Source organism: Methylophaga thiooxydans DMS010 (assembly GCF_000156355.1).
GTDB classification, from domain to species: Bacteria; Pseudomonadota; Gammaproteobacteria; order Nitrosococcales; family Methylophagaceae; genus Methylophaga; species Methylophaga thiooxydans.
This window is the reverse complement of record NZ_GG657904.1, coordinates 57,672-115,342: the sequence shown is the minus strand read 5'-3', so window position 1 is coordinate 115,342 and position 57,671 is coordinate 57,672. Positions and strand designations below refer to the sequence as shown.

The following is a 57,671-nucleotide window of genomic DNA, read 5'->3' as shown; positions in this document are numbered from 1 at the left end:
CCATGCAGTCATGCTGGTGGATGATGTGACGGTTGCATCGGTGTTGGAACTTGGCCCACTGATCGAGTCACATGAGCGTTTTCCTGAAAGGGTCAATGCGGGTTTTATGCAAATAGTCGATTCAGACTCGATTCGTCTGCGCGTATTTGAGCGTGGTGCCGGTGAAACTTCTGCTTGCGGAACGGGAGCGTGTGCTGCCGTTGTAAGCGGTATTAAACGTGGCTTGCTGAATACGATGGTGACTGTGTCACTGCCGGGTGGTGATTTACAAATAAGCTGGCCAGATCAAGACGCCTCGGTGTGGATGACTGGACCGGCGCAACATGTCTTTGATGGAGAAATTGCGTGGGCGACGATAAAGCAACATTAACTAACGCCGATATTGAGCAGTATTTGCAGGATCACCCAGATTTATTTCTGCAACAACCTCAATTGCTGGAGTTGCTGGAGTTAAACGCGTCACCGGAAGGCACAATATCTCTGGCCCAGAGGCAACTGCAACGGCTGCAAGAAAAAAATCAGCAGCTGAATGAGCAATTGCATGCCCTGATTGACAACGCGCACAGCAATAATGAGCTGCAGCAGCGTGTTCATGCTTTATGTTTACGTTTACTTGATGCGCCTGATCTGAAAAGTGTTATCGACGCATTGGTAAAAGAACTCAAACACGAGTTCTCGGCTGATGATGTGGCGCTGCGCTTGTTTTACAGTGCCGATAAACCACAGGAACTGCCAAAGCTTAGTGCCAATGTCGCACAATTGCATGCGGATGATAAAAAGCTACGCAGCTTTGATAATCTGCTGAGTAAGCAACAGCCCGTTTGTGGTCGGTTAACGAAAGCGCAGAAACAAATATTATTCAGTGGACAAGCCGATCAGATTCAATCGGTTGCTTGTTTGCCTCTAGGACACGAGCCTTGTGCGGGATTATTGGCGATCGGAAGCCACGATGCTAATCGCTTCCATGCCGATATGGCAACGGATTACCTGAGTTTCCTCGGTGAAGTGTTTATGCGTATTTTGCGCCAGTATTGTCACAGCCATCATGAGCAATGAGCTAGAGCAGCACGCTAACATTTTTCTCGACTATTTGGCGCAACAACGGCGTCTTTCACACCACACGGTAAACAATTACCGTCGTGATCTCACTCAACTGATCGATTTCTGCCAAGGACAGGAGCTGTCACACTGGCACTCAGTTAAACCTGCAGACTTGCGACAATTTATCGCCTTTCTTCATCGCAAAGGACTTGCCAGTCGCACTATCCAGCGCATGCTGTCTGCGACTCGCTCGCTCTATCAATATCTTATTCGCCAAGGCTTGGCAGAGACTAACCCTGCTCAAGCGGTACAAGCACCCAAAGCTGAAAAACGACTGCCATCGACGCTGGATGTGGATCAAATGAACGCACTGCTTGATCAGACGCAAGCGGATACCTTTGTTGCCTGTCGTGACAGAGCGATCATGGAATTATTTTACTCGTCCGGTTTACGTCTAGCTGAGTTGGCGACGCTGGATCTGCGTGATATTGATTTTGGTGATCAGCTGGTGCATGTCACAGGTAAAGGCAATAAAGATCGAGTCTGTCCTGTCGGCGCGGTCGCGATAAAGGCTTTACAAGACTGGCTGGAAAAGCGTGATCAGACAGGCTTTTTTGATCAACCAGCCGTGTTTATTACCCAGCAAGGCCGACGATTGGGAATGCGCTCGATTCAAAAACGCTTGAGCTTCTGGGGTAAAAAACAGGGCATATCTGATCGTGTTCATCCTCATCGTCTAAGGCATGCCTTTGCCTCTCATATGCTTGAATCAAGTGGTGACTTACGGGCGGTGCAGGAATTATTAGGTCATTCTGATATTTCAACGACCCAGATATACACGCATGTGGATTTCCAGCATTTAGCCAAAGTGTATGACTCGGCTCATCCCCGAGCGAAAAAACGATCAGACTGAATCACAAAACACCACGCCAATAAACAATAGCTGTACAGGGAGAAACAGAGATGGATGGCGAGATAACGTTTTTAGTTTTAACTGTGTTGTTTATTATCGCCGGCGCTGTACTCGGCTGGGTTGCCTTCTTCCGTGAGAAAGCCTTACGTAAGCAAGTCAAACAGCTAGCAGAACAACTTAGTGTGATTGAACAGGGGCAAGCTACGGCAGAGCCTGAATCGTTTTCCGACAACATAGCTTCTGAGCGGCATAGGACAGCCCCCAAGCCTGCAAGCAAAACGTCAAGCTTTGACAAACCTCCGCAGCATGAAGCGCCGAGCTATGAATCCCCTCTTAAACCAAAAGCGCGTCCGCGTTGGCAACAACATTTAATTGAAAACTGGATGACCTGGCTGGGCGGCATTAGTGTCGGTCTGGCAGGTATTTTTATGGTCAAGTACAGCATCAATATGGGCTTGCTGGGGCCAAAAGCACAGATCGCCATGGCAATGCTTACCGGTATTGGATTGCATATCGCAGCTGACTGGCTGCGCCGTCGACAGGGGAGTAGTGATCCCGTGTTTGCTTCACTGGCTGGTGGTGCAAGCATTACCCTCTATGCGGCCTTATTGGCAGCGTTACATGTTTATCAGTTAATGAATCCTACTTGGGTGTTTGTCGCCTTGGCTGTCGTGTCGCTGGTGACCATGATATTAGCTTTGTTGCATGGTCCCATGTTGGCAATGATTGGTCTGGTCGGCGCTTATGTTGTGCCGCTTTTAGTCAGTACTGGCAGCGGTAATATTTTTGCCGCGATGATTTACAGTTTAATCATCAGCGGTGCCGGACTGCTATTGATTCGATATGTCAGCAAGAGCTGGTTGTGGTGGGGAGTGGTCGCAGGTGCTTTGGGCTGGTGGTTACTATCGCTGACATCAACTCAGCCTGAGGCGTTTCGTGGTATCTACTTAGCGATTTTTGCCTGGATGTTACTGGCGATTCCAAGCTTTGATTGGCTGCTGCAAGCTAATAGCAGACATCTCTTTAAGTTGGCAGACAATAAAACTATCAACACCGCGGCAGGGTTTATCTCCATGAATCAACTGGTCATGGTGCTGATTGTGCTGGCATGGGCAGCGTCTATTTATGTTCAGGGGCTCAGTGCGATTAATTTTGGTTTATGGGCGTTGCTGGTGGTGATCTGTTTTGCCGCCACTCAGCGCCATAGTCTATGGGCCTTACCGTGGTTGAGCTTAGGAGTACAGTGGCTGGTTTGGCTATTGTTAGCGTTTAATGTGCAGTTAGATACAAGTCATTATCCCCAAGTTACGCTGACCACAGAGCAACAGTACAGCTTCCTGATTTATAGCGGATTGATGACGGTGTTGTATTCAAGTTTGGCAGGCTGGCAGTGGTTAAAGCTGGGCTTTAGCCACTCCCGATCCTCATTGGCATTATTATCGCCGCTGGTGTGGCTGACATTGGCTTATCTCTGCGTTAACGGTATTTCTCAATCTTTGTCATGGAGCATCGCAACGTTGCTGGCTGGATTAGGGTATGGCTTATTTGCTGCGCTCAGATTAGAGCGGGATAAAAGCGACCAAATGGTGCTTTGGCTAACCTTATCCACCCATGTCGCTTATACCTTGGCGGTCGCCATTTATTTCCGCGAAGCCTCATTGTCTCTCGCCTTATCTGCACAGTTATTGTCATTAAGCTGGCTGATGAAACGCTACCAGCTACCGTGGCTGGAATGGATGATCAAAGCCGCACTAGCGATGGTGATTTTGCGCCTGACCTTCAACCCGTGGTTGCTCGACTACGCTAGCGATATGCATTGGACTATCTGGACCTATGGTGGTGCAACCGTATTTGCGTTGTTAGCCAGCCGACAATGTCAGGCAGGTAGTCATTTGCGGGCGTGGCTGGAAGCCGCGACATTGCACCTGTTTGTATTAACCTTGGGTACGGAGCTACGTTATTGGTTATATGACGGTAATGTGTTCGCTCATGACTACAGTTTGGTGGAAGCTTCCATTAATGCCTCGTTATGGGCGGCGCTCGCATTAACCTATCAGTACCGAGCTAAAGTCAGCCACAGTCTGGCCACGCTCTATCAAGTCTGCTCCAAAATCCTGTTACTCATGGCATTAGCGAGTTACGGCATAGCGGCTTTGATTCATAACCCATGGTGGAGCGGCGAACTTCTCTCTCCGACGCCAGTGTTTAATATTCTCTTATTGGCGTATGGCGCACCGATTATCTGGGCGTTGCTAGTGGCTTATTATCATCAGCCACGGTATCGGCAATTGGCATTACGCTTTGCTGGTCTGGCATTGATGCTGTTTGTGGCACTGGAAATAAGACAGCTGTGGCAGGGTGAAAACGTATCGCTCAATAAGCTTACCGGTGATGGCGAGTTATATACCTACTCAGTGGTGTGGATGCTGATGGCGATTGCCGGTGTATTGTTAGGGACGCGCTGGGGAATTAAAGACGTATACAAAGCCGGTATGGGCTTGTTGGCGGTAGTGATTGCTAAGATCTTTTTGGTGGATATGTCGGGCTTGGATGGATTATGGCGGGTGGCGGCGTTTATGGGGCTTGGTTTATCTTTGTTGGGATTGGCTTGGTTGTATAAGCGGATGCAAGGGGAGGTTCAATCTGTCGAATGAACGCTTATGAAGAAGCATCGTTCTGAGCTTATTATTCAGACGCTGCCGCGGGGCGTTCATTTTCTTTGTTTGCCCAAAGAAAACGAACCAAAAGAAAAGGCAGCCCATGCTTGCCCTGCGGGTTCCCTGCGCTTCTCAATCAGTTTGGAACACGACGAAAACTCGCTACGCTCAAACACTCGCCGTGTTTAACCCAAACTGCTTTGCGATGCTCGGCTTCGCATAAGGGCAAAAGAAAAGGGAACTATCGCAGCAGCTAAGACAGTATCCATAGATCCCCTTTCGTGCTGACGAGTAGCACAGCTTTATCTGGATAACGGCTGGTCAGTGTCTGAGCGTAGCGAGTTTTGACCAGACGCCAGATAAAGCGAGCAACGCAGTGGCGCCGCAGGCCAGCACATTGGGGTGCCCTAGGGTTGTTAGGGAAATGGGCACGCATTTCCCTGACTCGCCATTAAGGCGAAACTGCTTAGTAAACGCTCAACAATAGAATTTAGTATATTGCACGACTTAAGGATATTTTGAAAAACACTTGTTCAAAATAGGGAGATGTTGATGAACGATGTTATTAATGCGATTGGAGCCAGATTTAGGTCTCCATACTTTGGGTATGCAGTTCTTACTTTTTTTGCATTAAATTGGAGAGGGATATTTTTACTCCTTACTTTAGAGTCAGAACCTGAGCTGAGGTTATCTGCTTTTGACGCTCAAACAAATTTCTGGACTTTGGTGGTTCTCCCATTGATATTTGGTGTTCTTGTTGCGGCTTCATCACAGTGGATACGTTATGGGTTTCAATTGGTTTCTAGAAAGCCACTTGAGTTACTTGAAATCTTGACATTAGAGGCCGAGAACACAAAACTCATAAAGCAGAACGAATTAGAACAAAAGCGAGCTCAATATTTCTCTGATAGAGAAGAAGAGTTGATTGGTAGGGCAAAAAGAGATGAAGAAGTTTCTCAGATTACTGATTCGCAGACCAAGGATAAATTATCAACTCAGCTAGAACAGTTAAGAAAAGAACGTGATGCTTTATCTAAACAAGTTCAGGTGAGTAACATGGAGCCGAGCTTATCAGAGGCAGCTGAAATGATTTTAAAAGCTGCGATAGATACAAATGATGGAAATATCATAAAGTTAAGTACATTTGATGGCGATTTCTTAGAAATCGGACGTGAATATTACGGTATAGAAGGTACTCGTGAGTTTGCAAAATTTGAAGCTGCACTAGAAGAGTTAATTCAGTATGGCTTAGTAAAAAACATAGGTAACAATGATACGAATTTCAAGTTGACACACCAAGGTTGGCTTGAGGGCAAGGGATTGAGGAATTAGCCTTTATCAGTGTGCCTGCTCCCAATTATCCCCAACCCCAATTCCTACCTCTAAAGGCACTTTCAGCTCCGCTGCCCCCATCATAAATTTTTCAATGGTGTCTTTCGCCATATCCAACTGTTCTAAAGGCACTTCGAAGACTAATTCATCATGCACCTGCATGATCATACGAATACCGGTATCAGCCTCGGATAACCAGCTATGAATAGCAATCATGGCGCGTTTGATGATGTCAGCCGCGCTACCTTGCATGGGGGCGTTAATGGCGGTGCGTTCGGCATACTGGCGGCGCATACCATTACTGGAGTTGATTTCAGGCAGATAGAGACGGCGTCCGAAAATCGTTTCTACATAACCTTGCTCTTTGGCCTGCTCACGGGTGTTGTCCATGTACTGACGTACGCCAGGGTAGCGGTCGAAATAGGTCTGCATATAGTCGGCAGCCTGATGACGCTCAATACCAAGTTGCTTGGATAGACCATGAGCGGACATGCCATAAATCAGGCCAAAGTTAATGGCTTTGGCGCTGCGACGTTGATCACTGCTGACATCTTCTAATGCAATATCGAAGATTTCTGAGGCGGTATGACGGTGAATATCTTCCCCTGCGGCAAAGGCTTTGAGCAGGCTCTCATCACCGGATAAGTGCGCCATGATGCGTAACTCAATTTGGGAGTAGTCAGCGGCAAGCAGGGTATAGCCATTGCTAGCAACAAAGGCTTCGCGAATGCGTCGACCATTTTCACTACGAATAGGAATATTTTGCAGGTTGGGATCGGATGACGACAAGCGGCCTGTTGCTGTGACGGCCTGATGGTACGAAGTGTGTACTCGCCCACTGCTTTTATTAACCTGCAAGGGAAGCTTATCGGTGTAGGTCGATTTAAGTTTGCTTAAGCCCCGATACTGCATGATTATTTGGGGTAATTCATAGCCGTCATCTGCCAAGCCTTGTAATACTTCTTCTGCTGTGGATGGCTGGCCTTTAGGAGTTTTCTTTTTAACTGGCAGTTCCTGCTTTTCATACAAGATTTCTTGTAATTGCTTAGGCGAGCCAAGGTTAAATGTTTGTCCCGCCGATTCATGTGCCTGCTTTTCTAACTCGGCAATTTGGTGCGCCATATTATCGCTTTGGCTTTGCAGCATCCAGATATCGATATTGACGCCGTTGCGTTCCAGTGTGTTGAGCACAGGTAATAAGGGCATTTCTAATTCGGAGTAAACCTTTACTAACGATGGAATAGCCTGAATTCGTGGCCATAAGGTTTCGTGTAGTTGCAGCGTGATATCAGCGTCTTCTGCGGCATACGGGGCTGCTTCTTCTAAGCCAATCTGATTGAAGGTCAGCTGCTTTTTGCCTTTACCGGCAATATCTTCAAAGTGAATGGTGTCGCGATCCAGATATTTTTTCGCCAGAGAGTCCATATCGTGACGGGTTGCCGTGCTGTCTAGCACATAGGACTCCAGCATGGTGTCATGAGCGATGCCTTGCAGGTTGATATCGTGGTTTAGTAAGACATGGCGATCATATTTGAGGTTTTGTCCGACTTTGAGCTTTGTCGGATCTTCCAGCAGCGGTTTTAGGTCCGCCATCACGGCATCAAAATCAAGCTGATCCGGTGCGCCAGGATAATCATGATTGAGTGGTAAGTAGGCGGCTTCTCCGGCTTTTACCGCAAACGAGACCCCAACGATGCGCGCCTCGAGATAATCGAGACTGGTGGTTTCAGTGTCAAAGGCAAACAGTTTCGCCTCATTGAGTTTTTTCAGCCAGTCTTGCCACTGCTGTTCGTTGAGAATGGTGTGGTAGTCCTGCTCACGAGTAGTGTGATCATTTACTGGTGTTGAAGCTGCTGTGACCACCGTTGTGCTGTTTACTGACTCCAGTTCGTTGATCCAGCTTCGAAATTCCATTTGTTTAAATAATGTAAGCAGCGACTGGGTGTCTTGTTCTTGGTTTTTAATCGCTTCAATATCGATGTCTAATTCAACATCGCATTTAATCGTGGCAAGCAGGTAACTCAGCTCGGCCATATCTTTATTTTCGGCGAGTTTTTCCGGCATTTTCTTCGCGCCACGAAAATCAAGGCTGCGCACCGCTTCTAGGTCTTGATAAATGTCTTTAATGCTGCCGAGACTTTGAATTAACGCTAAAGCCGTTTTTTCGCCGACACCGGGTACGCCGGGAATGTTATCGACCTTGTCACCCATCAAAGCGAGAAAATCAATAATCAACTCAGGGGGCAGACCAAACTTTTCTTTGACGCCGTCAGGATCTAAGGTGGTTTCGGTCATGGTGTTTACCAGCGTGACATGCTGATTCACCAGTTGCGCCATATCCTTGTCGCCAGTGCTGATAACAACATCAAGCCCTTTTTCCGTTGCTTGCCGGGCAAAAGTGCCAATAACATCGTCGGCTTCGACGCCGTCGATTACCAGCAACGGTAAGCCCATCGCTTTGATAATGTCATGAATGGGTTGCACTTGGGAGCGCAAGTCATCCGGCATCGGTGGACGCTGCGCTTTGTAATCTTCAAATAATTCGTCGCGGAATGTTTTGCCTTTGGCATCGAAGATAACGGCAATGGGACTGTCGGGATAATCAGCCAGTAAACGCCGTAACATGGCAGTGACACCTCGTACTGCACCTGTGGGCTCACCGGCCGAATTACGTAGGTCAGCTTTGAACATCGCGTGAAAAGCGCGATAGAGATAAGAGGAACCGTCGACTAAAACAACAGGGGCTGATTGACTCATAAGCGTTATCGATTACCGTTTAATTGCGAACAGATTGCTTTTCTCCAAGCAGTGGAAATGCTATCTTTACTGCGAAATGACACGGAGCATTCACATGTTTAATAAAATCGCTATTGTATGCGCAGTTGCACTTGTAATGACAGCCAATGTTTGGGCTGATGAAGAATCGGTCATGGAAAAGCCACCTGTTATTCCTGAGCCATTACAAAGCGGTGACAGCATAGAGCCCGAAGTCAATATTATTCAAAGAGAAGACCGTACCATTGAGGAATACCGTGTAGGCGGTCAACTTTATATGATTAAAGTGATTCCTTCGGTCGGTAAACCTTACTACCTCACAGATACAGACGGTGACGGATCGTTAGAATCAAAAAGCTTTGAGCTGGATTCCGGCGCCGTACCCAACTGGATTCTGCTGGAATGGTAGGCAATATCCTTTAATCTGAGCAGTTTTCATGTCGGTTTACACTGAAGTCGAACGCGACGAATTAGTCGCGTTTTTGGGTGAGTATGCGGTTGGTGATTTGGTGTCTTATGAAGGCATCAGTGACGGTATCGAAAACACCAATTATTTCGTTACCACCACGCAAGGTAAGTTTGTGCTTACTTTATTCGAGCATCATGACTTTGCTGAGTTAGGCTATTTTCTCGATGTAATGACGTTTTTTTACCAGCATGGCATTCCTTCGGCGCATCCTGCTGCCGATAAGCAAGGCCAATACTTAAAAACCTTATCCGGTAAACCTGCGGCGTTAGTCGTGCGACTGGCTGGCCGAGGCGTTAATACTGAGGCAACCTTGGGGCAATGCGCGGAAATTGGCGCTATCCTAGGTGAAATGCATTTGGCAGGTAAAGACTTTACCGCCCGTCGTGCAACCGAACGCGGTGCAGACTGGCGTCAAAGTACGGCGGAAACCCTACTGACGCATCTCGATGACGATGTGACTGACATGCTGCGTGATGAACTGCGCGTGCAATCGGCTTATGCAACATTGGATTTGCCCTGGGGCGTGACCCATTCCGATTTATTCCGTGATAACGCTTTATTTGATGGCGATGAACTGACCGGCATTATCGACTTTTATTACGCCAGTGATGAATACCTGCTTTATGATCTAGCTGTGGCGGTTAATGACTGGTGTGTCGATGAAACAGGCTTGCCGGATCAACAGCGTTATCAAACCATGATGCAACACTACCTTGAAAAGCGCAGCTTGACGCAGGCGGAGCAGGCTAACTGGAATTTGGTGTTACGCGCGGCTGCTTTGCGGTTTTGGCTCTCACGTTTACAAGACCAGATCTTCCCTCGCGAAGGTGAGCTGACACAAATTAAAAATCCAGATGCTTTTCTTAAAATCCTCAGGTTCCATCGTGAACATCCTCTAACGCTTGAGTTCAACTGACACCTTCAATGCGCGTTTTAATCATTAAACTGACATCGATGGGTGATCTGATGCATGCTTTGCCTGCGTTAACAGATGCCGCATCGGTGTTTCCCGATATAGAGTTTGACTGGGTGGTAGACAAGGCTTTTTCGGCTGTGCCGAAATGGCATCCACGGATTCGAAAAGTCATTACCACTTCTCACCGTAATTGGCGTCAGGGCTGGTGGAAAAATATCAAAAATGGCGAAATAGCGACCTTTTATAAAGGACTCAATGCTGACGATTACGATGTCGTCGTGGATATGCAGAACAACCTGAAAAGTGCCTTTGTCAGTCTGCTCCGAAAAGGCCCTGTTTATGGCCTTGATAAATACAGTTGTCGGGAAAAACCTGCGCATCTGGCTTATCGCCACCCGATTAATGTAAACCCCAATCAACATGCCGTTGAGCGTATGCGTCAGATATTAGCTTCTGCGCTCGGCTACAGCGTACCTAATGACCATGCAGATTACGGTGTCAAACTGGATCATTGTCAGTTACCAGCGTTAGATTTTGCCTTACCTCAGCGTTATTTAATGTTGGTGCATAATGCGAGTTGGCTGACCAAATTATGGCCAGTCAAGCATTGGCAGGCCTTGGTGTTGAAAGCCGCAGAAAAGGGCTACGGTCTATTATTGCCTAGCGGTAATGAAGAGGAATATCAGCGTGCTCAGCAGATCGCTTCAGTCAGTGAGCATGCACATGCTTTACCGCGATTACCGCTGGATAATATTGTGGCCTTGATGCAAGGTGCTGATGCGGCCTTGTGTAGTGATACCGGGCTTGCGCATATGGCTGCCATGTTAGGAAAACCAGCGATCACCATTTATGGTTCAACCGATACCCATCTGATTGGCACGTTTGGCGACAATCAGCAGCATTTAATCACGGGCATGTCTTGCTCACCTTGTTATAAACGTCGTTGTCCTCTGCCGGAAGCCGTCGATGGCCACCCTGTGTGTATGGCTGATATGGAAGTCAATCAGGTCTGGCATAGACTGGAAAGCGTTTTACAAGCACAATAACGTCATTGTTTTGTCCAGAGCAGGCTCATTACGCCCACTATGAAACACGAATTTCCTGAATTTCACCAAGCCAGAGTGGCTGTTATCGGCGATTTAATGCTAGATCGTTTCTACTTTGGTAAAGCCAGTCGTATTTCCCCGGAAGCCCCCGTTCCTGTTGTGAATGTTGATCGTCTGGAAGATGTACCCGGCGGGGCCGGCAATGTGGCAATGAATATTGCTTCACTCGGCGCGACGTGCAACCTGACCGGTGTCAGTGGATTGGATGAGGCGGCAACTGTACTCAAGCAACGTCTGCATTCTGTCGGGGTTAACTGTCTGTTTCATCAAAGCCGTGATGCTGGCACCATTATCAAATCTCGCATCGTCAGTAATCATCAACAGCTGTTGCGAATGGATTTTGAAGAACGCTTCAAACCTGAACTGGCTACAGAAATGCAAAGCCTTGCTGAGCAAGTGACCAACAATGCGAAAGTGATGGTTCTGTCGGATTACAACAAAGGCACCTTGTCTGAGCCACAATTCTGGATTGATACTGCTAAACAGAAAGATATTCAGGTGCTGGTGGATCCCAAGGGAAGTGATTTTACACGGTACCGAGGTGCTGATCTAATTACACCAAATATGACGGAGTTCGAAGCGGTTGCCGGCAAGATCGAGTCAGAAGGCGACTTAATTTCAAAAGCCCAAACGCTGATTAAGCAGCTCGATATCAAAGCAATTCTGATCACGCGTAGTGAACACGGTATGACCTTGATTCGTGCTGATCAGCCTGAGTTTCACTTGCCCGCTATTGCCAAAGAAGTCGCCGATGTAACCGGTGCTGGCGATACTGTTATATCAACGTTGGCATCAGCCTTGGCAGCAGGGCAAGATCTGGAATATGCGGTGACATTGGCAAATGTTGCAGCGAGCATTGTGGTCAGCAAATTAGGCACATCGACCGTCAGTGGGCCTGAACTTAAAACCGAATATGAACGTCATCAGGGTTTGAATAATACCGATCACAGTTTTTGTGGCGCGGTCACCATTGAACAGTTGAAAATTGCTGTTGAGCAAGCGAAACAGCGTGGCGAGAAAGTGGTGTTTACCAATGGCTGCTTCGATATTTTGCATGCAGGGCATGTCAGCTATTTGCAGCAAGCAAGGGCTCAGGGCGATCGTTTAATTGTCGCGATAAATACTGATGAATCGGTGACCAAGCTTAAAGGCGAAGGGCGACCTATCAATACCGCTGAACGGCGCTTAACGGTATTGGCAGGCTTGGCCGATGTCGATTGGGTAACGTGCTTCCAAGGTGATACGCCAGAAGATTTATTGCGTTATATTCAGCCTGATATTTTAGTCAAAGGCGGCGATTACGATAAAAAAGGCGTAGTCGGTTGGGAAATCGTTGAAGGCTATGGCGGTGAAGTCAAAGTCATGGGCTTGGTTGAAAACTGTTCTACCACCGCAATAGTCAATAAAATCCATCAGGGACGTTAGACTTTACTCAGTGCCTGCGCTGCTTTGGTGACGTTGTCTTTTAGGTGCTCGGGATTAATGGTGCCGATAATAATGCTGCTGACAGCAGGTTCGGCAAAGATAAAATCGAAATTTGCCTGAACGATATCCGAATCTAAGGCATTTTTTGCCAGATGACCACTGCCTAGCGCTTTTTTAATAAAAATCCCTTTGTTATCTATCGCTGCCTGCTTTAATACCGCGCGTTCTGCTTGATACTCAAGGTTATGCATCACCATTGCCATATCGGCTTGCTGTAAGGCTTTGATGCCGCCTTCAACGGTCTTGGTCGACATGCCGGTCGCCCTGACAAGACCTCGTTGCTTTAAATCTGCCAGTGTTTGCAATGCACCGTATTGATCAATAACGTCAGTGTCGTTGCCATCAGAGTGAATCAGAACAATATCTAAAACCTCACGCTGCAATAGTTTTAAACTATTTTCGACGCTATTGATGATTGATTCCGGTCTGAAGTCATAACGTGATTCGCCCGATTGGCTATCAAAATATTCACCAGCTTTGGTGGCGATAAGCCACTCATGCGATTGATGTTTGAGTAACTGCCCCAGACGTTGTTCGCTGTGGCCATAAGCGGGAGCGGTATCAATCAGGTTTATGCCTAAGTCCCAGCTTAAAGCGAGTAAATCAGCCGCTTGCTTATCATTTGGAATTTTAAAGCCTTCTGGGTATTTGACCGCCTTGTCACGGCCCAGCTTAACGGTGCCAAGTCCGAGGGGTGAGACGTTGACGCCAGTATCGGCAATGGTTTTTCTCTGTGACAAGTAAGTCATTTAAAAGGCTCTGTCCCACAAGGTCTCGGCAACTTGTGGATGTTGGAATGCCGGGTTTTTATGTGCGCCTGCCTGAAGTTTTGCTGATTCCAGTTGTTTGAAGACTTGATCGGTTAAGTCGGGCGCTAGCGCTAGTTTGGTCGGCCAGCAGATATGCATATTGCCTTGGCTACTGACAAAAGCACTATCAGGGCGGCTTAAGCTTGATTGTTGGGGCTCAGCACGATTGACCGGATGTGTTGCCCAGTCTAGTTCTGGTAGCTCAAACCATGGAAGAATATCGCTCAATAATAGCTTGGCTTCTTCTATTAATCGGGCTTTGTCTTTACCCACGCCTTGCTCAGCAATATTACCCCCCAGATACCAGACAACTTCACCGCTTTTATTAACGTGACTTGAGATAGTGGCAATTGGTTTTGAGCCTGAGCCTAAGCTATGAGCATAGATCGCAGGTAAGGGTTTATCCGTCTGTTTGCTTTTGCATAACAGCATCTGCAATGGACGCCGTTGCATGGCCGGCTTGCTGATATTCAACGCGTTGAGTATGGCTTCATTACCTTCACCGGCAGTAAAAACAAAATGCTGAGCCTGAATTTCATAGCTATCAACGGTCAGAGATGACAGGTGATCGCCTTGTTTTTGCCACGCATACGTTGATTCTTTGGGTACCGCCAACATGCGGTCATGGAATGGCTTCACAAGTGCTTCTAACAGACTGGGAACATCAAGCACAGGTTCATCTAATTGATACAAAGCGCCTTTAAAGGCCGGATCTTGAAATAATGCCGGGCGGTTCTGTAAAGGAACGCTCTGCATACGACTGCTCAGCGCTTTACTGGCAAAAAAAGAGACCATTTTTGACGATAAGCGATCTTTTGACCATAGCAGTTGGTGTTCGGCGAGTTTTTTGACGGAAGTCAGGTCGATTTCGCCTTTACCCTCTAAACAACTTTTCCAGCGCGCCGGCATATTGCTAATCACTTGCGAGGCTTTAGACAAGATGCCATTGAGTGCATATTTACTGCCACCATGGATAATGCCTTGCGAGCTTAAGGTCTGCCCCTGACCGATTTTGCCATTTTCAATTAACACAGCGTGATAACCGGCCTGATTAAGGCGATTATGCAGCCAAAGACCGGCAATACCTGCGCCGATAATTGCTACGTCGGTCGTAATTTGCTGGCGGCTCATGAAATGGCTGGACTGTCTTCGTCGAGTGCTTCACACAGCCAATGACCGATGAGGATATGGCCTTCCTGAACGCGAGCGGTTTCGGTGCTTGGCACGCGGATACAGTCATCAGCAATATGTTTTAATTGACCACCGTCTTCACCGGTGAAAGCGCACGTCCAGACATCGTATTTCTGAGCGGTTTTGATACCACTGATGACGTTAGCGCTATTGCCTGATGTAGACAGGCCAATGGCAATATCACCAGGTTTAGATAACGCCTCGATCTGGCGGTCAAAGATAGAATCAAAGCTGTAGTCATTACCGTGTGCAGTGAGAATTGAGGTATCTGTGGTTAAGGCAATCGCAGCATAAGCGCGGCGCTCTTTGTGATACCTGACTACAAATTCTGCCGCCAGATGTTGCGCATCGGAGGCGCTACCGCCATTACCAAAGAAGAAGACTTTATTGCCGTTATCAAGACACTGTTTGATTCGCTCAATTAAAGCCGTTACTTGTGGTTCGAGTGTAAACAGCCCTTCGATCATGGATTGATGTCGAGCCAAGGTTGATTTGAATGACACGGCTTACCTCTATTTCAGCTAGGTGGTACTATTGCGTGTGATTGAGCGCTAGTCTTGTCTTACAACAGTACGTTAAGTTCAGAACACCACTATTCTAGTTTAATGTTCGCTAAGATGTTAGTGCCTACCCCGCTTTTTAGGTTCAGGATATTTGATTTCATGCATTTTGCTTTTGCCATCACAGAGTATTTTCCCTTTGGTGGGGCACAACGTGATTTTTATTTTGTTGTCGAAGCAATGGCAAAACGTGGCCATCAAATTTCTGTGATTACGCTGGGCTGGCACGGTGATAAACCATCGGATTGGCAACTGTATGAGTTGGAAAAGAATCAAACCACTAATCATGGTCGAATTCGAGCGCTTTCCAATTATGTCGTCAGTCTGAAACAGCAAGGCTTGTTTGATTATGTGGTGGGCTTTACCAAACTAGCGGGCTTGGATGTTTACTTTGCTGCAGATCCTTGCTTTACCGCCAATCGTTATCGCGGCTTAAAACGCCTATTGCCCCGTTACCGCACTTATGCAGCGATCGAAAAAACTTTATTTGAGACGCCCCATTTGCATAGTTTTTTTCTGACTCAACATCAACAAGATCAATATCAAACAAGTTTTGGCCTCAACCCCAACAATAATTATTTATTGCCTGTCTCTGTGGGGGAGTCTTTTCATTACAGTGCTGAGAAATTTGAAGCCGCACGACAGTGGCGAAAACAATATGAACAAGACACGGGACGTTTTTTACTCTTATTCGTAGCGGCAGACTTCAACACCAAAGGCTTGGATAGAGTGATTGCGGCCCTAGCACGCTTGTCTGAGCAACAACAAAGTCGCTTTGAACTGTGGATCGTGGGTAATGGCAAGCAATCGTCTTATGTGAATAAACTGAATATGCTCAGACAGCTTAAGTTTACGTTCTGGGGCGGACAAACGGATCTTGCTCCCTTTTATTTTGCTGCCGATTACCTTGTGCATCCGGCGCGAAAAGAAGCGGCAGGCATGGTGCTTGCGGAAGCAGCGGCAGCAAGGTTGCCGATGTTAATCAGTGATGTCTGTGGCTACGGTTTTCTGGCTGAGCAGGATAAACAGTCCAAGGTGCTTGATGATAAGGTGATTGTGCATGATCTTGCGAAGGTATTGAGTGGGGTGACGCCCTCATTGCCCGTCCGCAGTGACAAAAATCAGAATGTCTCAGCGTTATCGCGTGCAGAGCTGTGTGCTGATCAGATAGAAGCATGGTGTCAGGGATGAAGCAAACCGTTTATCTTCGAGAAGATGTACAAGCTGCCTGGCAACAGCAAGATTGCTTTGATGTATTACTAAAGCAGCAAGGCGACGTGTTTAGAGATAAAGAAGGTCGTCGTACCTTACGCTTCACCTTGAATAATCATAGCTATTTTCTCAAATATCACGCCGGCGTAGGTTGGGGTGAGATTGTGAAAAACCTGCTGCAATGGCGTTTGCCAATTATCAGTGCCAAAAATGAATGGCAGGCGATAGAACGGCTGCATCAGTTAGGCATCGCTACCATGCAACTCGCCGCTTATGGTGAGCGAGGCAATAACCCAGCGAAACGCCACTCTTTTGTGGTTACGGATGATTTGGCCAATACCATGAGTCTTGAAGATCTGGGAAAGCAATGGCAGAAAACAAAACCGACCTTCAAGACTAAAAAAACACTGATTGAGAAGTTGGCGGATATTAGCCGAACCATGCACCAGGCAGGTATTAATCACCGTGATTATTATCTATGCCACTTTCTGTTGACCGATACATTTGCTGACAGTAATGAGATTAACCAAGACACAGTGCTTCATTTGATCGATTTACATCGTGCGCAACAACGAAAAAAAGTCCCGCAGCGTTGGTTGATAAAGGATTTAGGGTCGTTGTATTTTTCTGCCCATGAGGTGCCCCTTACTCTGCGGGACCGACTTCGGTTTATGAAAAGATATAGCAATAAATCGCTGCGGGATACCATAGAACAGGATGCGACTTTCTGGCACAAGGTGGAACAGCGCGCTCAGGTGTTGCTGGAAAAATGGCAAAGGCATACCCCCAAATGAGTGAAGCCATTCATGCTTTTCTCAATGGTCAAGCGGTCTCAGCACCATTTGATATTGATACCGATAAAGGCACGTTTCACTGTCGGAAAATACTGAGAGTTCTAGCAAGAAGACGCTTGGTTGTTGATGCGGAACATCAGGGTAAACGGCTTTTACTCAAGTTGTTCGCACCGACACGAAAAGGAAAACGAGAGCTTTCCAGAGAAATAACAGGTTATCAGGCTTGTAAAAAGGCTGGCGTTCCAGTTCCTGAGCAGCGTTTGATAGAGCACAATTTGGCTGGTTGTTTAGCGGTCGGCTATGCGTTTTTGTCTGATGCCACCAGCTTCAAGCTGACAGAGCATGATGCGCTCTCCGCTGAAAGACTAGTAAAGCTTATGCTGTTATGTCACCAAGGTGGTATTTATCAACAAGATATTCATCCTGATAATCTATTAGCCACGCCGCAGGGCGTTGTGCTCATTGACCTGGCTTCAGTGCGCGGTAAAGCGGGCAAGCCGCTTTCAAAACAAAAAAGCCTGACCAACCTTGCCCTGTTAGTGGCGCAATTTCCGCCAGAACAACAAGTTATCGTGAAGGATAAACTGCGTGTTTATTTTCAGCAGCGTGGCTGGTCATTTGATCAAAAAGCACAGCATAATTTTAAAAAGCGACTTAATCAGCAGTGGCAGAAACGTAAAAATACCTACCTGAAAAAATGCTTCCGTTCATGCACGATGACGGCTTATAAAAAAACGGCGACGATTGAGTATGCGTTTAAACGCCGATTTTTTGAAGCAATATCTGAAGATGTCGTTCATCGAATAGACGCTTTGGTTGAGCAGGGAAATGTTTTAAAAGCCGGTAACTCCGCGACGGTTGTGGTCACAAAGTTGGCAGGACGAGATGTGGTTATAAAGCGTTACAACGTAAAGTCATTCTCGCATTTCTTAAAGCGCTGTTGGCGCCCAAGTCGTGCTGCTAATTCTTGGCGTTATGGTAACTTGATGGCGTTATTAGGCATATCAACGCCGGAAGCATTGGGCTTTATTGAAAAAAGGAAGGGGCCATTAAGGAAAACAGCGTATCTAATCTGCGCCTTATCCAATGATGCCAAAGAACTTAACCATGCTTTTCCTGATGCTTTGCCGCCTAAATTAGTAATGGAGCAAGTCGAACGTATTTTCAGCCTAATGGCAACGTTTAAGTTAAGTCATGGGGACTTAAAGGCGAGCAATTTATTATTAAAACCAACTGGACAAGTTGAGTTGATTGACCTTGACGCCATGCAAGAGCATTGCATTTCGTTTTATGAACGTCGAGCACAGCATCAGGATAAACAGCGGTTTTTCCAGAACTGGCCAAAGCAATAAGCAAGTTAAAGTCGAAGGCCTCGGTAAACTGAAGATTAACCGGGGCGAACGCGTTTTCCTTTTATTTCTATTAAAGATAATTGCGCTTTTTGATTGAGTTTCCAGATGTTTTGAGTGAATTGAATAATATCTTGGAAGTCCAACTTCTCCAGTTCATGTTTATCGTAATCCCACCATTTAGATGCTAAAAGTTGTTCAATAATGGCTTTGTCGAAACGAAAACGAATAGATCTTGCTGGGTTACCTGCCACAATCTCATAGGGTAAAACATCTTTTGTTATGACAGCATCACAACCAATGATTGCACCATGACCTATAGTTAGTCCCGCCATTACAACAGCATTATTACCAATCCAAACATCGTGTCCAATAACGGTCGGAGCAAGTTGATGCGTGTATTGACGACTGAACTGTGTGCTGGTCGAGACCCAGTCTACTGGGTGATTACGGGGTGGTAATCCTAGTGTGACATTGCGGCCGATTGAGCAGTAGCGGCCAATTTCAGCGATACCCAGTAATTTGGAATAACTTCTGATATAGCTATAAGCGCCTATTCTCAATTTTTCTGTGACTGGACTCGACGGGTCCACTATTACGTCACCCATGCGTGAGAATTCTTCGAGCTGTAGCCAGCAGTCATGATCGATGCCTTTGGGACTGCTTATACGGACATTTTTTTGTCGGGCTTTGTACTTGACGAGATAGTCACCTAAGCTGAGCATAACTCAAAAGGCCTGTAAGTCGTTTCCTAAGTGAGGGTATGTTTGCCCAAGTAGTTTGTGAAAGCGAGACCACTTACGTTCTATTTTGGCGCTACCGAACCAAGAAAAATAATTGGCTAGAGGTATCCAATCGGCATTACCTAAATTATCAATAATATGTGCAGAAAACGCTCCGTCATCATTCCGCTGTATCAGTAGATTATTGGGTTTTAATGACATGGTCAGCACGTTATGTTGTAGCTGGTATTGTTTTAACTGGGCGAGCGCAGAGTTAAGCGCAGTCTTATTCTTCAAGAACCGTTCAGGACTTTCAAGATAATAGCCTAGCGTACGAGAAACCTGCCCATCACTATCATATACAAGATCGAAAACAGCGCCTTGGCCTAAGTTAGTTTCTACGTTGCCATGGAAACGTGGGACTGCCCGCCAGTCCGTTAAATGTTGGGTTAAATACCGATAATAAGCTTGTTCGCGGTTTGTTTCGGCATTATTACCGTTGACAACAACTTTGATACATAAGTCGCGGTCGTCAGGATGTTCATAGCACTCGCGATGCCATCCTTTCCCTATGAGTTTCTCTCTAGTTAGTTGTAGCACGGTTATTGTTTGGTGATAAGAATATCTTCCATGACCAAATATTGCAGGTCAGAACCAAAGAACATATTCAACGCATCAGTCGGGCTGCAAACCATCGGTTCACCGCGGCGGTTTAAAGAGGTATTCAATACAACGCCGTTACCGGTGAGCTTTTCCATTTCCTGTAACAGACTGTAGTAACGCGGGTTGGTATGTTGGGTAACGATCTGCGCTCGAGCTGTACCATCTTCATGTACAACTTCCGGAATACGTGATTTCCAGCTCTCATTTACGTCAAAGGTGAATGTCATATACGGGCTGGGATGATCGGTTTGCAGTATCTCAGGCGCTACCGTATCCAAAATGCTTGGACAAAATGGACGCCAGCGCTCGCGATATTTGATTTGTGCATTAATACGATCAGCAACACCAGAATGACTTGGCGAACCTAGAATACTGCGGTTACCCAAGGCTCTTGGCCCAAACTCCATGCGGCCCTGAAACCAGGATATCGGGTTTCCATCAGCCAAAATCTGTGCTGTTTCAGCAGTCACATTATTCATACGTTGCCACGTAACTGGCTGCTCATAGTTGTCACAGGCTTCTATACATTGCTCGGTGGTGTAAGCAGGCCCGAGATACACATGCTCCATCTTTTCGACAGGCACGCCCGCCATTTGTGATGCATAACTGGCGGCACCAATTGCGGTACCAGCATCACTGGCGGCAGGTTGAACAAACAGTTCTTTCACGCCGGGCATGGCAATAATGCGTTGATTAAGTTTTACATTCAAAGCGACACCACCGGCATAAGCGATTTTGCCTGTTTCTTTAATAATGTCGCCAAGATAATGATCAATCAATTGCAGTGCGGTTTTTTCCAGCAGATCTTGAATGCTGGCAGCATAATCAATATAGGGTTCGTCCTTCTCATCACCCTCGCGCATGGGGCCTAGCCAATCAATCAGATCAGAGCTGAAGAAATAACCTTTGCCATTTTTTTTATGTCGACGCAAACCAACAGTGTTGACCAGTTTATTATTGACCTTGAAGTTGCCGTCTTTACAGTCGATTAAACGTGAAAAATCAAATCGGCTTGGGTCGCCATACGGTGCCATCCCCATTACTTTGAATTCACCATCTAGCATTTCAAAGCCGAGGTATTCAGTGAGTGCGCCATACATGCCGCCCAATGAGTCAGGATCATAAAACTCTTTAATTTTATGAATTCTGCCGTTTTCGCCATAACCGAAAAAGGTCGTGGCGTACTCACCTTTGCCATCAATGCCGATGATAGCGGTTTTTTCTTTAAAACCACTCAGGTGATAGGCGCTACTAGCATGAGCGAGATGATGTTCGACCGGCACAAACTTGACTCTATCAGCACCGATGCCCAGATCATCGAGTAACTTCATTACATTCTGATGATTACGCCAATAACGACGGTTACCGCTGAATAAAGCCGTTAAGGCGCGATCCGGTGCATACCAATGACGCTTGGCATAATGCCAGCGCGCGGGTGATTTAAGGCCAATTTCTGCATAAGGAAAGGCAACAATATCGATTTGTTCAGGGGTAATCCCTGCCTGTTCAAGACAGAACTTGGTCGCCTCGTAAGGCATTTTTCCTTTGGCATGTTTATCACGCAGGAAACGTTCTTCTTCAACGGCGGCAACAAGTTTGCCATCAATATATAAAGCAGCGGAGGCATCGTGGTTGACGGCGCCAGACAGGCCTAAAACAATCATTTTATGGAGTGAGTCTTTAAGTTAAACAGCGCTCAGTATAACAAGCAGCATAAGATTTGGACTAGCGTCGTTTTTGCAACATCTTTTTTGTCAGCTGCCGCCATGTCCGCTTTGATTTTTCTGAGAGTTTGGTTTCGCCTAGATAGGCTTTAAAAAAACGCATACGATCAGCTGTTGACCACGCATCAGCAAGGTGACGTGATAAGGTAGAAAAATCACGCGTCATCGCCTGTTTTTTGAATAAACGTTTGCGAAGCTTCTCTAAATCAATGAGTTTTGCCTCCCACTGATCAGTTTGCTGACGAATGAAAATATGCTTGGGATAAAGGCAGTTGTGTTGAAAATGGTGTGAATGAAGCTGCTGTATCAGTTTGGCTATTTCAATGATTAAGCTGTGACGTTCTTGTAGGCTGAGGTGTTCGGGGGATAAATCTTCAAGACTTTGATAACCAGTGAGTGACTTAGTAATAAGGATGGCTTTGGTTTGGTAGGCAGCAAAAAAAATGGGTTCTAAGGTTGGAATCTGATGCTGACGAAGTTGTTGAATATTATTATATTCACGTTGGAAGGTTGGGGTGCCCTTTATACAATGGCTGCGGTTGCGCGTTATATGGTTTTCTTGGCGTTTTATAAAAACATCCGACAACTTACCCGCTACAGGGAGTTGATACTGAATCACGCCGCTCCAACCGCCTCGTCTGTAGTTGGGTGGCTCAAACCAATCGCAATCTAGATTCCAGAAAAAGTCGAAGTTTTCTGGACTGGCGGGAATAGGTAACTTGAATTCAGTCGGCGTCTGCATGATGATCAATTTTATAGATTGTCGCTTTGTTACCACGGCGATTGTGTAATTCGTAGACAATCTCCGCCGTGGTTACTCCGTATAGTTGCGCTAACGTTTTAGCGTCTTTCTTTTCGACACGAATCAGGTAATCAAAGCGCTCAATATTTTTGAACCCTTGCGGGTGATAAACAATAGGCCGGTCATTATTTCGTTTGAAATAATACTGAATAAACTCATCATCGGTGGCGATAAGACTATTTTGATTCAGGTTTTGTTGGGCCCAAATCGCGGTGTTCTTTATATAACTTTTGGAGTTTGTTGTGTGGAGGGCATCAACAAACCCAGCAAAAACCAAGAATGCGAAGAAGGCAAAAAGCCTATAACGACGGTTAAGCCAAGCAGCTTCAATTGCCTGAGTCATTTTCGGTAAAAGAAGCAGGAATAGGCCGACGATGGCCATGGCGCAGTAGCGCGTAACAACAAAATACTGTCTGAAAAGAAACGCAAGCAGAATCAGGATATTGACTGCTAGAAATCCCCATAATAGCTTACGGTAACGATGCGCCGGAACAGATGTTGTCGTTTTCAATGCTACGAGCCAAATCAGTCCGTAATAGCCTGAGACACCTGCCAGCAATTTATACAACAGCATGACGCTGAGTCCTGAGAACAAAATCAATGCACTGTAATCAGCGGAGAATGGACTGAGAATGCGTTTTTCCATCACATTCAGCCGTTCATCGAGTTTTAACTGCAAGGCTTCAGTATTGAGATAAGTCAGGTAATCACTGACTTTATCAAAGGCGTTGAACCACTCAGTCAAGCTTAAAGCTGCTATGGCCAACACAACACCAATCATGAGATTTAGACTATGCAGACGAACTAATTCACGGATCGATGATTTTAGCTGACAGCTGCTGAGGGCAAAGAATGGCATTAAGAATAGTAAAATAATGCCCTCGACCCTGAACAATACCGCGACCAATGCACTGACTTGCCACTGTATAGCCGTCTTTAGTTTAGGCTCAGCCTGGTAACGCATCAATTGATAAAGCGCCAGAGAGCAAAATGCCCAGTATCCAATATCGCGTATCACGAAATCACGATAGTCATTAATGCTATAAAAACTCAGTATAAGCACGGCAGCAATGCCGACCTGCCGCAGATTAGGTAACAACCGATGACTGATTAATAACAACGCATCTGTAAATACTACAAACAAAATACTGTTGAGAGTGTTGGCGCTGAGCTCAATGGGCAGGCCTGATAATTGACTGAACCAAGCTGTTAGCATGGCGAAAAATGGCCAGTCATAGATAGTGGCCATCGATGACAGGCCGCCATCAAAATAAGCCTGCACCATTTCCATGTACATTACGCCATCACGATTAATGATATCGTCGAAATAATAGGCAGCAGCAGAGAGTAATAAACTAATAAGCGCGGTTATTAGCCTAATTTGTGAAAAGCTCAGCGAGAAGTTAGCGTGTTTTGTTGTGTTCATCTGTAATCAATCGTATCAAATCCGTGACGCGGTTAACGGTCAGCTCCTGCATGCACCGGTGGTGGCCTTCTGGACAAGTGCGTTGAAAGCAGGGGCCACAGTCAACATCAAGCTGTAAAAGTCGGGCGTTATTGGCCAGAGGTGGTGTAAAAGAGGGGGATGTCGGGCCATAAAGTGCTACCAATGGGCGCTGTAATGCCGCGGCAATGTGCATCAGACCAGAATCATTGGATGCCACACAATCTGCCGTACTAAGTAAGTCAATGGCATCTTCCAGCTTAGTCTGGCCACTAAGGTCATAAAACTGTTCAAGGTGGCTGGCTGAGATATGTTTTGCTATCTCATGTGCTGTGGTCTGATCGGCTTTTGAGCCCAGTACGACTATTTGCCAGCCATCATCTAAGAAATGGTTTGCCACTGCGGCATAATGTTCGGGAGGCCATTGCTTGGCTGGGCCAAACTCAGCGCCGGGACATAAAATCAAACGTTTTTGGTCTGGCTTAATGACTGGGTTAATATCTGCCTTTATTGGCTCAGCCTGCATTAGAGGCGCCTGATAACTTGGCGCTGCATGCGACTGCGAGGCCGGATAAGCCAGTGACACAAAGCGTTGCACCATCATTGGTAAAGCCGCTTTATCCAGAGTGCGGATATCATTTAAAAGGCCATAACGCATTTCACCGCGCCAGCCTGTTCTCACCGGAATGCCAGCAAACCAGGGAATTAAGGCCGATTTCCACGAGTTTGGTAACACAATGGCTTGGTCATAGGCTTGATTGGCAAGCTCTCGTGCCAATTGTTTTCTTATTTTCCAGCCAAACGTGCCATGGGTAATCGGCATCGTTACAGCTTTATTGACCTCAGGCATGCGTTCCAGCAGTGGTCTTGTCCAGTCCATCGCTAACACATCAATGACGACATTGGGGTTGTCATCTTTCAGCGCACGAAATAGAGCTTGCGCCATTACCATGTCCCCTACCCATGAGGGGCCGACAACCAAGATTTTGTGGATGGCGGTGGTTTGGACAGTCATAGGCTAGTGCAAAGTGCTGTGAGCAATAAAAATGAATATAACACCGGCGGCAATCAAGGAAATTTGTTGCAGCGTTTCTGATGGGCGGATACGGGTATGCAATCCGGGTATCAGGTCGGCGACGGCGACATAGATGAAGCTTGAAGCCGCTACCACCAGAATGTACGGCAAATACTGTTGCATATCGGCTAACAAGAAGTAAGCCAGCAAGGCGCCAACGACCGTGCCAAGACTTGATAAAATATTGTAGTAAAGTGCTTTACGTCGCGTGAACCCGCTGTGCAACAAAAGAACAAAATCACCTAACTCTTGCGGGATTTCATGAGCTGCAATGGCTAAAGCAGTGACGATCCCTAAGTGCACATCGGTCATAAAGGCGGCAGTGATCAAGATGCCATCAACAAAGTTATGTATGGCATCGCCAATCAGAATCAACGACCCCGCAGCTTCGTGTTTGTGATTGTGGCCGCCGTGGTGATCAGGTCGGTTGAGCTCCGGAATCACTTCATCACCATGGTGACTATGACAATGTCGCCACAACACCATTTTTTCCAATAGGAAAAAAAGCAGCAGGCCGAGTAATAAGGTCAGGCCAATTTCATGTGGATCGACGTTGTATTGGTTTTCAATGGCGTGGGGGATTAAGCCCAGAAATGACGCACCCAACAAAGCACCAATGGCAAAGCTGACCAAATGCGGCACGGTAGTGGCGCGATGCTTATCAGACAGCAGTAAAAATGAGGAAGCGATCACCACGCTGAGCAAACCGCCCAACAAACTAAAACCGATGATCCAGAATAATAAATCCATAGTTAGCCACAAAAAAACGTCAAGCCGACAATCATACCTTATTTAGCCACAATCCAGATAAGCGATACCATCCTACCGGTGATGCCATCTCGCCGATATGAGAAAAAACGTTGCTTTTCCGTTACCGTACAAAAATCGCCACCATAAATTTGTGTAATACCCAGCGCGGAGAGGCGCTGTTTTGCGAGTAGGTAAATATCCGCTAGATAATGTGTCTGGTCTCTGACTTTAAATGCCTGCTGGGCATCTTGTGAATAAGCAGTGAACGCAGCATAGACTTCTTGGCCGACTTCAAACTGTGTTGGTCCTATGGCAGGACCAAGCCAGACCAGAATATCCTCTCGTGCCCCACTAAACTGGCTCACGGTGTTTTCCAATACACCATTCAATAAGCCACGCCAGCCAGCATGCGCTGCTGCCACTTGTTTACCCTGTCTGTCCGTGAACAAAACAGGTAAACAATCTGCCGTCATGATGGCGCATACTTGCTTAGGCTGATCGCTGTATATCGCGTCTGCTTGGCTACTTTTTTGCCATGATGAAGCATGAATGACATCAGTTCCATGGACTTGCTCCAGCCAGAGCGGAGAGTTTGGCAGGTTTATCAGCTGCTTGAGTTGATCGCGATTTTTTTTGACGACTGAAGCATCATCACCAACGTGTGTGCCTACATTCATACTGTCGAAGGGCGCCTGACTAAAACCACCCTGACGAGTTGTAGAAACGGCTTTGACGTTAAGCGGTGCAGGCCAGTCAGGTGTCAGCATGTTGTCAGTGACCATCTTAGCTTGGCACTTTAAGGTAGGATCGCCACTGATCGTACAAATCTTTGTCAATCGCCGCGCAGCTTGAACGTTGTTCCAGCGTGTTTTTGAAAACAATCTCGCCGTTTAATGTACAGGCGTAGGCTCCCGCTTCGGAAACGATTAAATCAGCAGCAGCGTAGTCCCATATATTTTGGCCCCCATGCAGGTAAACATGACCACGGCCAGCGGCAAGCCAGCAAAGTTCCAGTGCAATCGAGCCTTCATTGCGCTGTGAACCATACGGACGTTCTTTGACTAATTGTGTACTCAGTGCCTCAGGAAGGCGCTTAAAATCAATAAATGCAATGGTGCGTTTAAGTGTCAGCCCGACATTTTCAACGAGCAACGGCGCATCATTCAGCCATGCGCCTTGGCCTAGGCAAGCGCTAAAACTTTCATCACGAACCGGATCGTAGACAACGGCTGTGATGACTCTGCCTTGTTCTATTAACGCCAGAGAAACACAAAAAAACGGTAAGCCTGCTGCGAAGTTACTAGTGCCATCGATAGGGTCCAAACACCAGAGCGGTTGTCCGGTATCTAGCATTGCTTGCTGTTCTGCTGGTGTCATTTCCTCGCCAAGCAAAGCGATGTCAGGACAAATTTCAGCTAATCGCTCAGACAGCGCATGTTGCATAGCGTTATCCGCTTGCGTCACGATACTGCCGTCTTTTTTGTAGCGGCGACTGACGTTATTGAATAACGGCATGATCGTGGTATCAGCCACGTCTTTTACTATTTGCTGTAGTTGCCGCCGGTCAATATTCATGCGCCTGAGTATAACAGCGCCAACGAAAATTTGATTCAATCTGACAGTGACAAGCTGTAAACTGCTTGCAGTTAATTTATTTGCAAGCAGCTTTACATGCGTATTCCCCGATTTTTCTGTCCTGAGCTCGATGCCAGTCAACGCGTACTGCCTTTACCAGAAGCAGTGCATCGCCATGCGATTCAGGTGTTGAGGCTCAAACAAGGCGCACGGATTCAGCTTTTTAATGGCAAGGGACTCGAGTATCAAGCGACATTGACGCATGTCGAACGTAAACGCTCGGAAGCTGAGTTGGGCGAGCAACTCACACAGGCTTCTGAATCGCCCCTGAATATCACGCTGTTACAAGGTATCTCGCGTGGTGAAAGAATGGATTTCGCTATTCAAAAAGCGGTCGAGTTGGGCGTTAATCAAATCATTCCTGTAATGACAGAACGTTGTAACGTGCAGCTCAAACACGATCGCATTGAAAAGCGTCTTGCTCACTGGCAAGGCGTGATAGTCAGTGCCTGTGAACAAAGTGGACGTGCTGTGTTGCCCACCTTAAGCGAAGTAGTCGATATGCAGAATGCGTTGAACTCGACAGCGGATACCATGAAGTTGGTTTTAGACCCGCAGGCACAGACGCGGTTTAACGATCTGCAAGCCGCCACACAACTCACTCTGCTAATCGGGCCTGAGGGTGGTCTGACGGATGATGAAGTCAAGATGGCAACAAGTAGCGGTTTCACTGCCGTGCAATTTGGGCCGCGTATTTTACGAACTGAAACAGCCTCTACTGCAGCGCTTGCCGTAGTACAAAGCCTGTGGGGAGATTTAGCATGAATGAAAGTACGATTGTGTTACTGGTTTTGTCTTTACTGGGCTGGTTGTGGTGGGATAGCCGTGGCGTTGCCGAGCGAGCAACTATTGCTGCACGTGCCTACTGTGGTAATGCTGGGGTTTCCTTCTTAAACGATACCGTTGCTTGGCAAAAAATGCGTCTGAAACGTAATAGACAAGGCCGAATGCAGTTACATCGAACTTATTTTTTTGAGTTTGCCAGTGATATGCAACAGCGCTATCGTGGACAAATCATCATGTTAGGGAAAAAAGTGGAGTCAGTCAGTCTCGACGTCTTTCGTGCTGCTGAGAGATAAAACATAAGGAGAAGCCATGCAGAATAAAACTGCTTTAGTTGTGGATGATTCACGCGTTGCCAGAATGACTCTGGGAAAGCTGTTAAAAGCACAAAACTTCGACGTGGTGGAATTAGAAAGTGGTGAAGCGGCGCTGGACTGGTTGCAATCAACGGCAGATAAGCCGGTTATTGTCTTTATGGACGTCACAATGGGCGGTATGGATGGCCTGAAAACGTGTTATGAAATAAAGTCTAAGCCTGATTTGGCCTTGATTCCTGTGGTGATCTGTACCGGTAATGATAGTGAAACGGACTTAGAAAAGGCACTGTCGAGTGGTGCTGTTGCCGTATTGTCGAAACCTCCTGCAGCCGATGCCTTGCAAGCCTTATTAGACGATGTGACTGCCACAATGCAAACTGACGAGCCGTCAGCGACAGCGATGGATTCGGAAGACCATCGCTCAGAATTCGATATCAACGCAATGACTGCAGCACTTCGTGAGCAGCTCATGCCTGAGTTGCAACAGCAACTCGAAAAGATGACGACCGATATCAGCCGTGATATCGCCGCAAAAACAGCACAAGAAACAAGCCAAAAGCATAGTCTGAGTTTAATTCCTGAAATGACGCGTCAAGTGTCAGAGTCGGCGCAAACCCAATTGATTGAAATAAAACAGAACCTGGCCAGTCAAGCAAATGATGCTGTTTTCAAAGCAGCGGAGCAAGCGGTTGATAAAGCACTGCAAAGCTATGGTTTGACAGAAAAAGTAATGGTCACCTTGCGTAGCGAAGGCATGGATTGGCTTAATCAGCAGCAAGAGCCTGTTCGCGAGACTTTGTTTAAACAGGTGCAGCAAGATTTGATGCCAATGGTAAGTCGTTGCGTCGATGAGCAGCTGAATGAACGTGTCTTGCCGATAGTCAAAACGCAATCTGTTGAAGCGCAACAGGAAAGTGACAGCAAGCAACAGGCACAGCTGGCGGAGTTGCAGGCGGATTTAAAACAACAACGTTATATCAGCATCGGCGCTGCAGTACTCGCTGTGATTGCGGTTGTGATGGGTATCTTTTGACTGAACGAATGATGCAGCCTACGGTGCATGAAGCATTGGCATTTGGGCGTGCAGAGCTCAGTGATTCGCTGAGCCCTGACGTTGATGTGCAGATCTTGTTATGCCATGTTTTAGACTGCACCCCGACGCGTTTACATGTGTCCCCAGAACATGAACTCGAAGCGCAGCAATGGCAGTTATTCAACCAATTAGTGGAACGGCGTAAGCAAGGCGAGCCAGTGGCTCATCTGACGGGAAGCCGTGGTTTCTGGTCATTGGATCTGTTGGTCGATAACTCGACCTTGATTCCGCGTCCGGATACCGAATTATTGGTGTCGCTGGCATTATCAAAAATTAAGCCCAATATGACAGTGGTTGACTTGGGGACAGGAACTGGCGCGATAGCATTATCGCTCGCCGCCGAAAAAGCAGATATCGATGTGATTGCAACGGATTTTTCGTTTGCGGCTTTACAACTCGCGCAAAAGAATGCAAATCGACATGCGCTTGAGCAGGTTCGTTTTATCAATATGTCCTGGCTGGTGGGTTTTAAATCCGCTAGTTTTGATCTTGTCGTATCCAACCCGCCCTATATTGAAATGCGTGATCCACATTTAAATCAGGGTGATGTCAGGTTTGAGCCATTGTCTGCGCTAGTGTCTGGACCGGATGGCTTAGAGGATATTCGCCAGATCGTGGTGCAGGCAGCGAAATGTTTGAAGAAAGATGGCTGGTTGTTAGTCGAGCATGGTTATCAACAATCAGCAGCAGTCCAGCAGTTATTTACCGATGCCGGGTTTGAACATATTTCGGCACATCAGGATTTTGGCGGCCAAGATCGCGCAGTCATGGGTCAACTGACGTTATAATATGGCTTTTGATGGTTTTAGCTAATCGACGATGAACGACGATCAACTGCTTCGCTACAGTCGACATATTTTGTTGCCCCAGCTGGATATTAACGGCCAGCAAACACTGATCGATAGTCATGTGATGATTATTGGCCTGGGTGGTCTGGGGGCTCCGGTATCAATGTATCTCGCGGCTTCAGGCATTGGTAAATTGACCCTGGTGGATGATGATGAGGTGGAGTTATCTAATCTGCAACGCCAGATAGTTCATGGACAACAGGATATCGGCCGGGAAAAAGTTGCCTCTGCTGCCGATAAGCTGCGCGAGTTGAATCCTGATGTGAGTTTGCAGTTAATCAATCAACGTCTGGATAAAGCCGGATTAATGGCGGCAACTGCTGATGTAGACGTACTGGTTGATTGTTCGGATAACTTTGCTACCCGCTTTTTGTTAAATGAAGTCAGTCGTGAGCAAAACCTGCCCTTGGTTTCAGGTGCGGCGATTCGCTTTGAAGCACAGATCACGGTGTACGATCCACGACAGGCTGAGAGCCCCTGTTATCGTTGTCTTTATGAAGACAAAGGTGAACTGGAACAAAGCTGTTCAGAAAGCGGCGTGTTGGCACCCATGCTTGCAATGGTGGGGGGCACTCAGGCAGTAGAAACCATAAAGCTGTTAACCGGGGTGGGTGAAAGCTTGGCTGGCCGCTTATTATTGCTGGATGCTTTATCGATGCAATGGCGTGAAATCAAAATGAAACAGGACCCCGACTGTCCTGTTTGTTCTCAAAATCAGGAACAGCAATGACACAAAAAACAGTTCAAATTCCTCGACCGCTGGTTAATCAACTGCTGCATCAAGCACAATTATCACCGGCACAGGAAGTCTGCGGTTTAATTGGTCAGTTGGGGCAACAGTGTGAATGTTATCCGATAGAGAACGTGGCGATGGATGCCAGTGTTTTATTTGCTCTCAATGCCAGCGAGCAATTAGCGGCATTCAAATCGATGAAACACAAAGGCCAGTCCTTATTTGCCATTTATCATTCACACCCAAGCAGTCCGGCGATGCCATCAGTGATTGATATTGAAGATGCAAATTACAGCGATGCCTTGTATTTGATTATTTCACTCAATACCAAGGGAGTGCTGGAGATGCGTGGCTTTTATTTAACTGAGGGACAGACTGAGGAAGTTGAGCTAATTATATGAGTCAAGAAATACAGAAACCCAGCCTTGAACGTGCTGCCGAAATTGCTCTGGAGCAGGCCAATAAACTCGGTGCCACGGCTGCAGAAGTGGGGCTGAGTCATAGTGAAGGGCTTTCCGTTACGGTGCGTCAGCGTGACGTCGAAACGCTCGAACATAATAATGATACGGGCTTAGGTATTACGGTCTTCTTTGGTCAAAGCAAAGCGTCGTCAAGTACATCAGATCTCAGTCCTGCGGCGATTCAGGAAGCCGTGCAGGCAGCGTGTAATATCGCTAAACATACACAGGCGGATGATGCCGCAGGCTTGGCTGATGCGGACTTGATGGCAACCTCACTGCCGGATTTATCCCTTGATCATCCATGGAATCTGACTGTTGAGCAGGCCATTGAGTTAGCCACCGACTGTGAGCAAGCTGGACTTGACTCAGATACACGCATCAGTAATTCAGAAGGTGCCACAGTTTCAAGTCACCGTGGGCAGCGTATTTACGCTAATAGTCATGGCTTTCTTGGCAAGACTCAGAGCAGTCGCCACAGTATTTCAGCCAGTCTTATTGCCAAAGATGAACGCGGCATGCAACGCGATTATTGGTATGACATGGCAAGAGATGCCAGTGATTTGAGTTCCGCAACCAGCGTTGGTATCAAAGCCGCTCAACGCACTTTAGCTCGGTTAGGAGCCGGTGATGTTAAAACAGGTTCTTACCCCGTTTTGTTTACAGCCGATGTTGCGCCGAGTCTATTTGGACAATTGATCGCAGCGATTCGTGGTGGCGCTCTTTATCGTAAAGCATCATTTTTATTGGACAAGCGTGGCGAGCAAATTTTCCCATCCTTCGTTCATATCCATGAACAACCGCATTTGTTAAAAGCACTGGGTAGTGCGGCATTTGATGCCGAAGGCGTTGCAACAAGTAACCGCGATATCATTCTTGATGGTGTTCTACAAGGCTATGTATTGGATAGTTATGCGGCCAGAAGACTGGGTATGAGCACAACCGCTAATGCAGGTGGTGTTCATAACTTGAGCATTGATAGCAGCACCGACATGGGGTTTGAGGGGCTGATCAAGCAGATGGATAAAGGCATTATCGTCACCGAAACCATGGGCATGGGAGTTAATATCGTTAATGGCGATTATTCTCAAGGTGCAGCGGGCTTTTGGGTTGAAAATGGTGAAATTCAATATCCGGTGGATGAATTTACTATAGCCAGCAATTTGCAGGATATGTTTATGAAGCTGGTGGCCATTGGCAGCGATATTGATCTGCGCGGTAATACCCGCTGTGGTTCGGTCCTGCTTGATAAAATGATGATCGCTGCAGCTTAATCTGACTCATAAAAAAGCCGGATAATGGGGCTGATATCCGTTAGCTCCATCAAACCGAACAAGCTACCAAATTGCTGACGTAGCTGCTGTACTTTATGGGCTCGTAGCTGACGCAATTGCTGTAGCTGGTCAGCGACATCTGATTCCAGATAAGCGTCATCACTACTCAGCGGGTGTATGACACAGTGATAAGCTATCAGCGATGGGTTTTTTAGTGCGCGTTGCATCCACAGCGTTTTATCCCGGCTGTGATTAAAGTCTTGTTCAAAGGCAAGCGTCCATTGCTGCTGTGAGTTTTGATAGCCATAAAGCGTGGTTATCAGCGTGTTCTGATCGTGAGGCAACGCTTTTAGCATCTCGCTAAGATGCAGCATTTGCTGGCGAAGTACAGTCCAGAAATGCTTATCAACGTTTTCTGCCGCGTTACTATCGGTCATGCCTACCAACGTGATATCACGTTGACCTTCTTGCATGCCCAGAAATACCGGTAAGGTAGTTAATGTCGGAGTCAGCTGGGCACTAAATAGACGGCCTTCAGCCGCCTTAATCACATCATCATGATCCGTTTTTAGTTTGTCTGCGTTTTCAGCAATCACCCAGTCAAAGAACTGGTTCAGACTTTCAGGGCAATTATATCGAATGCGCTGTAAACCCAGCTTGAGTTTGCCGTTCCAAAGCTGTTTATTTTTTACCTGATAGGGAATGGCTTGCAGGTTAACTTTCTTGGTTAATGTTTGCCAGCGTAAAAAGTTTGCACTGATACGTTGGTTCAGTGAAATATCAGTATCTGCAGGTAAATACAACGACATGCCATGTGCTGATACGTCCAGCGTTTCAACCTGCCATGATTGATTCTCTAGTTGAATAGTGACGGGAGTGCGAATGTAAAAACGTGAGCACGCGCGTTCGATATGTTGTTGCAAACTATTTGGTGTGGCCAAATCATCGTCAAAAAAAAGTTTCAAGCTTTGCAGGGCACTCAACTGACTTTGATTAACAGAGTGGTCAGCACTGACGTTGCTAAAGCAATGACTCATATCAAGTAAGCTGACCCGCTTGCGTATTGCGTGCAAAGTTGACTCTAGGCTGTCAGCACAATCGCTATTAAGCTGGCTGATGGTAGCGAGTTCGTTTGCCATCGTGTCGTCAGAGAAGTTGACCTGGCTTGTTTGTAACCACAGCAAGCGACTATCAGGTTTTGCTAAATGCCAGTTAATTAATTTTTTCACCGATTTTTTCTGACTGAGTGCACACCCATAACTGCTATCGGCATGAACTACAGCGATCACATCCTGGGCGCCAGCACACACTTGCAGGAGCGGTAACTGTTGCAAAAACTGTGGGTAAAAATCAGCACCGTAAACGGCTTGTGCGGCCGGCATTATATGCACAGCCAATAAAGCTTGTACCTCATCTTTGCTCGCCAGCCAAAGCTGAGGCTGGTGCAAATGCGTCAACCAAACACGTTGATAAAACTGATTCTGAAGGTTAATCAGGCGATCATCCACATCAACTGAACCTTGCGCGCCATGCGCTGTGAGCCATGCTTGTAACACTTGATCAAAGACATCATCCTGCTGGGCAAGACTTAACACCACGGTCGTGTAGCGTTCATCATGATCGATTTTGATGATTTGATAGGTGGCGGCAGTGAGCAGTGCCTCATTATCGGGATGCGGAAAATCAGTAAATTCTATTCTGACAATATCATCAGCATGTAATGAGTGAGTCCGTTTGAATGCGATGCGAATTGCTTGGCTGGCGATATCTACCGTATGCCCGTTATATAAAACATCGTCTAAGCGAAGTTTTATCGGCGTGCTGAAGGTGATACGTTCTTCACTACGTTGTAGGCTGCTATCCAGGCGTAACAACAGTGGGGTATCAAGTTGTGCTTTGGCCGGTGTTGCCTGCTGAGCTAAGAGTTTCAGGGCTTTGAGCACGGCTTCATAAACGCCAATGGTGTAGCGACCATCAAAACGTGCCATTAACTGTTTGACCAGTAGGTATGCACGGTCATCAAGATAATGCTGGCGACCGCCAAATTCGTAGCACTGACATTCGCCTGCAACTTTACCGCGTAGATCTATAATGCGGTTACAGTCTTTATTTAAACGCTGCTTTTCCAACTCCTGCAAAAAGGCTTGATTTTGCTGTTTACGGTTGGAAATATCGGCCATAAAACGCTGTCAGGGTTGAGAAACTTCGTTAGGGGTTTTCGCTTGAATACTCAAGGCGTGGATCTGACTTTGCATTAAAGCATCTACGTGAGCGAATACTAAGCGGTGACGTTGGATGAGTGATAAGCCTTCAAAAGCATCGCTGACAATAAACAGATTATAGTGGCCCCCACCGGTGTTGCCGGCATGACCCGCATGGCTGGCGCTGTCATCTTCAATCTCCAACTGCGTTGGCTTCAGTGCTTGTAGCGCCTGTTCAATTGATTCTAGTGTATTCATGGGAAAACCTTTTTAAACGGTTTAACCGTGACGTTGGCATAAACATCAGCAGCAATGTAAGGATCCGCATCCGCCCATTGTTGTGCTGATTCGAGATCAATAAACTCAGCCACTACCAGACTGCCTGTGAATCCAGCTTGGCCGGGGTCCTCACTGTCGATGGCAGGGTGTGGCCCGGCCAAAATCAGGCGACCTTCATCCTGCAAGTGCTGCAGACGAGCTAAATGTGCCGGTCTGGCTTCAATGCGGCGTGGCAGGCTATCTGGTTTATCTTCACTAATAATGGCGTACAGCATAGGCACCTTTTATTTGGAGACTTCGACTGCGTGGCGGGCGAGGTAAATGGATTGTGCAATAACAAAGACAATCGTTAACCCGAGCATGCCAAACAATTTGAAATTGACCCAAGTGGCTTCTTCAAAGTTATAGGCAACGTATATATTAGCTAAACCAGACACGATAAAGAACAGGATCCAGGCGATATTCAAGCGTGACCAAACCTGCGTGGGTAACTGAATATGGTCGGCCATCATGCGTTCCAGCAATGTTTTGTCGGTAAACAGTTGCGCACCGATGAAGACTAAAGCAAACAGCCAGTTTACTGCTGTGGGTTTCCACATAATAAAGTCGGGATTTTGTAGCCATAACGTCGCGCCACCTAACATGACAACTAAAATCAGCGTGATCAGATGTGCCCGCTCCACTTTACGGTGCATTAACCAGCTGTAACTGACTTGCAACAGGCTCACCACAATCATTACCGCCGTGGCGGCGTAAATGCCTTCTACATGGTAAATTTCGCCGTTGAAGGTGTAATCGCCACCAGCAAATTTATAGGCGATAAAAAACAGTACGATAGGTAAAAAATCAAAAAACAGTTTCATCTCAAACTCAGTTAAATACAGATCCATTGCATTCTATCGTAAAATGGCGCTTATGACTCAGTATGACTTACACACTCACTCCACGGCTTCGGATGGTTCATTAACTCCCACACAGTTAGTGGAGCGTGCCAGCCAGCAAGGTGTGACGCATTTAGCGTTGACAGACCACGATGGAACAGAAGGCATCGAAGAAGCTAAGCGTATTGCAAACCAAGCCGGAATTGCGCTGATTCCGGGTGTAGAAATTTCAGTCAGCTGGTATGGCGCTACCGTGCATATTGTCGGATTGAACCTTGATATTGATAACCCCGAGTTGCAACAGGGGCTGGCACAACTACGTGAGTATCGCCAAACACGGGCAGAAGCGATTGCACAAAAACTAGAAAAAGCCGGCTACCCCGGCGCTCTAGAGGGGGCGGCACGTTATGCCTCCAAAACCATGTTAGGGCGTGTGCATTTTGCACGGTTTCTGGTGGAAAAAGGCCATGCCAAAGATATGAAAGATGTGTTTAAACGTTTTCTGGTTCGTAATAAACCAGGCTATGTCAGTGGTGAGTGGGCTACATTAAAACAAGCAGTAGAATGGATTGTGGCGGCGGGCGGCCAGGCTGTTGTGGCGCATCCGGCTCGTTATAAAATGACCGCGACAAAACGCCGTAAATTACTGAGAGAGTTTAAATCACTCGGTGGTGTGGCGATCGAAGTCGCATCTGGTCAGCAGCATCCGGAAGAGGTGCGCACGATGGCAAAATTGGCCGAGGAGTTTGATTTGCTGGCCTCGTGTGGCTCGGACTTTCATAGCCCTGATAATAGCTGGACTGAACTTGGTAAAATTACCACTCTGCCGCCGTTTGTCACGCCCATATGGAATCAATGGGCATGAGTCGTCAGGCTTTGTGTATGATGAAACGCTTAAATTTAAGACGTGTAGATAATTATGAGTCAGTTCTTTCAAATCCATCCAGATAACCCACAACTACGTTTAATCAAGCAGGCCTGCGATATTATCCGCCGCGGCGGTTTGGTGGTGTACCCCACTGACTCTGGCTATGCTTTGGGTTGCCAAATTGGCGACAAAAACACGATGGACCGTATTCGACGTATACGTCAGCTCGATGCGGATCATAATTTCACGCTGGTTTGTCGGGACTTATCAGAGTTATCTACTTACGCCAAATTCAATAATGCCGTGTTTAGATTGCTGAAAGCGCATACACCGGGTTCTTACACGTTTGTTTTGCCGGCCACTAAAGAAGTGCCCAAACGACTGCAGCATCCAAAGCGTAAAACTATTGGTCTGCGCATTCCAGAGCACACAATTGCACTGGCTTTACTGGAAGAGCTGGATGAACCGTTAATGAGCTCGACACTGATTCTGCCGGGAGATGACTTACCGATGACCGATGCGGAAGATATTGTCGATGCCATAGGCAAACATGTGGATCTGATTATTGATGGTGGTGCCTGCGGTGCTATTCCAACGACGGTGATTGAATTTATTGATGATGTGCCTGAGGTAACACGATACGGTCAGGGTGATAGCACCCCGTTCGAAAGCTAATATGGCATGGCTGATGCTGAGCCTTTTTCTGGCTCTGATCGTGCTGATAGGTTTGGTCTTTTCCAAGACTGACTGGGGTGGTCCTCATGTTAACTGGCTAGATGGTTGGACACGCCTGTTATGTCGCTATTTACACGGTTTGGATGAAGGTCTCATGCCTTTACCGGCTAGTGGCCCGGCGATCGTTGTCGCCAACCATGTGTCTGGTTTGGATCCTTTACTTTTAATCGCTGCTTGTCACCGACCATTGCGATTTTTGATTGCGACAGAGGAATATAACCGTCCCGTCTTTCACTGGCTGTTTCGTGCGGCAGGCTGTATCCCCGTGGATCGTAAAGGGCGGCCAGAGCTGGCCTTACGCGCGGCACGGCGGGCGTTGGAAAAAGGGGAAGTCATCGCCTTGTTCCCGCATGGCAAAATTCACCTCGATACAGATCCGCCAAGACCGATAAAAGGCGGCGTTGCAAGACTGGCGGCGTGGTCGCAGTGCGACATTTACCCGGTGCGAATTGAAGGCGTAAAAGCACAAGGTAAAACGTTCACAGCGCCTTTTATTCCAGACCATGTTGCGCTTTTTTTCTTACCTGTAATCAATTTGACTGAGGCCAACCAAGCTAATCTCGAATTGATAGCCAAAGCGATTGAAACGCCGACATAAGCAAGCGAAATAATACTTGATTTCTGTATGGGATCCCCCCATTTCCTAGATAACACACTGTTTCAAGGGAAATAACCCATGCAAATCGATAAGTTGACAGGAAAATTTCAAGAGGCGTTGGCCGCAGCGCAAAGTACGGCTGTTGGGCATGACCACCAGTTTATTGAACCGGTGCATCTGATGTTGGCGTTGATTGCACAGCAAAATGGTAGTGTGAAACCCATTCTTGCGCAGTCAGGAGTGAACTTGCCTGCCTACCAAGCAGAATTACAACAACAGCTTGCCAGAATTGCGACGGTTGAAGGGAGCAATGGCGACATCCGTGTTTCTAACGATTTGAGCCGTCTATTAAATCAAACCGATAAGCTGGCACAGAAAAGACAGGATCAATACATTTCAAGTGAACTGTTTTTACTGGCTGTTGTGGATGATAAAACGCAAACGGGTGAGTTGCTGCGTAAACACGGCGGTAACAAAGGTAGCTTGGGAGCAGCGATAGATAAAATGCGTGGAGGCGAACGCGTGACAGATCCGAATGCGGAAGAACAGCGGCAAGCGCTGGAAAAATTTACGATTGACCTGACGGCGCGAGCAGAAAGCGGCAAGTTGGATCCGGTTATTGGTCGCGATGATGAGATTCGCCGCACCATTCAGGTATTGCAACGCCGTACTAAAAATAATCCGGTGTTAATTGGTGAGCCAGGCGTGGGTAAAACTGCGATTGTCGAGGGGCTAGCTCAGCGTATTGTCGATGGCGAAGTGCCGGAAGGCATGAAACATAAACGTGTCTTAGTGCTGGATATGGGCTCTTTGATTGCGGGTGCAAAATTTCGTGGCGAGTTTGAGGAACGGTTAAAAGCTGTGCTGAATGATCTGTCCAAGCAGGAAGGATCGATCATTTTATTTATTGATGAAATCCATACCATGGTCGGCGCCGGTAAAGCAGAAGGTTCTATGGATGCCGGTAATATGTTGAAGCCGGCGCTGGCACGAGGTGAGCTGCATTGCATCGGTGCCACCACCTTAGACGAATACCGTCAATACGTGGAAAAAGATGCGGCGCTGGAACGCCGATTCCAGAAAGTGATTGTCGGTGAACCCAGCGTTGAGTCGACGATTGGTATCTTACGTGGGTTGAGTGAGCGCTATGAAGTGCACCATGGTGTCGACATTACCGATCCGGCGATTGTTGCTGCAGCAACCTTGTCACATCGTTACATTACAGATCGTAATTTACCTGATAAAGCCATCGATTTGATTGATGAAGCCGCCAGTCGCATTCGAATGGAAATTGACTCCAAGCCAGAATCATTGGACCGATTGGAAAGACGCTTAATTCAATTGAAGATTGAACGTGTGGCGTTAAAAAAAGAGTCGGACGATGCGTCTAAAAAGCGCTTAGATACGCTTGAAGCCGAGATGAAAAAACTGGCACGTGAATACACGGATTTAGAAGAAGTCTGGAAATCAGAAAAAGCGGCTCTGCATGGCAGTCAACATGTTAAAGAAGAGTTGGAAAAAGCCCGTCAAGAGTTAGATGCCGCTAATCGCAGTGCCGATTACGAGAAAATGGCAAAACTACAATATGGTCGTATTCCTGAGTTAGAAAAACAATTGGATATGGCGACACAGGCTGAGATGCAGGAATTTACTTTACTGCGTAATAAAGTCGGCGAAGAAGAAATTGCCGAAGTGGTCTCCAAGTGGACAGGAATTCCGGTCTCGAAAATGCTCGAAGGTGAGCGGGACAAGTTACTAAAAATGGATGAGGCCTTGCATGAGCGCGTAATCGGTCAGGATGAAGCAGTAAGCTCAGTGGCAAATGCTATTCGACGCAGCCGAGCGGGGTTATCTGATCCCAACCGACCTAATGGTTCTTTCCTGTTTCTCGGACCAACCGGGGTGGGTAAAACCGAGTTGTGTAAATCACTGGCGACATTCCTGTTTGATACCGAAGAAGCGATGGTACGTATCGACATGTCCGAGTTTATGGAAAAACATTCTGTTGCCAGATTAGTAGGTGCACCTCCTGGCTATGTTGGTTATGAAGAGGGCGGTTATCTGACGGAAGCTGTGCGACGTAAACCCTATTCGCTCATCTTGTTGGATGAGGTCGAAAAAGCACATCCCGATGTGTTCAATGTGTTGTTACAAGTGTTAGACGATGGCCGGCTTACCGATGGTCAAGGCCGCACCGTCGATTTCAGAAATACTGTTATCGTGATGACGTCGAACCTGGGCTCAAACGTTATTCAGGAAATGGCGGGCGAAGAGAATTATCAGCAAATGAAACAGGCGGTGATGGAGATTGTCGGGCAACACTTTCGACCTGAATTTATTAATCGTGTTGATGATGTGGTTGTTTTCCATCCGCTACAACAAGAACAGATTCGTGCTATCGCAGACATCCAGTTGGAGCATCTGAGACAACGTCTGGCTGAACGTGATATCAAACTGCAGGTTGCTGATGAGGCCTTGGACATGATCGCCGAGGCAGGGTTTGATCCGGTTTATGGGGCAAGACCATTGAAGCGGGTAATACAGCATGAGTTAGAAAATCCATTGGCGCAGGATTTGCTCTCTGGCAAATTTAATGCAGGTGATACTGTTAATGTGATCATGGAAGGTGACAAGTTAATATTTAAGCCATTGTTATTACACTAATTAGACAAAGCCTCGCGATGCGGGGCTTTTTTTTAAGCATAAATAGTCAGATTGCTCACTATTGTGACTAAGTGCTTGTTATAATTGCGCCCTTTTATTTTTGGCCGGGAAAAATTATGTCTGATTTTGGTAAGTTTGTAGACGCCTTCACGCCCGCCGAGGTTGCAGAGAAAGTCAAAACCATTGGTGTTGATAAAGCCAATATGCACTTTTTGTCTTTGATTATTTTGGCGTTGATGGCCGGTGCCTTTATTGCATTTGGTGCGATGTATTACACGGTGGCGATCACTGATAGCACAATGGCCTACGGCATGACTAAGTTGGTGGGTGGTGTCGCATTCTCACTCGGCTTTATTATGGTGGTCATTGCCGGCGCCGAGTTATTTACGGGTAATACACTAGTGGTGATGGCCTGGGCCAAAGGCAAAGTGAGTTTACCGGCGTTATTGAAAACCTGGACGATCGTTTATATTGCGAATGCCTTAGGGGCATTTGTCATGGTGTATCTGGTGTACTTATCTGGTTATCTGGATGCGCATCATCATCAAGTTGGCGCGACAGCACTGAAAGCCGGACTTGCCAAAGTCGATAACACATTGACTGAGTCGTTTGTGCTGGGGTTGTTTTGTAATGTATTGGTCTGTCTGGCGAGCTGGATGGTCTACGCCTCCAGAACAGTGAGTGACAAAGTGCTGGCGATTTTATTTCCGATTTCAGCATTTGTGGCGATGGGGTTTGAACACTGTATCGCGAATATGTACATGATTCCGGTAGCTATTCTGGCTTCCTTAGACCCGGCCATTGTGGCAGCAAGTGGAGTGGATGCCAGCCAATTACAAGATCTGTCGTTGAATGGCTTTATGATGAATATTATCCCTGTGACCTTGGGCAATATCATCGGTGGTGGTGTCTTCGTTGCGATGACCTATTATCTTGTGTTTGTGTACTCTCCGAACTCATCAAAATAAAAAAAGAAGGGAGCTAACCGAGGGCTTAGCTCCCTAATTGTCACAACTAAATTACCAGGCTTTATAAGGCAGGAATTTGCCATCCATGGTAACGATGACGCGATCCCCTTTGGGATCTTCTTTGCGTTCAATCGACATATTAAAGTCAATGGCGCTCATAATGCCGTCGCCAAATTTTTCCTGAATAATCTCTTTCATAGTCGGGCCGTAGACGCCAACCACTTCGTATAAACGGTAGATCAAAGGATCGGTAGGTACGGCTTGATCCCATACCTTGGTTGGGTATTGTTCCAGGGCTTCTCGCACTTCGGCAGATAAATCCAAATACTGGCATAAGGCCGAGGCTTTATCTGAAGGCATACTATTCATACCCAAGCACGCTGATGTTGTCCAGACCGGTGACATACCGACTGCTTCGGCAATGTTTTCCCAGCTCACTTCTTTGGTTTCTTTGGCAACCATAATGGCTTGGGTCATATCTAACTTGTTCATTGTGACTCCTCTTAGATAAGAAAAACCGGTACTGACTGGCAGTACCGGCTATATGGGGTAATTAGGTGTTAGCTGAAGATGGAACGGGTTTCGTTGCGCCTGGTTTGTAATGGGTGGCATAAAGCACACTACCTGTCAGTAGCAGACCACCGACCAGATTACCCAAGATGACTGGAATTTCATTCCAGAATAACCAGTTACCAATAGTGATGTCTGCACCCATCATCATGCCTAGTGGAAACAGATACATGTTGACTACGGCATGTTCAAATACCAGACCAAAGAAGATCAGGATAGGCATCCACATCGCGATAACTTTACCGCCTACTGTTTTCGAATACATGGCACCAACGACACCGATAGACACCATCCAGTTACACAGAATGCCTTTGACAAATACGGTAAACCAACCGGCTGCACCGTATTCAGCAAAGCCCAGAGTGCGGGCTTCTGCAGCGCCAGCAAAGGCTTTACCGACAGCGCTAGGTTCGGCTGAAAAGGCAAAGGTTAGCGAGATTGCAATCATCGTGGCTGAGAACAAAGCACCAGCCAGATTACCGACAGCCACCAGGCCCCAGTTTTTGAACATGCCAGACATTGTGGCGCCGGGACGTTTATCAAATAGGGCTAACGGAACCAACGCAAATACGCCCGTTAATAAGTCAAAGCCCAGCAGGTTGAGGATACAAAAACCAACAGGGAAGATAAGGGCACCGACAATGGGGTAGCCAGTCTGAACTGCGGCGGTGACGGCAAGGGCAACAGCAATTGCCAGAATCGCACCGGCCATAAAGGCGCGAATTAAAACATCACGAGTTGCCATGAATAGCTTGGACTCACCGGCATCCACCATGGTTCTGACAAACTCATTGGGTTTTACATAGGACATGAACATTCTCCAATTATCAATAAAAATAACAAACAAAAATGTTAGCTAATGATAATTGGCATATTCCATGCCAAATAATAAACTCTATACTTTACAGTTGGTTAGTGTTTTTTGGCTGCTGAAATAATGAGTGAGTGCACCAGAATGGTCGAGCTGGCGTAATCACCGTGCACAGTTATGAAGCACTACCAGAGTCTTGTTTTATTTTTATCTGCATGGGGATGTCATCTTCGGGGGGCTGCCAGTTTTGGTCATCATGTATCTTAGGTTCAGGGCGCCCGATATGATAACCCTGTGCGTAATCAACGCCATATTGGCGTAGTAAGGTCAGGATATCTTTGTTTTCAACAAACTCGGCAATGGTTTTCTTACCTAAGCCTTTGGCGACATCAATCAGCGCTTTAACAAACAGTTGGTCATCCGCATTTTTATCGAGATCCTTAATAAAGATGCCATCAATTTTGATGATATCGATGGGCAGTTGGCGCATGTAGTTGAAAGAGGCAAAACCAACCCCAAAGTCATCCAAAGAGAACTGGCAGCCGAGTGCTTTAACCGCTGTCATCATTAATTTTGCTTGTTGTAAGTTAGATACTGCAGCTGTTTCAGTCACTTCAAAGATTAAGCCAGACGGATCTAGCTCGTATTTTTTGAGTAGTCGTTTGAGAAAGGGGAGCAGGACGGGGGCGTCGACGACGGAGCCAGATAAGTTAATGGCAAACTTGACCTTCAAACCTTGCTTTTGAAGGCGTGACAGATGCTTGATGCCCTGCTGGATAACAAAGTGATCGATGCTTTGAATCAGGCCAACTTGTTCTGCAATTTCGATGAACTTGCCGGGCATACGAATTTGACCACTCCCCGGTTCCCGCATACGAATCAGGACTTCGTAGTGTTGGATGACGTTATTTTCTATGTTGAGAATAGGTTGGTAATGCAGGACGAATAAATTGTTTTCCAATGCATCTTCAATTTTATGCTTCCAGAAAACCCGTGTTTCTAACTGTTCTCGCGTTTGATCATCGGCAGAAAATATATGGTAAGTGTTTTTCCCAGCAGATTTTGCCTTGTACATGGCGAGGTCAGAGAACCCCATTAATTCATGAATAGATGCATCATGTACCGGGTAATTCACGATACCGATACTGGAGGATATTTTATGTTTGACGTTGCCATACTCAAGCTGAATTTTTTGTAACTCGGCTTGAATTTTTTTCGTCAATACAACAGCACCGACTTCGTCAGTTTCTGGCATTAATACGGCAAATTCGTCGCCACCTAAACGTGCCACCAAATCTGTAAAACGTGTAACCCGTTTGAGTGTTTTAGCGACTTCCTTGAGTAGTTCATCGCCAGCACTGTGGCCACTGGTGTCATTAATATCTTTAAACTGGTCTAAATCGAGATAAAGCAGTGCATTATTATGCTTATAGCGAATTGCAGTGCGTAGTGACTTTTCGAATTCTTCAATAAATTTACGGCGGTTGCATAAGTCTGTCAGCGGATCGTGTTCGGCCATCCAGACGATGCGCTTTTCCGCTTCTTTTTTATCGGTCATATCTAGACCAACAGACATTAGAACCGGGTGTTGAGCATTATTTTCAAGTCGTGAATGCAACCAAGAAATTTGTCGAATGCGTCCTTCTCTATCAATCAATTCAGATTCTTGTTGTGCAATCTGAATATTACCGGCAAACAATTCCCGAAAAAAAGTTTCTGCTTCAATCCAGTTGCCTGCGGGGAAGAAGCGAGCCGCGTCAGAAAGAAGCACCTCTTTTTCGCTGAAGCCGGTTATTTTCTCACCATAATCATTAAACATAGTGACTTTAAACTCTTCATCTATGGTTAAGATAATAAGCTGGGCCGTATCCAGTAGGTTTTTGACAAAGTCACGCTCACCGCGCAGTTCGGTATTGGTGGTGTGTAACATTTTGGTACGTTGGTTAACATTGCCATCCAGTTGCTCGAGTACATTAGAAAGTTGTATCGATGCGGCTTGGAGTTCACCTACTTCTTTGAGTCTTTTGTCACCTTGTACGGTTTCAAAGATTTGTCTTGCTTCATTATATTTTTTGGCAGAGAGAAGCGGCAAAGCATGGGTGATGCGTTCAAAGTTTTCTAACGGGCGAGCCAAAGCTTGATAATGACTCATTGCAAATAACGCTGCGAATATGAGCAAAACCACGCCAGCTAATGCGTAATACGTGAGGATTTCAAAAAACTCGGAGGAGTCAGGATCTAAATGTGTGTAGAGCAGGTAACTGGACACAACTAGTGTCATAATGCCAGCCAGTAATACGCTGATAAATGTTTTTATCGCAGCATTCCACTGCAGGCTGTTACGTGCAAATTTGGCCATTTAAAATTCCATTAACACAAAACCTTCTTGCGTTATTTGTCGGTGATATGTGACCGTTAGCTATGTCTTCTTCTCATTATCAGACACGTTTCTTAAAACCCAGTCAAGCACCCGATGCGGCAGGACGCGTTTTAACGTTGCAAACAGATAGGTTGGGAAAGTGACGTAATAACGGATTTTGGGTTTTTTTGCTTCAAAGGCATGCAGACACTTTTTGACTACAGCATCGGCTGGAAGCGTGAATGGTGCTGCAGGGCCAGATTTGTTGAGTCGGGCTTCCATTGCTTCATAGGTATGTCGGTGGGCGCTGTGCGTTTTATCAATGTGCTGCTGGTATTTTGCAAAAGCATTAGCACGGAAACGGCTTAGGATAGGGCCGGGCTCGATCAAACTGATACTAATGCCACTGCCATAAAGCTCCAGTCGCAGGGTGTCAGCCAGGCCTTCAATGGCATATTTGCTGGCGTTATAGGCACCACGGTATGCCAGCGATACGATGCCGAGTACTGAGCTGTTGTAGACAATGCGACCATGTCCTTGCTTACGCATTTCGGCAATGGCTAGGTTTGTCAGTTGCTGAGTGCCAAATACGTTGGTTTCAAACTGTTGTTGTAAAGCTTGTCGACTCAAGTCTTCTACCGCGCCGGGCTGACCAAAAGCGGCATTATTAAATAAGCCATCAAGCCGGCCATTGAAACGTTCCATACATTCGGTAAAGGCCAACTGTATGCTTTGTTCATCAGCGAGATCCATGACGACAACTTTTAGCCCTTCTTGTTGCAGATCAATTTTGTCAGCTTCTTTGCGAACTGTTGCAATAACATTGAAGCCGCTCTTTGATAAAGTCAGTGCGGCGCACAAGCCAATACCGCTTGAGCAACCTGTGATTAAAATGTTTTTCATCAATATGCCGGCGTCTGAAAAATAATGTTTGCCACTTTAGCCTATCTTTGTGTAAATGTTTAACCAGCGCGGCCGATAAATAGTTTATCTTTAAATCATATTTTTAAATGTCTGACACCCTATGCTGCAAATGCAAGATATCAGTTCGCACGATTACCAACGCTTCAAGACATTTTTGGAGCAAGCCTGCGGTATCATCTTGGGTGAAGGCAAACAGTACTTGATAGCTAGCCGTCTTACCCGGCTTCTGCGCGATGAGAATATCGCTAATCTCTCCGATTTGATGATCTCCATTGAGCGTGGTCACCCTCGACATCTGCGTGATGCAGTGGTCGATGCAATGACTACCAACGAAACATCATGGTTTCGAGACGGCGTGCCGTTTGAAACGTTAGCACAGCATGTGTTTCCTGAGTTTGATAAGAAGCGAACAGGTCCTATTAGAATATGGTCTTCAGCCTGTTCGTCGGGGCAGGAACCGTACACAATCAGCATGATAATTTCTGAGTACTGCCGAAAGCAGTTGAGCAGTCAGCTGGCGCAGAGTCAGATCATGGCAACAGATATTTCCGGTTCAATTTTAGCCGAAGCAAAACGGGCGGAGTATGAAGACGTTGCTTTAGGAAGAGGCTTGTCCAGCAATCGGCGTCAGCAGTTTTTTACAAAGCAAGACACGCGCTGGCGAGTCAGTGACGACATTAGACGGCGTGTTAGCTTTAGAGAGCAAAATTTGTTGCAAGGCTTTGCTGCCTTAGGAAGGTTCGACATTATTTTTTGCCGTAACGTGCTGATTTATTTTTCGGCTGAACGCAAAAAAGATATCTTGAAGCGGATGGCACAATCCCTGAATCGTGGCGGTTATCTGTTTTTGGGCGCATCAGAAACCATCAGTGGTTATAGTGATGCGTTTGAGTCGGTACGCACGCCTTTCAGTACGATTTATCGCCGTAAAGATTAGCCTGAGTCTTTATTAACAACTTTTGGGGCATCTGCTTTCAGCGTCTCCACGGGAAGTGTCGGCGGTGGCTCACACATTCCAAGCCAACTCCCAACCCGTCGGCATAATGCTTTAATCAATCGCCACAATCTTGGTAATAGCCAAATCATTAACACGATAAAAAATACCAGTGCAATCAAGAATAAAACGGGATGATTAAGGGCTGCCCATAGACCACCAATTACCAGTAGGTCTTCACCGATAGACGCCCCCCAATTACTGACGGGCTCAGGGGAAGTATTAATGAGTAATCGACTACCGGCTTTAGTGGCATGGCTGCCGGCAGCGAGTGAACCACCTAATAAAGCAGCGCTGAGCTCAACAGCCGGTGTGACATCACCGACGGCACTCGCCGCTAACATGGCGCCTGCGGGAATACGAATAAAGGTATGTATCGAATCCCAGCCACTGTCGATACCGGGTATTTTATCAGCGAAAAATTCAACACAATACATAAAGCCCGCTGCGGCCATTACCATCGGGTTCGATAACATTTGTAATTCGTCGGGTAATGTAATATTACCGGTCATGCCCATATAGCCGAGCATGAAGATAGTGGCATAAAGATTAATGCCGCTAGCCCAGGCGGCTCCCATACTCAAGGCAATGATATTGACTGCGTCCATCGTAAAATTCCCTGTTTTGATATAGTGACCACTTACTTGGCCACAGGAATCAGATTTGATGATAACCCGAACTGAACTTCTCGCCTACATTGACGAGACGCTGGAACCGGGGCGTTTCAAAGATTACTGCCCAAACGGGCTTCAGGTCGCAGGTGCTGAACACATCGAGACCATTATCAGTGGCGTTACGGCGAGTGAAGCGATGATAGAAGCCGCTATTGCTGCTGGTGCTGATGCACTGCTAGTGCATCATGGCTATTTTTGGCGTGGTGAAGATCCTTGCATAGTAGGCATTAAGCAGCGCCGCTTGAAATTATTGTTAGAAAATAACATTAACTTATTCGCCTATCATTTGCCGCTGGATGCGCACTCTTCGTTAGGAAACAACGTGCAACTGGCTGAAATACTAGGCTTGGAAATTGACGGCCGTATTTCTGGAACCGGCGATCCGGCGATTGGTTTGTGTGGTTGTCTGCCGCAAACCATGTCCCTGCAAGATTTTGCTGAACATGTACAACTACGCCTTCAGCGTGAACCCTTAGTCATTCAAGGGCATGACAGGCCTATAACGACCGTTGGCTGGTGTACCGGAGCGGCTCAGGGCTTTTTACAACAAGCTGCGGAATTAAGGCTGGACTTGTTTATCAGTGGCGAAATTTCAGAGCCTACTGTTCATATGGCTCGGGAACTGGGGATTAACTACATGGCGGCTGGCCACCATGCGACGGAACGATATGGTGTACAAGCGCTGGGGCAAATGCTGGCACAACACTTCAATATCCGTCATCATTTCATTGATATTGATAACCCGGTCTGATTGATATGACGCATCCTTTGCAAAAGAAGCTTGAAGCAACACTTGAACAGTTAAGATATTTTTTCAAAGTCGCTTTGTGGCAGGACATACCTGAAAAAGCGTCTGGCATATGGCAGATGTGGGTTAACACATTGCGTGTTGTTTACATCATGGGACGAGAGCTGGCGACGGGTGAATTGAACCTGCGGGCGATGAGCTTGGTGTTTACCACGTTACTTTCTTTAGTCCCGCTGATTGCTGTGGCTTTCTCTGTGTTAAAAGCGTTTGGTGTGCATAACCAAATGGAGCCTTTATTGTTAGGTTTGTTAGAACCTTTGGGCGAGCGTGGTCCAGAAATCACCAGTAACATCATTGGGTTTGTTCAGAATGTAAAAGTCGGCGTGTTGGGTTCAGTGGGGCTGGGCATGCTGTTTTACACCATCATTGCGCTGGTACAAAAAATCGAAAATGCCTTTAATTTTGTCTGGCGGGTAAAACGTTCACGCTCGATGGCAAGGCGCTTTGCTGATTATTTGAGTGTGGTAATGATTGGGCCTGTCCTCGTCTTTTCTGCGCTCGGTGTGGCTGCTACGGTGGTTAATCATGATGTGGTAAAACAATTAAGCGAGATAGAGCCTTTTGGCACCTTGTTGTTGGTCGGTACCAAATTACTACCGTATGTGATGATTATTCTGGCCTTCACCTTTTTGTATAAATTTATTCCTAATACTAAGGTGAAACTCAGCCCCGCTCTAATCGGCGCCACGGTGGCAGGTATCTTGTGGATTTCCATCGGTACCATCTTCGCGTCATTTGTAGCGTCATCGTCTAATTACACCGCGATCTACTCAAGTTTTGCCATTTTGTTTTTCTTTATGATCTGGTTGTATTTAGCCTGGTTTATTTTGCTGACAGGCTCGCAAGTTGCGTTTTATTTGCAGCATCCTAAGTTAGTGCAGCTGGCGGGCAAGCCATTAACCTTGAGCCCAAGGTTACGAGAAAAAGAGGGCTTGTGGTTAATGACCGTGATTGCAAAACGGTTTTGCAACAATCAGCCACCGTTGACAATTCAGCAATTGGAAGAGCAAACCGGCCTGACCAATAATGCCGTACAGGATCTACTGAGTAACCTCGAAAGTGGTGGATTATTGGTCGAACTTGCCGGTGATGAAACGGCTTACGTACCGGCGCAAGACATTGCCAGTATCAGGGTTGCTGCCATTATGCACTGCTTGCGCACAGCAGAAGAAAACAGTCACTTTGTCGTTAAAAGTCTCGTTGATGAGGATGTCAACGCGCTACTACAGAATATTAGTGATGCACAGGCGAAAGTACTGGGTGGTATGACTTTACGTGATTTAGCAGTGGAACATTAAAAAGCATGACAGAGACACAGTCTTTAGCGGGTAAACAGATCGTGGTGGGGGTGACTGGCAGCATTGCCGCCTACAAAGCCGCGGATCTGGTCAGACGTTTACGAGATGCGGGTGCTGAACTTCGCGTTGTTATGACGCCAGGCGCTGCTGAGTTTATTACCCCGTTAACCTTGCAAACCTTGAGTGGTCACCCAGTCGCTGTGGAGCTACTGGACGCTGACCAAGAATCCGCCATGGGCCATATTGCGCTGGCTCGCTGGGCTGATTGGGTATTAATTGCCCCAGCGAGTGCAGACACCATCGCGCGTTTGACGCAAGGACGAGCAGAAGACCTGTTAACGGCATTGGTGCTCGCTACCGAGTCACCCGTGGCATTAGCGCCAGCGATGAATAATAAAATGTGGAGTCATCAGGCAACACAAGACAATCTGGCTGTATTGCGTTCACGTGGTGTGCACGTTATTGGTCCTGCTAGTGGAGACCAGGCGTGTGGTGAGCAGGGGGAAGGACGCTTACTGGAACCTACAGAGATTGTGACGGCATTATCACTGTTAGCGGTGCCGGGACAACTTAAAGGTAAACAGGTCTTGATTACTGCGGGGCCGACCTATGAGCCTATTGACCCAGTCCGTTTTATAGGCAACCGCAGTTCAGGGAAAATGGGCTTTGCTCTCGCGCAAGCAGCCCAAGAAGCGGGTGCTGAGGTGATATTAATTGCAGGCCCTGTCAGTTTGCCTACGCCAACCGGTGTGCAACGAGTCAATGTCGAAACAGCCCAGCAAATGTTAGATGCCGTCACGGCTGAAGCGAATCACAGCGATATCTTTATTAGCTGCGCCGCGGTGGCCGATTACAGCCCGGCTAAAGTTGAAGCGAATAAGATAAAAAAAACCACCCATGACAAGCTGATCTTAGAACTGGAACCCACCACAGATATTGTCAGCAGTGTCACAAGTCAGCCCGACCTGACACTTTTTGTAGTTGGTTTTGCTGCCGAAACCCGGCATATTGCTGACTATGCGCGTGAAAAAATGCAACGCAAAAAACTCGATATGATAGCCGCCAACCAAGTTGGAGAGGGGCAAGGTTTTGCGGTAGATGACAATGCGCTGCAAGTCTTCTGGACCGGTGGTGAACAATTACTGCCGTTGGCTCCGAAAAGCCAGTTGGCGCGTGATTTAATGACTTTGATAATAGAAAGATTTTATGCAAAAAATTCAACTGAAAATTCTTGATTCCCGTCTGGGTGATACGATTGAACTTCCTGATTACGCAACAACAGGTTCAGCGGGGTTAGATCTGCGCGCGTGTCTTGATGAAGCGGTGACGCTGGCGCCGGGCGAAACACTGTTGATTCCAACCGGGCTTGCTATTCATATTGATGATCCGAGTCTAGCGGCTGTTTTATTGCCACGATCAGGGCTGGGTCATAAGCACGGCATTGTTTTGGGTAATTTGGTTGGCTTGATTGATAGTGATTATCAGGGACAAGTATTTGTTTCATGCTGGAATCGAGGCCAAACAGCGTTCGAAATTAACATTGGCGAGCGTATTGCTCAGATGGTATTTATCCCGGTTGCTCAGGTTGGGTTTGAGCGGGTGGATGAATTTACTACTTCAGAACGCGGCACAGGTGGTTTTGGCCACACAGGGCGTCATTAAATTCATTGGAGAGTTGAGGCATGAGCATGTCATCGTTTGAAAAACTGGCTTTGAGGCTGCGAGTGATGCCTGTCAGTATCGCCTTGCTGGTAGCAGCCGCTTTACTGATTATCTTTTTATTTCTCTCAAATGATGACCGGTCAGCAAACGCGCAGTCTCTAGAAAATCAACACAGTGCCCAAACGGTCTTCAATGCTAACGTCGCGCGTCTTGAGCAACGCATTCGTTCACTCAAACAAAAAGTAAGCAATGTCGCTGACTGGCAACAAACAAAACAATTGCTAAACCAGTCATCTCCCGCTGATTATGCGAGATGGCAACAAGATTTAAAGACCTTACTACCTGAGCTTAAACAAGCCTGTTTTTTTTCGAAGCCGGTGTTAACGCCCAATTCAGAATGTATGCTGCTGACTTATGTGTCACTTAGTACGATGCGCGATCTTGATGCTCAGAGTCCTGCGGATTTACTTGTGGTTATGCAAAACAGCCAAATCGACCATGTACTGCTGGCGGCAAAAGTGGTTGGGGCAACGCAAGGTGAGTCAGGTATTGTGTTGATGGCGGTTAAGCCTGAATCTGTCTTCAATGTCTTAGATGCCAAGCTTTCAAACACGACTTATATCGAGTTAATACAGGGCGAAGCATCGCAACGTGCGCTGCACTCAGCTGGTTCAATTTCGCTTAAACAGTCTGACGCCTCCTCTTTACTGCCGATTGCAGGCAGCCATTGGCAGTTGAAATTGTGGCATGCACCGGTCAGCGTGAGTTCTAATTGGCCTTTAATCATTACAGTGATTATCGTGATGGCGATCTTCTGGCTATTGCGTGAGCGCTGGCAAGGTGTGTTGTTGCGAATGGATAGTGCAACATTAGAAGAGCAACTGTCCGACTTCCAGCAGCTAAAATTAAGAGCGCAGTATCAGTTGGCCCACAAAGAACTAAAATTTGTGAGTCAGACGATTCAACAAATAGCGTTGCCGCAGCGTCAAAAAAACATGTCTCCAAAAACTGTCGAGACGCAGGATTCAGAACCAAATAAAGAAACAGTTGAGACTCTTGATTCAGAACCAAACAAAGGAACTGACGCGAGCAGTGAACAGCAAGAAGAATCGTCAACTGAGCACGATGAGCCGCCAACGGAAGAGGTGAGGGCGCAGTCAGCGCGTGATGACGTAATTGAATACGAAGAGAATGTCTTACAACGTTCACGTGAAGCAAGCCTAAAAGCTCAGGAAGAAGCACAAACAACCAAATATGATGTTTCAGAGAAATATATGTCTGATAACGACTTGGTTTCCTTAGAGAACGAGCCTTTGACGCTAAGCTTGGATGAAGACGAAGATCCTTCCTCTCAACAAGCTTCTAATGATACAGAAGTGACGACTGAGCAAGCTCTGGATATTGATGATGTTCATCAAACTGAATTGGTTGAAGAAGATAAGCTTGTATCAGCCATTGAAAATATTGTGACTGAGTCGGTTGCTAATGTACCGCTTCCTGACGAAAGCATATTCCGTAAGTATGATATTCGTGGCGTGGTCGGCGAACACCTGACAGTACCCGTGATGGCGTTGTTGGGGAAAGCGGTCGGTAGTCTAGTGGTGGAAAAAGGATTTGGTAGCCTTAATATTGGTCATGATGGGCGCCTTAGCAGCCCGCCATTAGCAAAAGCATTCATTCGTGGCGCTTTGAGTGTAGGTTGTAATATGGTTGACCTTGGGCTGGTGCCAACGCCGCTTGTTTATTTTGCCTGCCATAAAACCTCGGTTCGTTGTGGCGTGATGATTACGGGAAGTCATAACCCCGCCGATCACAATGGGGTCAAAATCGTGGTTGATGGTAAAGCCTTGTCTGGTGATGAGATAAGCGCTCTATATCTACGAATCAAACAACAAAATTTTGTGACCGGTGACGCCGGTAGCTTGTCGACCGAAGATGTCTTTACTGATTACCTCCAAGTGGTTGATGACGCGCTGGAAATGAAAAATAGACCAACCGTGGTGGTAGATTGCGGCAACAGCGTGGCAGGTAATTTTATGCCGCGCTTATTGAGACAGATAGGTTGTGAAGTCATAGAGCTATTTTGTGACGTTGATGGCCACTTCCCTAACCATCACCCGGACCCTGGGCAACCAGAAAATATGCAAGCATTACAGTATGCGGTGAAGTCTTATAACGCTGACTTTGGTGTCGCCGTTGATGGTGATGCCGACCGGTTAGGTGTGGTCGACAGTGACGGAAAAATTATCTGGCCGGATAGAGTGATGATTGCTTTCGCCAAGACGCTACTTAAACACAACCCCGAAGCGACCATACTATTTGATGTGAAATGTAGCAGTTTGGTCAAACATTCAATTGAGGCAGACGGTGGACGTGCCATCATGGTGCCTGCGGGACATTCAATCATTAAAGCTAAAATGACAGAACATAGTGCCATTTTTGCAGGTGAAATGACGGGTCATTTCTTTTTTAATGATCGCTGGTTTGGTTTTGATGACGCGATGTATGCTGCTTGCAGACTAGCTGAGTTGCTATCCCAAACCACGGCTAGCTCGGCCGAATTTTTTGCAGAAATACCAGAAAATATTGCCACACCAGAAATAATCATTAAGATGCCACTCCAACAAGCGCGTGACCTTGTGGAGCAGTTCAGAGATAACTATCAGGCGGATGGTGCAGAAAAATCTGATCTGGATGGCGTTAGAGTTGATTTTGCCGATGGCTGGGGCTTGTTAAGGGCATCGAACACAACGGCAGCGATATCATTGCGTTTTGAGGCTGAGACAGAACAGCGATTGAAGCAAATCAAACAGTCTTTTCAAGAACAGATCCAACAACTGTCACCCGCGACATCAATTAAATTTTAACCATAAAAATCAGACATTAAATGAGTTTAAACACACAGCGTGCTACCCACATTGCCCAAGTCCTGACTGAGGCCCTGCCATATATCCAACGTTTTTCTGGAAAAACGTTGGTGATCAAATATGGTGGTAACGCGATGGTGGATGAGAATCTGAAAAATAGTTTTGCCCGCGACGTGGTCTTGATGAAAGCAGTCGGCATCAACCCCGTGATTGTGCACGGTGGAGGCCCTCAGATTGGTGACCTGCTGGAGCGTGTTGGTAAGCAGAGTGAGTTTATCAATGGTATGCGTGTTACCGACCGTGAAACCATGGATATTGTTGAAATGGTGTTAGGCGGTCAGGTCAACAAAAGCATCGTGAACCTGATTAATAACCACGGTGGCCGTGCCGTAGGCTTAACTGGCAAAGACGGTAGCCTGATTTATGCCGAGAAGCTTAACGTTTCGAGACATAGTGATGATCCTGCAATAAAAACATCTGAAGTCATTGATTTAGGTCACGTTGGCAAAGTATCAAGCGTCGATACCAGTGTTATTGATATGTTGATTCATAGTGACTTTATCCCCGTCATTGCACCGATTGGGGTAGGCAAAGATGGTGAGTCATATAACATCAATGCCGATTTAGTGGCAGGCAAAATCGCAGAAGTCTTGCAAGCTGAGAAACTGATTTTATTGACAAATACCGCTGGTCTGCTTGATGCTGATGGCAAATTATTAACCGGTCTGAATGCAAAACAAGTGAATGATTTAATTGATGAAGGCGTGATTTATGGTGGTATGCTGCCAAAAATCGGTTGTGCATTGGATGCTGTGCAGGCCGGCGTGACTACCGCACATATCATCGATGGTCGTGTACAACATGCCGTGTTACTGGAAATGTTTACAGACGAAGGTGTGGGCACCTTGATTCGCGGGGGCGGACGATGAGTGACAATGTGCAAGCGACAAGGGCAGAAGCCAAAAGCTCACGGCGTCAGCAGATCCTCGAAGCCCTGGCAACACAATTAGAACAATATCCCGGTGAGCGTATCACCACAGCAAAGTTGGCGGCGAGCTTGAATGTTTCAGAAGCTGCGCTATATCGCCACTTCCCTAGCAAGGCAAGAATGTTTGAAGGCCTGATTGGCTTTGCCGAAGATACCGTATTTGGTTTGATTCGCCGTATTATCGAAGAAGATCAAAATGCTTTGTCACGTATCGAAAAGATCATTACATTACTGCTGGGCTTTAGTGCAAAAAACCCAGGTATTACCAGCGTACTCGTAGGTGCTGCCTTAACAGGGGAAACAGAACGATTACGACTTCGTGTCAGTCAGTTTTTTGACCGATTGGAAACGCAATTTAGACAAATATTACGTGAACGGGAACTGAGTTTAACTGAGGCAGGTGGACGCCCAGTGAATGAAACCGCTAATCTATTACTGTCGATTGTTGAAGGTCACATGCAGCAGTATGTCCGTAGCAGTTATCGACAATCGCCGCTGACTGGCTGGGAACAACAATGGCAACTGATTGCTAATTTATTGAGAGCCTACGCATGATACGAGTCTGCTTGATTGGTAAAGACACAGCGAAAGAAAAAGCGCTGCTTGAGAGCCGATCAGACATTGATTTGTATATGGTTGAACTCGGTGATTTTGAAGACATGCTTGATGATATTGCACGTTCCTACCCGCACGTGCTAGTGATTTCGGATGTGTGTGGGGGCATTGATGCCGATGCATTATGTATGCACACGTATCTGCGGAGCCCTGAAACCAAAACACTCATTATTTCAGACACAGAAGCAGATTATCATCGTCTGGAAGCCACTGGCTTTAGTTGTAAAGGTTTTATGCTACATCAACAACGCCATGCTATCGTTCGCGCGGTTAACGTGATTAATGATGGTGAATCGTGGCTTTCCAGAAAACTGGTTACTACCTTGCTTAACCAGCTTGCCACTGGCGCACTCTCAGGTAAAAGAAAGTTACAACTCGTTAAACATCAGTAGTTCATATCATCATTCCTGATGGTAAATCTGTTAAAAACATCAATTATTTTGCTGATCTAAGCGAAATAACCCCAAATTAGTACCTTAGTACAATAGATCCCTTGCTTACTTCTGCGTAAAACTAGAGCCTGTAAATTTTTGTGATCAAGCCTCAGGTGGCTTTTTCACTCACTCAACAACAGTTGAAACGTAAATGAACGACATGTTCATTCAAAAAAAGGCTTGAAGGGAGATATCATGGCGACACAAATCGGCGTAATCAAAGCAGTACTGGGTACCGTCACCGCAACAGCAATGGATGGCTCGACTCGCACCTTACAAATTGGTGACCGAGTTTATGCAAACGAACTTATTTCTACTGGACAATCAGGTGCCGTTGAGATTGAATTCGCCGATGGCAGTGTGATGGATCTCGGAAGAAACAGCCAGGCGATGCTTGATAATGGCGTGTTTGATCCTGAGGCAACCTCTGTTGCAGATGCCCCATCTGAAGATATCCCCGAAGATGTCGCCGCTATTCAACAAGCGTTGTTGGATGGTGAAGATCCTACCGAAGTCGGTGAAGCCACTGCTGCTGGCGCTGGT

The 57,671-nt window shown here is 46.6% G+C and carries 56 protein-coding genes (2 of these 56 cut by a window edge); 34 read left to right on the top strand and 22 right to left on the bottom strand.

Features of this window, described 5'->3' with window-relative positions; all coding sequences use genetic code 11:
- The 5 genes from dapF to MDMS009_RS15925 all read left to right on the top strand — a co-directional run.
- Nucleotides 1-370, top strand: the final stretch of a protein-coding gene (gene dapF, locus MDMS009_RS13530) for a diaminopimelate epimerase (RefSeq protein WP_008291976.1). Its footprint begins 476 nt before the window's first position; only the last 370 of its 846 coding nucleotides appear in the window; its start codon lies beyond the left edge, outside the window; its stop codon occupies nt 368-370.
- Complete coding sequence (locus MDMS009_RS13525; RefSeq protein ID WP_008291956.1) at nt 346-1,056, top strand: DUF484 family protein; 711 nt, start codon at nt 346-348, stop codon at nt 1,054-1,056. Before dapF ends, MDMS009_RS13525 begins: the two co-directional genes overlap by 25 nt.
- On the top strand, nt 1,046-1,954 hold the full coding sequence (gene xerC, locus MDMS009_RS13520) for a tyrosine recombinase XerC (protein WP_008291940.1): 909 nt from the start codon (nt 1,046-1,048) through the stop codon (nt 1,952-1,954). Before MDMS009_RS13525 ends, xerC begins: the two co-directional genes overlap by 11 nt.
- A 50-nt stretch (nt 1,955-2,004) precedes the next feature.
- Nucleotides 2,005-4,608 carry a DUF2339 domain-containing protein gene (locus MDMS009_RS13515; RefSeq protein WP_008291927.1) on the top strand — a complete coding sequence of 868 codons (2,604 nt, stop codon included), beginning with the start codon at nt 2,005-2,007 and terminating at the stop codon, nt 4,606-4,608.
- 555 nt (nt 4,609-5,163) lie between these two features.
- Nucleotides 5,164-5,943, top strand: coding sequence for a hypothetical protein (locus tag MDMS009_RS15925; RefSeq protein ID WP_008291922.1), 780 nt, complete (start codon nt 5,164-5,166; stop codon nt 5,941-5,943).
- A 6-nt stretch (nt 5,944-5,949) separates the two neighbouring features.
- Here MDMS009_RS15925 and polA read toward each other — a convergent pair whose 3' ends face one another.
- Nucleotides 5,950-8,700 (bottom strand): DNA polymerase I, encoded by a 2,751-nt coding sequence (gene polA / locus MDMS009_RS13505; protein ID WP_043888370.1) that lies wholly within the window; start codon nt 8,698-8,700, stop codon nt 5,950-5,952.
- 136 nt (nt 8,701-8,836) lie between these two features.
- Here polA and MDMS009_RS13500 point away from each other — a divergent pair, with 136 nt between their 5' ends.
- From MDMS009_RS13500 to hldE, 4 genes are read left to right on the top strand one after another with little or no spacing between them, the layout of a single operon-like run.
- Nucleotides 8,837-9,127: a DUF2782 domain-containing protein gene (locus MDMS009_RS13500; RefSeq protein ID WP_008291935.1), complete on the top strand. Its 291-nt coding sequence runs from the start codon at nt 8,837-8,839 to the stop codon at nt 9,125-9,127.
- Nucleotides 9,128-9,155: 28 nt separating this feature from the next.
- Complete coding sequence (locus tag MDMS009_RS13495; protein WP_008291945.1) at nt 9,156-10,103, top strand: homoserine kinase; 948 nt, start codon at nt 9,156-9,158, stop codon at nt 10,101-10,103.
- A gap of 8 nt (nt 10,104-10,111) precedes the next feature.
- Nucleotides 10,112-11,149: a lipopolysaccharide heptosyltransferase I gene (gene waaC, locus MDMS009_RS13490; protein ID WP_043888369.1), complete on the top strand. Its 1,038-nt coding sequence runs from the start codon at nt 10,112-10,114 to the stop codon at nt 11,147-11,149.
- Between the two features lie 39 nt (nt 11,150-11,188).
- A complete protein-coding gene (hldE, locus tag MDMS009_RS13485; RefSeq protein ID WP_008291979.1) occupies nt 11,189-12,634 on the top strand; it encodes a bifunctional D-glycero-beta-D-manno-heptose-7-phosphate kinase/D-glycero-beta-D-manno-heptose 1-phosphate adenylyltransferase HldE in 1,446 nt (481 codons plus the stop codon).
- On the opposite strand, the gene MDMS009_RS13480 is transcribed toward hldE, so the two are convergent.
- From MDMS009_RS13480 to MDMS009_RS13470, 3 genes are read right to left on the bottom strand one after another with little or no spacing between them, the layout of a single operon-like run.
- Complete coding sequence (locus tag MDMS009_RS13480) at nt 12,631-13,443, bottom strand: aldo/keto reductase (protein WP_043888368.1); 813 nt, start codon at nt 13,441-13,443, stop codon at nt 12,631-12,633. The two genes, hldE and MDMS009_RS13480, sit on opposite strands and share 4 nt — an antisense overlap.
- The gene (locus tag MDMS009_RS13475) at nt 13,444-14,634 is read right to left on the bottom strand and encodes an FAD-dependent oxidoreductase (RefSeq protein ID WP_008291923.1); all 1,191 of its coding nucleotides are present in this window, start codon (nt 14,632-14,634) and stop codon (nt 13,444-13,446) included.
- Nucleotides 14,631-15,197, bottom strand: a complete 567-nt coding sequence (locus tag MDMS009_RS13470; RefSeq protein WP_008291990.1) for a D-sedoheptulose-7-phosphate isomerase — start codon at nt 15,195-15,197, stop codon at nt 14,631-14,633. The genes MDMS009_RS13475 and MDMS009_RS13470 overlap by 4 nt, the downstream gene beginning before the upstream one ends.
- 159 nt (nt 15,198-15,356) lie before the next feature.
- Here MDMS009_RS13470 and MDMS009_RS13465 point away from each other — a divergent pair, with 159 nt between their 5' ends.
- The 3 genes from MDMS009_RS13465 to MDMS009_RS13455 are packed head-to-tail and all read left to right on the top strand — an operon-like array spanning nt 15,357 to nt 18,612.
- A complete protein-coding gene (locus tag MDMS009_RS13465; protein WP_008291984.1) occupies nt 15,357-16,445 on the top strand; it encodes a glycosyltransferase family 4 protein in 1,089 nt (362 codons plus the stop codon).
- A complete protein-coding gene (gene rfaP / locus MDMS009_RS13460) occupies nt 16,442-17,260 on the top strand; it encodes a lipopolysaccharide core heptose(I) kinase RfaP (RefSeq protein WP_043888366.1) in 819 nt (272 codons plus the stop codon). The genes MDMS009_RS13465 and rfaP overlap by 4 nt, the downstream gene beginning before the upstream one ends.
- Nucleotides 17,236-18,612 (top strand): lipopolysaccharide kinase InaA family protein, encoded by a 1,377-nt coding sequence (locus tag MDMS009_RS13455; RefSeq protein WP_081443634.1) that lies wholly within the window; start codon nt 17,236-17,238, stop codon nt 18,610-18,612. The genes rfaP and MDMS009_RS13455 overlap by 25 nt, the downstream gene beginning before the upstream one ends.
- A gap of 35 nt (nt 18,613-18,647) precedes the next feature.
- On the opposite strand, the gene MDMS009_RS13450 is transcribed toward MDMS009_RS13455, so the two are convergent.
- The 9 genes from MDMS009_RS13450 to MDMS009_RS13410 form a co-directional block, all read right to left on the bottom strand.
- Nucleotides 18,648-19,334, bottom strand: coding sequence for a CatB-related O-acetyltransferase (locus MDMS009_RS13450; protein ID WP_052298177.1), 687 nt, complete (start codon nt 19,332-19,334; stop codon nt 18,648-18,650).
- A gap of 3 nt (nt 19,335-19,337) precedes the next feature.
- On the bottom strand, nt 19,338-19,931 hold the full coding sequence (locus MDMS009_RS13445; protein WP_008291942.1) for a YrbL family protein: 594 nt from the start codon (nt 19,929-19,931) through the stop codon (nt 19,338-19,340).
- Between the two features lie 2 nt (nt 19,932-19,933).
- A complete protein-coding gene (locus tag MDMS009_RS13440) occupies nt 19,934-21,658 on the bottom strand; it encodes a carbamoyltransferase family protein (protein WP_008291989.1) in 1,725 nt (574 codons plus the stop codon).
- A 61-nt stretch (nt 21,659-21,719) separates the two neighbouring features.
- Nucleotides 21,720-22,460 (bottom strand): lipopolysaccharide kinase InaA family protein, encoded by a 741-nt coding sequence (locus MDMS009_RS13435; protein ID WP_043888364.1) that lies wholly within the window; start codon nt 22,458-22,460, stop codon nt 21,720-21,722.
- A complete protein-coding gene (locus MDMS009_RS13430) occupies nt 22,444-23,946 on the bottom strand; it encodes a hypothetical protein (protein ID WP_008291986.1) in 1,503 nt (500 codons plus the stop codon). The genes MDMS009_RS13435 and MDMS009_RS13430 overlap by 17 nt, the downstream gene beginning before the upstream one ends.
- Nucleotides 23,924-24,979 carry a lipopolysaccharide heptosyltransferase II gene (waaF, locus tag MDMS009_RS13425; protein WP_043888362.1) on the bottom strand — a complete coding sequence of 352 codons (1,056 nt, stop codon included), beginning with the start codon at nt 24,977-24,979 and terminating at the stop codon, nt 23,924-23,926. Before waaF ends, MDMS009_RS13430 begins: the two co-directional genes overlap by 23 nt.
- A gap of 3 nt (nt 24,980-24,982) precedes the next feature.
- Nucleotides 24,983-25,789 carry a ZIP family metal transporter gene (locus MDMS009_RS13420; RefSeq protein ID WP_008291996.1) on the bottom strand — a complete coding sequence of 269 codons (807 nt, stop codon included), beginning with the start codon at nt 25,787-25,789 and terminating at the stop codon, nt 24,983-24,985.
- A gap of 38 nt (nt 25,790-25,827) precedes the next feature.
- A complete protein-coding gene (gene yfiH, locus MDMS009_RS13415; RefSeq protein WP_237700531.1) occupies nt 25,828-26,556 on the bottom strand; it encodes a purine nucleoside phosphorylase YfiH in 729 nt (242 codons plus the stop codon).
- A gap of 16 nt (nt 26,557-26,572) precedes the next feature.
- Nucleotides 26,573-27,364: an inositol monophosphatase family protein gene (locus MDMS009_RS13410; protein ID WP_008291988.1), complete on the bottom strand. Its 792-nt coding sequence runs from the start codon at nt 27,362-27,364 to the stop codon at nt 26,573-26,575.
- Nucleotides 27,365-27,460: 96 nt separating this feature from the next.
- Between MDMS009_RS13410 and MDMS009_RS13405 the strand changes: the two genes are divergently transcribed.
- Genes MDMS009_RS13405 through pmbA form a run of 7 tightly spaced genes read left to right on the top strand, consistent with a single transcriptional unit; the run spans nt 27,461 to nt 32,930 of the window.
- On the top strand, nt 27,461-28,189 hold the full coding sequence (locus MDMS009_RS13405; RefSeq protein WP_008291921.1) for a 16S rRNA (uracil(1498)-N(3))-methyltransferase: 729 nt from the start codon (nt 27,461-27,463) through the stop codon (nt 28,187-28,189).
- The gene (locus MDMS009_RS13400) at nt 28,186-28,503 is read left to right on the top strand and encodes a DUF3301 domain-containing protein (protein ID WP_008291981.1); all 318 of its coding nucleotides are present in this window, start codon (nt 28,186-28,188) and stop codon (nt 28,501-28,503) included. The genes MDMS009_RS13405 and MDMS009_RS13400 overlap by 4 nt, the downstream gene beginning before the upstream one ends.
- A 16-nt stretch (nt 28,504-28,519) precedes the next feature.
- Complete coding sequence (locus MDMS009_RS15920; RefSeq protein WP_008291960.1) at nt 28,520-29,557, top strand: response regulator; 1,038 nt, start codon at nt 28,520-28,522, stop codon at nt 29,555-29,557.
- Between the two features lie 8 nt (nt 29,558-29,565).
- Nucleotides 29,566-30,405, top strand: a complete 840-nt coding sequence (prmC, locus tag MDMS009_RS13390) for a peptide chain release factor N(5)-glutamine methyltransferase (protein ID WP_237700530.1) — start codon at nt 29,566-29,568, stop codon at nt 30,403-30,405.
- 31 nt (nt 30,406-30,436) lie between these two features.
- Nucleotides 30,437-31,195 (top strand): HesA/MoeB/ThiF family protein, encoded by a 759-nt coding sequence (locus tag MDMS009_RS13385; protein WP_008292000.1) that lies wholly within the window; start codon nt 30,437-30,439, stop codon nt 31,193-31,195.
- Nucleotides 31,192-31,599, top strand: coding sequence for a M67 family metallopeptidase (locus MDMS009_RS13380; protein WP_008291958.1), 408 nt, complete (start codon nt 31,192-31,194; stop codon nt 31,597-31,599). The genes MDMS009_RS13385 and MDMS009_RS13380 overlap by 4 nt, the downstream gene beginning before the upstream one ends.
- On the top strand, nt 31,596-32,930 hold the full coding sequence (gene pmbA, locus MDMS009_RS13375; protein ID WP_008292001.1) for a metalloprotease PmbA: 1,335 nt from the start codon (nt 31,596-31,598) through the stop codon (nt 32,928-32,930). Before MDMS009_RS13380 ends, pmbA begins: the two co-directional genes overlap by 4 nt.
- Here pmbA and MDMS009_RS13370 read toward each other — a convergent pair.
- From MDMS009_RS13370 to MDMS009_RS13355, 4 genes are read right to left on the bottom strand one after another with little or no spacing between them, the layout of a single operon-like run.
- Nucleotides 32,927-35,110: a PilZ domain-containing protein gene (locus tag MDMS009_RS13370; RefSeq protein WP_008291963.1), complete on the bottom strand. Its 2,184-nt coding sequence runs from the start codon at nt 35,108-35,110 to the stop codon at nt 32,927-32,929. The genes pmbA and MDMS009_RS13370 overlap by 4 nt on opposite strands.
- 9 nt (nt 35,111-35,119) lie before the next feature.
- Nucleotides 35,120-35,389: a BolA family protein gene (locus tag MDMS009_RS13365; RefSeq protein WP_008291995.1), complete on the bottom strand. Its 270-nt coding sequence runs from the start codon at nt 35,387-35,389 to the stop codon at nt 35,120-35,122.
- A complete protein-coding gene (locus tag MDMS009_RS13360) occupies nt 35,386-35,685 on the bottom strand; it encodes a YciI family protein (protein WP_008291973.1) in 300 nt (99 codons plus the stop codon). The genes MDMS009_RS13365 and MDMS009_RS13360 overlap by 4 nt, the downstream gene beginning before the upstream one ends.
- Nucleotides 35,686-35,694: 9 nt before the next feature.
- On the bottom strand, nt 35,695-36,273 hold the full coding sequence (locus MDMS009_RS13355; protein WP_043888380.1) for a septation protein A: 579 nt from the start codon (nt 36,271-36,273) through the stop codon (nt 35,695-35,697).
- 43 nt (nt 36,274-36,316) lie between these two features.
- On the opposite strand from MDMS009_RS13355, the gene MDMS009_RS13350 reads away from it, so the two are divergent.
- The 5 genes from MDMS009_RS13350 (at nt 36,317) to MDMS009_RS13330 (ending at nt 42,124) form a co-directional block, all read left to right on the top strand.
- Nucleotides 36,317-37,156: a PHP domain-containing protein gene (locus tag MDMS009_RS13350; protein WP_237700529.1), complete on the top strand. Its 840-nt coding sequence runs from the start codon at nt 36,317-36,319 to the stop codon at nt 37,154-37,156.
- Nucleotides 37,157-37,210: 54 nt separating this feature from the next.
- A complete protein-coding gene (locus MDMS009_RS13345; protein WP_008291983.1) occupies nt 37,211-37,834 on the top strand; it encodes an L-threonylcarbamoyladenylate synthase in 624 nt (207 codons plus the stop codon).
- 1 nt (nt 37,835) lies between these two features.
- Nucleotides 37,836-38,492 (top strand): lysophospholipid acyltransferase family protein, encoded by a 657-nt coding sequence (locus tag MDMS009_RS13340; RefSeq protein WP_008291991.1) that lies wholly within the window; start codon nt 37,836-37,838, stop codon nt 38,490-38,492.
- 78 nt (nt 38,493-38,570) lie between these two features.
- Entirely contained in the window at nt 38,571-41,156 is a 2,586-nt protein-coding gene (gene clpB / locus MDMS009_RS13335) for an ATP-dependent chaperone ClpB (protein WP_008291944.1), read from the top strand.
- A gap of 116 nt (nt 41,157-41,272) precedes the next feature.
- Complete coding sequence (locus tag MDMS009_RS13330; protein ID WP_008291934.1) at nt 41,273-42,124, top strand: formate/nitrite transporter family protein; 852 nt, start codon at nt 41,273-41,275, stop codon at nt 42,122-42,124.
- A 51-nt stretch (nt 42,125-42,175) separates the two neighbouring features.
- Here the strand turns inward: MDMS009_RS13330 and cynS are convergent, their stop codons facing one another.
- From cynS to MDMS009_RS13310, 4 genes are all read right to left on the bottom strand, one after another.
- Nucleotides 42,176-42,616 carry a cyanase gene (cynS, locus tag MDMS009_RS13325; RefSeq protein ID WP_008291931.1) on the bottom strand — a complete coding sequence of 147 codons (441 nt, stop codon included), beginning with the start codon at nt 42,614-42,616 and terminating at the stop codon, nt 42,176-42,178.
- A gap of 61 nt (nt 42,617-42,677) precedes the next feature.
- On the bottom strand, nt 42,678-43,505 hold the full coding sequence (locus tag MDMS009_RS13320; protein WP_043888360.1) for a formate/nitrite transporter family protein: 828 nt from the start codon (nt 43,503-43,505) through the stop codon (nt 42,678-42,680).
- A gap of 175 nt (nt 43,506-43,680) precedes the next feature.
- Nucleotides 43,681-45,864 carry a putative bifunctional diguanylate cyclase/phosphodiesterase gene (locus tag MDMS009_RS13315; RefSeq protein ID WP_008291994.1) on the bottom strand — a complete coding sequence of 728 codons (2,184 nt, stop codon included), beginning with the start codon at nt 45,862-45,864 and terminating at the stop codon, nt 43,681-43,683.
- Between the two features lie 60 nt (nt 45,865-45,924).
- On the bottom strand, nt 45,925-46,767 hold the full coding sequence (locus MDMS009_RS13310; RefSeq protein ID WP_008291953.1) for an SDR family NAD(P)-dependent oxidoreductase: 843 nt from the start codon (nt 46,765-46,767) through the stop codon (nt 45,925-45,927).
- Nucleotides 46,768-46,888: 121 nt separating this feature from the next.
- Here MDMS009_RS13310 and MDMS009_RS13305 point away from each other — a divergent pair, with 121 nt between their 5' ends.
- Nucleotides 46,889-47,725 (top strand): CheR family methyltransferase, encoded by an 837-nt coding sequence (locus tag MDMS009_RS13305; RefSeq protein ID WP_008291985.1) that lies wholly within the window; start codon nt 46,889-46,891, stop codon nt 47,723-47,725.
- Here the strand turns inward: MDMS009_RS13305 and MDMS009_RS13300 are convergent.
- Nucleotides 47,722-48,390 carry a DUF4126 domain-containing protein gene (locus MDMS009_RS13300; RefSeq protein WP_008291955.1) on the bottom strand — a complete coding sequence of 223 codons (669 nt, stop codon included), beginning with the start codon at nt 48,388-48,390 and terminating at the stop codon, nt 47,722-47,724. The two genes, MDMS009_RS13305 and MDMS009_RS13300, sit on opposite strands and share 4 nt — an antisense overlap.
- Nucleotides 48,391-48,448: 58 nt before the next feature.
- Here MDMS009_RS13300 and MDMS009_RS13295 point away from each other — a divergent pair, with 58 nt between their 5' ends.
- From MDMS009_RS13295 to MDMS009_RS13255, 9 genes are all read left to right on the top strand, one after another.
- The gene (locus MDMS009_RS13295; RefSeq protein WP_008291928.1) at nt 48,449-49,207 is read left to right on the top strand and encodes a Nif3-like dinuclear metal center hexameric protein; all 759 of its coding nucleotides are present in this window, start codon (nt 48,449-48,451) and stop codon (nt 49,205-49,207) included.
- A gap of 5 nt (nt 49,208-49,212) precedes the next feature.
- Entirely contained in the window at nt 49,213-50,562 is a 1,350-nt protein-coding gene (locus MDMS009_RS13290) for a YihY/virulence factor BrkB family protein (RefSeq protein WP_008291975.1), read from the top strand.
- A 5-nt stretch (nt 50,563-50,567) separates the two neighbouring features.
- Nucleotides 50,568-51,797 carry a bifunctional phosphopantothenoylcysteine decarboxylase/phosphopantothenate--cysteine ligase CoaBC gene (gene coaBC, locus MDMS009_RS13285; protein WP_008291948.1) on the top strand — a complete coding sequence of 410 codons (1,230 nt, stop codon included), beginning with the start codon at nt 50,568-50,570 and terminating at the stop codon, nt 51,795-51,797.
- A complete protein-coding gene (dut, locus tag MDMS009_RS13280; RefSeq protein ID WP_008291972.1) occupies nt 51,769-52,224 on the top strand; it encodes a dUTP diphosphatase in 456 nt (151 codons plus the stop codon). Before coaBC ends, dut begins: the two co-directional genes overlap by 29 nt.
- Before the next feature lie 26 nt (nt 52,225-52,250).
- On the top strand, nt 52,251-55,091 hold the full coding sequence (locus MDMS009_RS15915; RefSeq protein WP_237700528.1) for a phosphomannomutase/phosphoglucomutase: 2,841 nt from the start codon (nt 52,251-52,253) through the stop codon (nt 55,089-55,091).
- Nucleotides 55,092-55,111: 20 nt separating this feature from the next.
- Complete coding sequence (gene argB / locus MDMS009_RS13270) at nt 55,112-56,020, top strand: acetylglutamate kinase (RefSeq protein ID WP_008291949.1); 909 nt, start codon at nt 55,112-55,114, stop codon at nt 56,018-56,020.
- On the top strand, nt 56,017-56,634 hold the full coding sequence (gene slmA, locus MDMS009_RS13265; protein WP_008291941.1) for a nucleoid occlusion factor SlmA: 618 nt from the start codon (nt 56,017-56,019) through the stop codon (nt 56,632-56,634). The genes argB and slmA overlap by 4 nt, the downstream gene beginning before the upstream one ends.
- Complete coding sequence (locus tag MDMS009_RS13260) at nt 56,631-57,086, top strand: response regulator transcription factor (RefSeq protein WP_008291978.1); 456 nt, start codon at nt 56,631-56,633, stop codon at nt 57,084-57,086. The genes slmA and MDMS009_RS13260 overlap by 4 nt, the downstream gene beginning before the upstream one ends.
- Nucleotides 57,087-57,323: 237 nt before the next feature.
- On the top strand, nt 57,324-57,671 hold the 5' portion of the coding sequence (locus tag MDMS009_RS13255; protein ID WP_008291998.1) for a retention module-containing protein. It continues 11,466 nt past the right edge of the window; the window shows 348 of its 11,814 coding nt (coding positions 1-348); its start codon is at nt 57,324-57,326; the stop codon falls past the right edge of the window.

Bases quoted from the DNA above. Each gene is read 5' to 3' on its own strand.
- MDMS009_RS13440 (WP_008291989.1), bottom strand. From the start codon at position 21,658: ATGATTGTTTTAGGCCTGTCTGGCGCCGTCAACCACGATGCCTCCGCT.
- coaBC (WP_008291948.1), top strand. From the start codon at position 50,568: ATGACAGAGACACAGTCTTTAGCGGGTAAACAGATCGTGGTGGGGGTG.
- yfiH (WP_237700531.1), bottom strand. From the start codon at position 26,556: ATGCTGACACCTGACTGGCCTGCACCGCTTAACGTCAAAGCCGTTTCT.
- MDMS009_RS13430 (WP_008291986.1), bottom strand. From the start codon at position 23,946: ATGAACACAACAAAACACGCTAACTTCTCGCTGAGCTTTTCACAAATT.
- MDMS009_RS13360 (WP_008291973.1), bottom strand. From the start codon at position 35,685: ATGCTGTACGCCATTATTAGTGAAGATAAACCAGATAGCCTGCCACGC.
- MDMS009_RS13385 (WP_008292000.1), top strand. From the start codon at position 30,437: ATGAACGACGATCAACTGCTTCGCTACAGTCGACATATTTTGTTGCCC.
- MDMS009_RS13290 (WP_008291975.1), top strand. From the start codon at position 49,213: ATGACGCATCCTTTGCAAAAGAAGCTTGAAGCAACACTTGAACAGTTA.
- pmbA (WP_008292001.1), top strand. From the start codon at position 31,596: ATGAGTCAAGAAATACAGAAACCCAGCCTTGAACGTGCTGCCGAAATT.
- waaC (WP_043888369.1), top strand. From the start codon at position 10,112: ATGCGCGTTTTAATCATTAAACTGACATCGATGGGTGATCTGATGCAT.
- argB (WP_008291949.1), top strand. From the start codon at position 55,112: ATGAGTTTAAACACACAGCGTGCTACCCACATTGCCCAAGTCCTGACT.
- MDMS009_RS15920 (WP_008291960.1), top strand. From the start codon at position 28,520: ATGCAGAATAAAACTGCTTTAGTTGTGGATGATTCACGCGTTGCCAGA.
- MDMS009_RS13400 (WP_008291981.1), top strand. From the start codon at position 28,186: ATGAATGAAAGTACGATTGTGTTACTGGTTTTGTCTTTACTGGGCTGG.
- rfaP (WP_043888366.1), top strand. From the start codon at position 16,442: ATGAAGCAAACCGTTTATCTTCGAGAAGATGTACAAGCTGCCTGGCAA.
- MDMS009_RS13330 (WP_008291934.1), top strand. From the start codon at position 41,273: ATGTCTGATTTTGGTAAGTTTGTAGACGCCTTCACGCCCGCCGAGGTT.
- MDMS009_RS13420 (WP_008291996.1), bottom strand. From the start codon at position 25,789: ATGGATTTATTATTCTGGATCATCGGTTTTAGTTTGTTGGGCGGTTTG.
- MDMS009_RS13305 (WP_008291985.1), top strand. From the start codon at position 46,889: ATGCTGCAAATGCAAGATATCAGTTCGCACGATTACCAACGCTTCAAG.
- MDMS009_RS13455 (WP_081443634.1), top strand. From the start codon at position 17,236: ATGGCAAAGGCATACCCCCAAATGAGTGAAGCCATTCATGCTTTTCTC.
- MDMS009_RS13340 (WP_008291991.1), top strand. From the start codon at position 37,836: ATGGCATGGCTGATGCTGAGCCTTTTTCTGGCTCTGATCGTGCTGATA.
- MDMS009_RS13300 (WP_008291955.1), bottom strand. From the start codon at position 48,390: ATGGACGCAGTCAATATCATTGCCTTGAGTATGGGAGCCGCCTGGGCT.
- MDMS009_RS15925 (WP_008291922.1), top strand. From the start codon at position 5,164: ATGAACGATGTTATTAATGCGATTGGAGCCAGATTTAGGTCTCCATAC.
- hldE (WP_008291979.1), top strand. From the start codon at position 11,189: ATGAAACACGAATTTCCTGAATTTCACCAAGCCAGAGTGGCTGTTATC.
- MDMS009_RS13310 (WP_008291953.1), bottom strand. From the start codon at position 46,767: ATGAAAAACATTTTAATCACAGGTTGCTCAAGCGGTATTGGCTTGTGC.
- MDMS009_RS13495 (WP_008291945.1), top strand. From the start codon at position 9,156: ATGTCGGTTTACACTGAAGTCGAACGCGACGAATTAGTCGCGTTTTTG.
- dut (WP_008291972.1), top strand. From the start codon at position 51,769: ATGCAAAAAATTCAACTGAAAATTCTTGATTCCCGTCTGGGTGATACG.
- MDMS009_RS13315 (WP_008291994.1), bottom strand. From the start codon at position 45,864: ATGGCCAAATTTGCACGTAACAGCCTGCAGTGGAATGCTGCGATAAAA.
- MDMS009_RS13320 (WP_043888360.1), bottom strand. From the start codon at position 43,505: ATGTCCTATGTAAAACCCAATGAGTTTGTCAGAACCATGGTGGATGCC.
- MDMS009_RS13370 (WP_008291963.1), bottom strand. From the start codon at position 35,110: ATGGCCGATATTTCCAACCGTAAACAGCAAAATCAAGCCTTTTTGCAG.
- slmA (WP_008291941.1), top strand. From the start codon at position 56,017: ATGAGTGACAATGTGCAAGCGACAAGGGCAGAAGCCAAAAGCTCACGG.
- MDMS009_RS13260 (WP_008291978.1), top strand. From the start codon at position 56,631: ATGATACGAGTCTGCTTGATTGGTAAAGACACAGCGAAAGAAAAAGCG.
- MDMS009_RS13380 (WP_008291958.1), top strand. From the start codon at position 31,192: ATGACACAAAAAACAGTTCAAATTCCTCGACCGCTGGTTAATCAACTG.
- MDMS009_RS13345 (WP_008291983.1), top strand. From the start codon at position 37,211: ATGAGTCAGTTCTTTCAAATCCATCCAGATAACCCACAACTACGTTTA.
- MDMS009_RS13410 (WP_008291988.1), bottom strand. From the start codon at position 27,364: ATGAATATTGACCGGCGGCAACTACAGCAAATAGTAAAAGACGTGGCT.
- xerC (WP_008291940.1), top strand. From the start codon at position 1,046: ATGAGCAATGAGCTAGAGCAGCACGCTAACATTTTTCTCGACTATTTG.
- MDMS009_RS13450 (WP_052298177.1), bottom strand. From the start codon at position 19,334: ATGCTCAGCTTAGGTGACTATCTCGTCAAGTACAAAGCCCGACAAAAA.
- MDMS009_RS13365 (WP_008291995.1), bottom strand. From the start codon at position 35,389: ATGAATACACTAGAATCAATTGAACAGGCGCTACAAGCACTGAAGCCA.
- MDMS009_RS13500 (WP_008291935.1), top strand. From the start codon at position 8,837: ATGACAGCCAATGTTTGGGCTGATGAAGAATCGGTCATGGAAAAGCCA.
- waaF (WP_043888362.1), bottom strand. From the start codon at position 24,979: ATGACTGTCCAAACCACCGCCATCCACAAAATCTTGGTTGTCGGCCCC.
- clpB (WP_008291944.1), top strand. From the start codon at position 38,571: ATGCAAATCGATAAGTTGACAGGAAAATTTCAAGAGGCGTTGGCCGCA.
- MDMS009_RS13475 (WP_008291923.1), bottom strand. From the start codon at position 14,634: ATGAGCCGCCAGCAAATTACGACCGACGTAGCAATTATCGGCGCAGGT.
- MDMS009_RS13465 (WP_008291984.1), top strand. From the start codon at position 15,357: ATGCATTTTGCTTTTGCCATCACAGAGTATTTTCCCTTTGGTGGGGCA.
- MDMS009_RS13515 (WP_008291927.1), top strand. From the start codon at position 2,005: ATGGATGGCGAGATAACGTTTTTAGTTTTAACTGTGTTGTTTATTATC.
- MDMS009_RS13480 (WP_043888368.1), bottom strand. From the start codon at position 13,443: ATGACTTACTTGTCACAGAGAAAAACCATTGCCGATACTGGCGTCAAC.
- cynS (WP_008291931.1), bottom strand. From the start codon at position 42,616: ATGAACAAGTTAGATATGACCCAAGCCATTATGGTTGCCAAAGAAACC.
- prmC (WP_237700530.1), top strand. From the start codon at position 29,566: ATGATGCAGCCTACGGTGCATGAAGCATTGGCATTTGGGCGTGCAGAG.
- MDMS009_RS13435 (WP_043888364.1), bottom strand. From the start codon at position 22,460: ATGCAGACGCCGACTGAATTCAAGTTACCTATTCCCGCCAGTCCAGAA.
- MDMS009_RS13295 (WP_008291928.1), top strand. From the start codon at position 48,449: ATGATAACCCGAACTGAACTTCTCGCCTACATTGACGAGACGCTGGAA.
- polA (WP_043888370.1), bottom strand. From the start codon at position 8,700: ATGAGTCAATCAGCCCCTGTTGTTTTAGTCGACGGTTCCTCTTATCTC.
- MDMS009_RS13350 (WP_237700529.1), top strand. From the start codon at position 36,317: ATGGCGCTTATGACTCAGTATGACTTACACACTCACTCCACGGCTTCG.
- MDMS009_RS15915 (WP_237700528.1), top strand. From the start codon at position 52,251: ATGTCATCGTTTGAAAAACTGGCTTTGAGGCTGCGAGTGATGCCTGTC.
- MDMS009_RS13405 (WP_008291921.1), top strand. From the start codon at position 27,461: ATGCGTATTCCCCGATTTTTCTGTCCTGAGCTCGATGCCAGTCAACGC.
- MDMS009_RS13355 (WP_043888380.1), bottom strand. From the start codon at position 36,273: ATGAAACTGTTTTTTGATTTTTTACCTATCGTACTGTTTTTTATCGCC.